Below are 57416 nucleotides of genomic sequence, written 5' to 3'. Positions count from 1 at the left end.
CCCTTCTCGCCCACGCGCGTGAGCTGCTGCCGGACTACATGGTGCCGAACTGGGCGGTCTTCGTCGCCGAGTTCCCGTTGACGGCGAACGAGAAGCTCGACCGGGCAGCCCTTGCCCGGCGTCCTCCACCGATCGCTCCGACCGGCGACAACGCGCCTCGGACGCCGACCGAGGCGACGCTGGCCCGCCTGTGGGCGGAGGTGCTCGGCGTCGAGGCGATCGACGTGGCTGCCGATTTCACCGCGCTGGGCGGGCACTCGCTGGCCGCGGTGCGGCTGGGCGGGCGGATCCGACGCGACTTCGGGGTCACCCTGACCGTGGCCGACGTCTACCGGCACCGCACCGTGTCGGCCGTCGCCGCGGCCATCGACGCTCAGGCAGCCACCACCGCGGTGCCGAGCGCCGCGCGGCCGAGCCGGCGGATCGGGCCGCTCTCGTCGGCGCAGCAGGCGTTGCTGCTGCTGCACCGGCTGTACCCGAACTGCCAGGCGTACACCCTGGCGGTGCCGCACCGCCTGACCGGTGACCTCGACGTCGCCGCCCTCTCGACGGCGCTGAACCTGCTGGTGGAACGGCATTCGGCGCTGCGCACGATCATCACGACGGTTGGCGACCGGGACGTCCAGCGCGTCGTCGACCACGAGCCGATCGACCTGCCGGTGGTGACGGTGTCGGAGGAGAAACTGGCGAAGCACTGCGCGGCCGAGGTCACGGCGGCGGATTTCGACCTGTCCGGAGGCCGGCTGTTCCGGGCGGTGCTGTTCCGGATGGGAGCCGACCAGCACGCGTTGTTGCTGCTGGCGCACCACATCGTCACCGACGGCTGGTCGTTCAACGTGATCCAGTGCGATCTCGGGCTGGCGTACGAGGCCGTCCGAGCTGGTCGGGCTCCGGCGTGGGAGCCGTTACCGGCGCAGTTCATCGACCTGGCGGCCGAGCAGCAGGCCCCCGGATACCAAAAGACAGTCACCGCTGAGCTGGACTTCTGGCGGCGGGAACTGGCCGCGATTCCGGCGCCGCTGCGGCTGCCGGTGCAGCGGGTACGGCCGGCCCGGCCACGGTTTCACGGCGGCCGGGTGACGGTTCCGGTGGCGGAGTCCACCATGGACGCCGTCCGGGACCTGGCACGGGCGCTGCACACCACGGTGTTCGCCGTGCTCGTCACCTGCGTCCAGGTGATCGTCGCCCGGTACAGCGGTCGCGACGAGTTCCTGCTGGGTATGCCGGTGGCGGGGCGTGACGACCTGCGGGCCGAGGACGCGGTCGGGTTCTTCAACAACTCGCTGGCGCTGCGCTGCGAGGTGGCCGACGACGCGACGGTCGCGGAGCTGACCACCGCCACGCACGAGCGGCTCATGGGGGCGTTGGCGCACCCGCATGTCCCGTTCGACGTGCTGGTACGCGAGGTGAACGCCCCCCGCACGCCGGGCGCGAACCCGCTGTTCCAGATGTGGTGCAACATGCTCTCCTACCCGCCGGCGCCGCTGCGGCTGCCCGGCTGTGTGGTCGAGCCGCTGCCGGTGCCGCTGGCCGGGGCGCTGTTCGACCTGTCCTGGTACTTCGTCGAGGACGGCGCCGGCCTGAACGTCGAGGTCGTCTACGATGCGGAGCTCTTCGAGGCCGGCCACGCCCGGGCGATGGCCGAACACCTGCGCACGCTGCTGCCACTGGCCGCCACCGCGCCGGACGGCGCGATCCGTGACCTCGACTTCGGGCTGCACGACCCCGGCCGGGCGCCACGACAGTTCGTCACGCCGGGCCCGCGCATCGTGGACCGGTTCCGGGAGGCCGCGTCGCGGGACGGGGCGGCACCCGCGATCGACGACTCGTACTCGTACGCGGAGCTGGACGCGGCGGTCACGGTCCTCGCCGCCGGCTGGCGCGGGAAGGGTCCGATCGGCATCGTGGCGGGGCGGACCCCCGCGCTGCCGGTCGGTGTGCTCGCGGCGCTCGCGGCCGGCGTTCCGTTCGTGTTGTTCGACGCGGCGCAGCCGCTCGCCCGGTTGCGCCGGATGATCGCGCAGGCGCGGCTCAGCCACTGGTGGGATGCCACCGACGGGCAGTACCCGGAACTGGTCGGGCAGCTCGACGGCGGTGACTGGGGCGCGGGTGCCGACGTCGCTGACGGCACCGCGTACGTCGCCTTCACGTCCGGCACCACCGGTGCGCCCACGGCCATCGCCGCCGGCGAGGAACCGCTGCGGGCATTCCTGGAGTGGTACGTGCCGCGGTTCGGCCTCACCGCGCAGGACCGGTTCGTCCTGTTGTCCGGGGTCGGACATGATCCGCTCTTCCGCGACGTGCTCACGCCGCTGTCCATCGGCGCGCGGCTCTTCGTACCTCCGCGGGCGGCGGTGGAGTCACAGATCGCGATGGTGCGGTGGCTCGCCGAGATCGAGCCGACGGTCCTGCACCTGACACCCGCCCTGGGGCGGCTGTTGAGTGCCGCGGCGGTCGTCGAGGGAGTCACGCTGCCGTCGGTGCGGCTGGTGGGGTTCGGCGGCGCCGCGATGACGCGCGTGGGAACCGCCGATGCCCGGGTCCTGTTCCCGCAGGCACAGCTGATGTCGTACTACGGCACCACCGAGACGCCACAGGTGGTGAGCGTGGCAGACCTGGGGACCGACGCGGGCATCGGTTCCGGTGGACCGACCGCGCAGGTGTCGGTGGTCACGCCCTCCGGTGCGCCCGCACCGGTGAACGGCGCGGGCGAGATCGTCGTACGCAGCCCGTACCTGGCCCTGGGTTACCTGGGCGACCCCGCCCGGACGGTGCGACAGTTCCGGCTCAGCGACGGTGTGCGTGAGTACCGCACCGGCGACGTGGGCTACATCCGGCCGGACGGCACCGTCGTGATCAGCGGGCGGGCGGATCGGCAGATCACCGTCAACGGTCTCCGGGTGGAGCCGGCGGAGCTGGAACTCGTCGCCCGGGAACACCCCCTGGTACGTGACTGCGTGGTGACGACTGCGGTCCGGTCGTCGTCGACCGAGGTCGTCGCCTTCGTGGAAGGCGACCCGGGGGCGCTGACCGGCGACACCGTGCTCCGGCACTTCGCGGAACGGCTGCCGGCGACCATGGTGCCGACCCGGGTGATGGTCATGCCGGCGTTCCCGTTGACCCCGAACGGCAAGCCGGACATGGCCCGGCTGGCGGACATCGCGAAGACCGCCACCAGCGCGCCGGCCTCTCCCGTCAAGGGAGCCGCCGCGCTGGTGGCCACGATCACGCAGGTCTGGAGCACGGTGCTGGGCACGCGACCGGCGGGGCCGGAGGTCAACTTCTTCGACTGCGGCGGCACGTCGGCCGACCTGCTGAAGGTGCAGACGGAGCTGTCCCGTCGGTTGTCGCGGGAGGTGGCGCTGCTGGACCTGTTCCGCTATCCGACGATCGCGGGCCTCGCGGCGGCGCTGGCCACCTGACCGCTACCCGCTCCAGGCGGGTGCCGCCGCGACGGCGGGGGCCAGCGTCGCCGGAGTGGGGAAGTCGAGGATGTCGAGCAGATCGACGTCCTTCGCCAGATCCGTCCGGATGAGGGCCCGGATACGCACCGCCGTCAGTGACGTGCCACCGAATTCCACGAAATCGCTCTCCGCGCCGAGCGCGTCGTTCTTCAGCGCCGTTCGCCAGATGGTGACCAGTTGTGTAGTGACATCGCCAGACATGGGTTCCCTCTATCTTGTGTTCATTGTGCCGAGTGGCACGGCGACGCTGGTCAGTCGCAGCAGTTCGGCGCCTCGTGCGAGTTTCGCCTCAAGGCTTCCGCGACCAAGTATCAGCCGTTGCGCCCCTGCCTCGATCGCGAGCCGCAGCGGTTCGTAGACGACCAGATTGAAATACGAGTACGTGCCCGCGGTCCGCTCGTAGTCACAGCCCCAGCACCGCACCCGCCACATCTTGTCCTGCCGCCAGACGATCGTGAACGCGACCGGGTCGCTGAGGTCAGGATCGTCGTCGCCGAACACCGCCAGGCAGGTCGCCTGATCGCCCAGCGTGCGCGCGATGCTGGCCAGGTAGTTCTCGTAGTCCGCGACGGTGCCGGCCACCCCGTACTTCAGTTCCACATTCCGCAGCAGCGGCGCCAGACGCCCGTGGCATGCCGACAGATCGACCTCGACGATTCGTAATCCCGCCGCCCGGAAGCGCCGCTGCTCCTTGCGGATCATCTCCCGTCGACTCGAAGACTGCGCCGCCAGGTATCCCGCGAAGGAGTCGAAGGCCACCGGGACGAATGCCTCGTTGCTCTCCACCAGCACCGGGTCGTCCGCCGCGACCAACGGCAGCACCGCCGCCAGCAGTTCGTCGTCCAACAGTGGAAAGCACGCGAAGTCCAGCCGCTCGGACTGTTCCGTCACCAGCTTCCAGCCGGCTTTCAGCAGGGCGGCCCGCACGGGGCCCGACTCGGCGGCGGGGCTCACCGCGGCCATCGCCGGTGCCCGGCCGAGCGAACCGAGGTAGCTGCCCGTACGCCATCCCCGGGTCGCCTCCGACCCTTCGAGCACCAGCCGGGGATGAGGCGCCACGGCGTACGGCTGCCCGACCGGATAAACCGGAAGGAGGCCCTTTGGGCCCGGCTTCCCGGCCCCGACGACGACATACCTCGCGACGTGGCCCATGGCCGCCAGGGCTCTGTCCACCCGCATCATTTCGAGCTGGTCGACTTGACCCACCAACGCCGGCCCCACGTCACGCAAAACCGTGAACAAATCAGTGCTGACTGTTACCTGGCTATCATCAGGCTGCGACATTGTGGGGAATGCTAAGGTCTGCCCCCGGCACTGTCAATGATGTCACCCACATCGTGCGGCGTATTCCGGGATGCCTGATTGTTGGGTGACCGGGCCGGTGCGTTCGGTTAGCGGTGGCGGGGGAGAGGGCGGCCTCGAAGACGAAAGCGAGGACGCGGGAAAGGGGTCTGGCGAAAAGAGCTACCGCCCGCATCGGTCTGCATCAGGAACTGACGAGCGCGGCCACCGGCATCACACTTCCGGCATCCTGAAGCATGGCGACGACCTGGGTGAGAGCGGTGCGGTGACGCTCCACATCCGCTGAGGAATGACGTCGGCACGCCAGTGGACGCGCAGTGACTCCTCGAATGCGCCGAGGTCGGCGTCGATCACCAGCGGAGCCGCCGAATGCGTCGCCACGGCACCCCAGGGGCCCCGGCAAAGTCGTGAAAGTCGGGCTTGGCAGGCCCCAGGGGATGCGGGGCCGACATCATCGGCCCTTGCCGGGTCGGTCTTTGCCGGGTCGGCCCCTGCGGGGGTCGGTCTTCGCCGGGTCGGTCTACCCCTCCGTTGGACCTATGGAGCTGCCCCGTTTGTGCTGTCGATGGAGCGGGAGCGTGGACGGGGCAGCTCCATAGGGGCCGGAGGACAGGTCCCCGACCGGGTGTGGGGCGCAATAATCGTCAGTCCGCCCGCCCGACTGCCCGGCGTACGGGGCGGCCTGGGGCGGCGTAGCAGCGACCTCCCGGGGCATCCAAGGCGCGGCGCGGAGTACGGCGGTTCCGACCGGACGATGCCCCCAGCCAGCCCTTGTGCAGCCGACGAAGGAACGCGCCCAGGTCCTCGTCCTGGGGAACCCGTTGCCGCAGATAGATCTGCCTGAGCCCCAGCGGGTCCACCACCCGCGCGTCCGAGGGGCCGCGCCCGCCGTGGAGATGGGACAGGGTGACCTCGTCGTCGCCGGTGAGGGTGGCGCAGGCGAGCACGGCGGCCCCGCACCGGCGTCAGGCGTTCCCGAGCGGGTAGTAGTCGGTGCCCATGAGCCGGCGCACGTCGGTGAGGGTCTGCTGGGCGATCCCGGAAGCGTGTTCGTTCCCCGCCCTGAGGACTGACATCAGGTGGCCGGGATCAGCCAGCAGCGCGCCGCGGCGCTCGCGGATCGGGCGGAAGAACTCGTTCACCGCCTCCGTCACGGCCTTCTTCAGCCCGGCGGCGCCACCGTCGGCACAGGCGGCCGCGAACTCCTCGGGACTCTGGCCCGCCGCCAGGGAGCCCAGCAGCACCAGGTTGGCGACCTCCGGCCGCTGATCCGGATCGTAGGTGACCTCCCTGATCGAGTCGGTCTTCGCACCCTTGATCAGCTTTGCGGTCTGCTCGGCCGTGGCGCCGAGACCGATGGCGTTGTTGAGGCTCTTGCCCATCTTCTTGCCATCGACCCCCAACAGCAGGGGAGCGTTGCTGAGCAGGATCTCAGGCTCCGGGAAGTAGGCCTCACCGGCACCGAACCGCTCGTTGAACCGCCGGGCGATGTCCCGGGTCACCTCCACGTGCGGCAACTGGTCCTTCCCGCCGGGCACCAGGTTGCCCTTGCAGAACAGAATGTCTGCGGCCTGGTGAACCGGGTAGGTGAACATCAGGCCATTCACCTGCGGCCGATTGGAGGAACGAATCTCCTCCTTGACAGTCGGGTTCCGCTGCAACTCGCTGACCGAAACCAGGCTCAGGAACGGCAACATCAACTGGTTCAGCTCAGGCACGTAACTGTGCGCAAAGATCGTGCACCGCTCGGGATCGAGCCCGATGGCGAGATAGTCGGCCATGCATTCGACGACGTTCTGGCCGATCTCGGCGCTGATGTCACGATCCGTGAAGACCTGGTAGTCGGCGAGCAGGACGAACAGCTCGACGCCGAGGTCCTGCAGGCGGAGCCGGTTCTGCAGAGTGCCGAAGTAGTGACCGACGTGCAGTCGACCGGTGGGGCGCTCCCCCGTCAGCATCCGGAACCGCTCGGGATGCTCCGAAATCTCCCGCACCAGGGCAGGGTTACGGGCTATCGCCGCAGCGAGCGGGGCATTCGGAGCCTCAGTCATCGGGCAAGTGTAATCGTGTCGGGCAGGTGTGGTCGGGCAGGGTGTGCCTGCCACCCCCAACGTTAGAACACCTCGCCGTGACGCCTCCGGTCGCGCAAGTGCAGTGGCCTGGCGAACTGAAACTGTTGTCGGTCGCGATGTCGGCCGACAGTGGGGAAAGGACGTCGGCGAAGACCTTGAGCCCGTCGTCCGCCGGCAGGCCCGCAAGGTTCGCGGTGACGACGCCCCCGCTCGACGTCACGTTCATCGAGTGCACCTCAGCCTCCGGCCTCGAACTCGTTGTCGCAGTAGCGTCCGTGCCCTCAGCTTCCGAACTCGAGGCTGCCGTCGGCGCGACCCTTGGTGACCACGCGGCTGATCGAGACGGTGGCCAGGGCGAACCAGCCGATGCCGACGAGCGCCTCCAGCGCGAGCCTCGGCCACACCTCGGACCAGGCGCCACCGGCGAGAACGGCGCGGATGGCTTGCAGGCCGTTGGTCAACGGGAACAGGTGGACAACCGGTTGCAGCCAGGCGGGCCAGAAGGAGATCGGAACGTTCACGCCGCAGAACGCCATGATGGGCAGGTAGCCGAGGTTCAGCACGATCACCTGCAGGCTGCGGTAGCGCACGGCGAGACCGGCCAGGAAGCAGCCGTAGCAGTAGCAGCTGAGCGCGACGAGAAGGATGATCGTCACCGCGGGCAATGCCTCCGGCCACGGCAGCGGCACGCCCAGCAACGGCGGCAGGACGAGCCAGCCGATGACAGAGCTGGCGATACCGCTGGCGAGCCAGTGCAGACCGCGCCCGAGGTACACGGGTACGTGGCTGGTCGGGGCTATCGCGAGCAGCGGCAGGGTGCCCAGCCGGCGCTCACCGGCCATCGTCAGCACGACGATCATCGACTCCAGGCACGAGAGCGCGACGATGTTGCCCACCAGCACGAACTGCATGGTGGCGTCGTCGGCGACGAACTTCCCGATCAACGCGAAGAACGTCACCTGCGTCAGCAGCCGTGCCACCCAGCCGAACAGCCAGGTGCGCCACGTGTGCACCGTTCGCATCTCCGCGATCGAGAACAGCAGCGACTGGTACCCGAGGCGCAGCCAACCGGTACCCAACGAAGAAGCTCGGAGAGAAGAAGGACTGTTCATGAGTGACCCACGTGTGCCGTCTCGCGGCTCTGATCGATGATTCGGTTGATGAGCAGGACCCCGGCGACCAGCGCTGCCGCGCCGAGACCGACCGTCATGGCGAGCCAGGCCGGCCATGCCTCGGGCAGGTCCCCGCTCATCGAGCCGCGCAGCAGATCGGCGCTCCACGACAGGAAGATGACCCGGCTGATCGGTTCCAGCCAGCCCGGCAGGAGCGCGACCGGCACCAGGACCCCGCCGAGAATGTAGAACGGGTAGGTGAGCGCGTTCTGGAACACGTGCAGCGCGCGCGACTTGATGAACACGGCGGCGAGCAGGGTGGCGGTACCGGCCATCGCGAAGCAGGTGGCCAGGATGGCCACGGCGAACACGCCAGGTCGTTCGAGTGGTACGTCGGCTCCGAATCCGACGACTGCCACCAACCATGATTCGAGGAAGGTCAGCGCGCCGGCCAGGATGACGACTCCGATCCGCCCGAACACCACGAGACTCACCGGAGTCAGCGAGGCGACCAGCAGTTCCATCCGCCCGGCCCACCGCTCCTCTTCGATGATCGAGGCGGCCAGGTCCAGCGACATCAGCCAGAGCCCGATCAGGCCCGGCGCGAGTACGCCGTTCACCAGCGTCCCCGACCGCTGGCCGCTCACGACAAGGGACAGGAAGATGACGCTGAACAGCGGCGAGGTCAGCAGGATCAGCAGGTGGCCCGGGCTGCGCCGGGTGATGGCGAGCTGCAACCGGAAGGCCGCGGCGATGACCCGTAGCGCGTTCACACCGACATCGCTCTCGTGCCGATCAGCCGCAGGTACACGTCCTCGAGCGTGGGCTCGCTCCGGCGCGCCGACAGCACACCCCGCTCGATCAGCCACATCAGCAGCCGTGCCACGTCCGCGGGTTCCCTCAGCAGCGCCCGGTGGCCGCCGTCACGTGGTTCGACGCTCTCCACGAACGCCAACTCCGACACCTGGGCCAGCATCGCCGGGTCGTCGCAGGTGAAGTCGACGCACTCGCGGGCATCCAGGTACCGGCCGATGTGTCTGGTCGGTTCATCGAGCACGAGCCGGCCGCGGTCGATGAGGGTGACCCGGTCACAGAGGGCCTCGGCCTCGGCCATGTCGTGCGTGGTGAGAAAAACGGTACGCCCTTCCTGCCGCAGTTCCCGCACGAGTGCGCGGAAATCACGGGCGGCGACCGGATCCATGCCGATTGTCGGCTCGTCGAGGAACAGAATCCGGGGTCCGTGTATCAGCCCACGAGCAAGGTGCAGTCGCTGTTTCATTCCCCGGGAGAATGTCTCCACGGGTTCGTCCGCCCGGTCGGCGAGCCCCATCCGCTCCAGCAGTTCGGAGCAGCGGGTCCGAGCGGTACGGCGGTCCAGCCGATAAAGTGCGGCCCAGAAGGCGAGATTCTGTCGCGCGCTGATCCGGGGATACAGCCCCCGCTCACCACCGAATACGACACCGACGTTCTCCCGGACCGTCTGCGGATCGGTGACCAGGTCTTTCCCCAGCACCCTCGCGGTACCGGAGGTGGGCAGGAGAACGGTGGAGAGGATCTTGACAAGTGTGGTCTTGCCTGCTCCGTTCGGCCCCAGCAGGCCGAGGACCTCACTGTCATCGACAGTCAGCGTGACGCCACCGAGAGCAACGGTCTCCTCGGCCTTGCGCCGTGTTCGGTACGTGCGGACCAACTCGCGGATTTCGACAACCGCTGGCATTCAGATTCCTTTGTCGCGATACTGGTCTGCCCGACGCTCGGCACGTGGGCACCCCGCCGTCCTGACAGTCGGCCCGGTTGGCATGGCCAATATAGACGGCGGCGCGGGGGTTGGGAAGTCGCTGATACTGTCGTCCAGGCTTCCGCATCGGGCGTTACTCAGCGCAATTCTTGCGGTACTGAAACCGCTGTTGCGGCGCGCGAGGGCGGAACGCGTGAACAATCCAATGTGGCATACGCTCAGGGTCGGTACCGGCAGCGAGATCGTGCTCGTGGTCGACTTCAGTGCCGACGCCGGCCGCGAGGCCGCCGGGTTCAGCGATCTGGTCCCGCTGCTTCCTGACCGTCACACCGTCCAGGCGTCGCGCCGCACCACCTGGACCGACGACGCCGACGGCACGATCGGCCGCTGCTCCGCAGCCCGGAGGCGGCCGACCTGGTGACGCGGCTGTTGGCCGCCCGCAGCCGCGACGCGACGGGGTGCTGTCCCCCCCCAAGCGGCGGCAGCGCACAGGGGCGTTCCCTCCTGGCCTCGCCCGCTTTCCGTGTCGGGTGCCGCGCCTGCTGTGAGGAGCAGCCGCACGAGCTCGGCCGCGCCGGCTACGGACGCCTGATACAGAGGGGTGATGCCGTCGTTGTCGGCGGCGTTGGGGTCCGCTCCGGCACGCAGGAGGGCACCTACCGCCGTGGCGTCCTCGCGTCGCACCGCCTCCATCAGGCGCTTCGCGCGCTTCTTCCTCTGTCGGATGTTCACGGGTGTCCCAGGCCAGGTGGCGTCGACGATCGTGGGGACCAGCTGCGGTCCCTACGTCTGCGGACGTTCGACGCGGGTGGGGTCGCCGCGTACGAGTTCGTCGTGGATGCGCCAGCGGGCGGTGGTCACGGCGCGTCCTGCCGCCTCGTCACCCCGCTCGATGCGCTGTCGCAGCAGCTGCACGGCGATGCGCCGGTTGAGGCTGAACTGCCGCTCCGTGTCGACCACGACGACGAGCCCCGAGGGACGGTGGGTCGCCCGTACCGCCGTGCTGGCCTTGTTCCGGTGTTGACCGCCGGGGCCGCCGGTGCGACAGGCGACGATGTCGACATCCCTCTCCGCGAACGCCGTGTGCGGGGTGTCGACCTGGCACGGTCGGGCGATGACGTACCAGTTCTTCCGGCCGGCGTCGGCCCGGTAGGGGCTGGGCGCCTGCCAGCACAGCGTTCCGGTCCACGTCTCGGCGAACGCCTCGGCGCCGGCTCCGGAGATCCGGACCAGGACCGACCGGTAGGTGCCGGGCCGGTCACCGGGAACCGTCTCGACCCGACGGATCGCCAGGTTCTGCCGGATGCCGTCGGCCTCCAGTCGGCGCAGCAACCGGGCCAGCGCCCACGCGCACTCGCGTGGGCCACGCCCGGCCGACATGAGCAGGTGGACGCTCACGGCCGGCCTCGCCTCTGGCGGTGCTCCCGGCGATCCCGTGGGGGCATGGACCCGAGGTCGGGCGTCTTGTAGGTGACCAGGGGAACCGTGGCGGCGACGGGGGTGGCCAGGTCGTGGTCGACGAGGTCGGCGATCACCTGCTCGATGCGTTTGTAGGCAGTCGGGGCCTCCTCGAACAGCAGTTGACGGTCGCCGCACACCACCAGCGACCCCACCGGCGTGCGGCGCAGCTCCTCGACCGTGTGCTTGGCCCGACCCCGACGCAGGGCGTCGGCGCGCGACATCTTGCGGCCCGCGCCGTGCGCCACGGAACGGTTGGCGTCCGGCCCGGCGTGGGCAGCCACCAGATAGGAACGGGTGCCTCGGGTGCCGGCGACGAGCACGTCGCGACCGTCACCCGGCGCCGCCCCCTTGCGGTGCAGGTAGACCCCGTCGCGGACCTCGACCAGGTTGTGGCACTCGTCGACGATCGGCTCGGTGGGCTCGGCTCCCAGGGCGTGGGCGACCCGGGCGGCCATGAGCCGCCGGTTGAGCGAGCCCCAGCGTACGGCGTCGTCATGCATCCTCAGGTAGGTCTCGGGATCCGGGGCGGGACCCGCCCCATGGACCTCGGTGTGCGAACGCAGGATCCGCTCGCCCAGCCCTCGGGAGCCGCTGTGGACGATGAGCACGAGGTCACCGGCGGCGAGCCCGAGACGGTTCGCGTGGTCCGGCTCGAAGACGGTGTCGATCCGGGCCAGCTCGACGAAGTGGTTACCCCGACCGACCGTCCCGAGGCCCTCCACGTGGCCGGCGGGAATATCGCCCGTCACGACGGCCCAGGCCGGGTCGTCGGCATCACGCTCGGGGTCCAACGCGCGGTCGAGGTCGGGAAACCGGGCGGCGAGGCGCTCGGGCACGGCACGCCTGAGCTTGAGCGGGAACACGGCGATGCCGCAACCGATGTCGGAGCCCACCAGGAACGGGTACAACAGGGTCGAGGCCATGGCGGCGCCGATGGGGGCGCCCTTGCCGGGGTGCAGGTCCGGCATGGCGGCGACGTGGATCATGCCGTCGAGGGCGGCCACCTGGTGGCACTGCGCGAGGGCGTCGGACTCGATCCAGCTCGTGGGGGAGGCGAACACGGTGACGGTGGCCGAGCCCGGGGCAGGGGCGGACCCCTGCCGGAAGGGTGGTTGAGACAAGGACGCTCACTTCGGTGAAAGCGGTCATGGACGGACGGCATGACGGCGCGGGTCGGCGCCGTGAGGCCGTGGAGCAACTGGGTGCGGTCCGTCAGAACGTCATGGACACACCCTCCCGGAGCCCGCCGCGCGCAGCAAGCGCTTTTCGGGCGGGTGCGCCCACCGGGTGGCTGCGCCCGTGGTGCCGCGTTCGTGACCGTCAGCCCGCCCTGCTCGCGGTCATCCGGCCATCGCGCGACGGCAGCGGTCGAGTTCCGCGCGCAGGTCGCGCCGTAGCGCCCGGTCCAGGCCGGGCTGGGCGAGCGCATGGGTGAAGTCCTGGGCGGCCTCGTCCCACCGTCGCAGTCGCATCAGCGCCGTGCCCCGGTTGTAGCGGGGCACCGGCGCAGCCGACAGCGCCACGGCCCGGTCCAGGTCGGCCACGGCGGCGGAAACGTCGCCGCGTTCGAACCGTACGGCGGCCCGGTTCGTCCACGCCTCGACCAGCTCCGGATCTCCCGCCAGGGCCCGGGTGAGCAGCTCGTCGGCCTCGGCGAGGCCGCCGCGCTCCGAACGGATCAGCCCGAGGGTGCACAGCAGCGCCGGCTCCTGCGGGACCAGCGCCAGGCCGGCTCGCGCGCCCGCCTCGGCCGCGTCGAGCGCGCCGCGTTCCAGGTGCAGGTTGACCAGGGCGATCCGGGCGTCGAGGTGCCCGGGGTCGATGGCGAGCACCCGGTCCAGGTCCGCACCAGCCCGCTCGGAGCGACCCCGCTCCTGCTGGAGCACGGCCCGGTTGTAGTACGCCTCGGGCAGGTGCGGTCCCAGGCGGATCGCGGTGTCGTAGTCCCTGATCGAGGCCGAGGCCCGCCCCGCCGCGCGGTGCAGGGCGGCCCGGTCCACGTAGTACTCGCAGTTGCCGGGATCGTGGGCGATCACGGTGTCGAGATCGGCCAGCGCCTGTGCCGGATCGCCGAGGGCCAGGTGCACCTGCGCCCGGTTGTGGCGCAGCCGGGCCAGGTCCTGCGGGCGTTCGCCGGGGCCCAGCACCGCCGTCAGCCTGGCCAGCCCGTCGTCGATCAGCCGCAGCGCGCGGGCGGGCTCGCCCGCCCTGCTGTCCAGCAGCGCCAGGCCCTGCTCGTAGAAGACGGTGGACAGCATCCGCTGCCGCGGGTCGTCCAGGCCGGCGGCGAGGTGGACCGCCCGCTCCAGCCACTGTCGCGCCTGCGCCGGGTCCTGGTCGGCCGCCGGCAGGTGTCGGGCGTACAGCATGGCGGTGGCGTACGCGGCCGACATGGTGATCTTCGGGTCGTCGGTGGCGGCGCGGGCCTCCTGGTAGAGGTCGAGCGCCTCGGTGGCCTCGCCCAGCGCCGCCAGGGCGGTGGCCAGGCCGGTGGTGAACGCCCACCAGTGCGGCAGGTCGCCGTCCGGGGTCACCGTGGCGCGCCCGCGCCGCGCCACCCGGGCCGCGTGGTGGTAGAAGCCGCGGGCCAGGCCCTCGCCGAGGGCCGTACGCGTCGCCTCCGGCGTCGGATCGGCCGCAGTCGGTTCGCGGTCGCCGCCGTCGCGCAGGTCCAGGCGTACCGGGGACGACCCGAGCCGACGGGCCAGCGCGTCCAGCAGTTCGCGGGTGGTCTCGTCGGCGCTGGCGACGTGGTCGAACCGGACCGTGACCGGGCGTCGGAGCTTGCCCGCCCAGGCAGCCACGAACTCCGTCGCGCCGTAGGCCAGGCAGGCGGTACGCCGGGCGGGATGGAACCGGATCGGCTCCTCCTCGGCGGCCGGGCGTGCCGCGTGGTCGAGCCGGGGCGCGATGGAGTGCAGCTCGACCTGGTGGCGGGACGCCAGGCGGGGCTGTTCGGCGGCGACCCGGCCGAGGAAGTCCGCGACCCCGGCGTACGGCCCGTAGGCGCGGTGGCAGTCGTAGCGGCCGGGCTCGCCGGTCACGGCCGGGCCCGTCGCCGCAGTGGCGGGCGCCCGAGAGCGCCCGCCGTGCCGGGAACTACCAGCACCACTCGATCCAGAGCCGACGGGCACCGGACACCAGGCGCAGCGCGCTCGTGCGACGGACAGTCATCTTCTTCACGGGAACCTCCACTATGACTCGCATCAGGACTGAGGCAGAGCGTAAACCCGATCTAGGAGAATATGAAGACCGTTCGCGACCCTTCTGGGGTGGCCCGTTCGAGGGCTTGCCAGGTGGGTGAGGTGGGGTGCGCGGTGCGTAGCCGCTGACGACGGTCGGTGCCGGCATGGTCGGTGCCGACATGGTCGGCCGGCGCGGTCAGGGCCGCTGTTCGTCGTCGCCCACCGTCTCGATCTCACCGTCATGCTGGTAGCGCACGGCCAGGTGCTCGTCCGGCTGCTTCGCCTCCGCGAGGGTGTGGTGCGGGTCGCCGTCGGGGGAGAAGAGGACACGGTCGGTCTTGGCGCTCTTCTCCTGCTCTTCCTCCGGTTCGGTCATCAGTCGCCTCCCGCTGCTCAGTCTCCGGCCCCTTGACGGGGGTGCCCACTGACAACGCTACGACGCCGCGCTCGCCCACAGGCGCGATCGGCGACTCTCGCGGGACGTGGCTCGGCCTGGGCGGCTCGGGGCGGCGTACCGCGCCCGGGTCCGCCTGGTTCGTGATGGGCCCGGGCGCGGCCGAGCCGGCGCCCCGGTCGACCCCTTCGGCGGTGCAACCGTCGGGCGGCCCGACCCGCCGGGGGGCGCCCGAGCAACTCCCGCCGGCACCGATTCCCGCCGAATCGATCCTGTCCCGCCATCCGGTCGGACCGGCACGTGGGCCCGCCCGGCAGGGCCGCCGACCTTGCTCACTGACCTGCGGAGACTCGGCCAATAGCCGCTAATCGTCCGACTTGCCACTCGTCGGGCTGTCGGGACCCAAGGTGTGAGAAGTGGTCGAGTCCGGCCAACCATCACTCTTGCAATCATTGTTAAACCTATGAATACTTCGACGCCTCCGATCGGGTGAGCCTCACCAGTCGATCGGTTGCCCGGGGCCGCCCGAAAGGACGGTCCGTGCTCAGCTCCATGGAGGTATCCACATGCGACTCTCCGGGTCCCCGCTGCGCCACGTCACCGCTCTCTCGGTGGCCGGCGCCCTGGTCGTCGGAGCGCTGACCAGCGTTCCCGCTCAGGCCGCACCCGCGAAGAACGCTTCCCCCGACCAGGCCACCGCGCTCGCCGCCGCACTCGGCGGGCGCTCCGGCGGGGCGTACGCCCAGGCCGACGGCACCATGGTCGTCACCGTGACCGACGACGCCGCCGCCCGAAAGGTCCGCGCGGCCGGCGCCACCCCGAAGCTCGTCACCCGTGGCGCGGACGACCTGGCCCGCGCCACCGCCACCCTCGACGGCTCCGCCCGGATCCCCGGCACGGCGTGGTGGACCGACCCGGCGACCAACCAGGTCGTCGTCTCCGTCGACAGCACCGTGACCGGCGCGAAGCTCCAGCGCGTCGAGGCCGTCGCCGACCGGCTCGACGGGACAGTCCGCATCGAGCGGGAGGCCGGGAAGCTCAGCACCCGGGCCGCCGGCGGCGAGGCCATCTGGGCGGAGGGCGGCGGTCGCTGCTCGCTCGGCTTCAACGTGCGCAGCGGCGACAGCTACTACTTCCTCACCGCCGGGCACTGCACCGCCATCGCCGCCAACTGGTACGCCGACTCCGGGCAGAGCAGCCCGCTCGGCTCCGGCGGCACCGGCAGCTTCCCCGGCAACGACTACGGCATCGTCCAGCACAGCAACCCGGCCGCCGCCGACGGCAGCGTCGACCTCTACGACGGCACCACGCGGGACATCACCGGTGCGGCCGACGCCTTCGCCGGGCAGTCGGTGCAGCGCTCCGGCAGCACCACCGGCCTGCACGGCGGCGCCGTCGAGGCGGTCGGCGCGACGGTGAACTACGCCGAGGGCACGGTCACCGGCCTGATCCGCACCACGGTCTGCGCCGAGCCGGGCGACAGCGGCGGCGCGCTCTTCAGCGGCAGCACCGCGGTGGGCCTGACCTCGGGCGGCAGCGGCGACTGCACCTCCGGCGGGACGACCTACTTCCAGCCGGTCACCGAGGCGCTGAGCGTCTACGGGGTGGAGATCATCTGATCGACGCGCCACCAGTGAGGGCCGCCGCGACACGGGCGGCCCTCACTGGTGGTTTCGCCGATGCGGGACCGGCCGGTCAGGGCACCACCACGGTCCGCGCGCCCTCGCCCCGGGCCATCCGGGCGAACCTGCGCCGCTCCGTCCAACGTGGTCCGGTCGGTGATCAGGAAGCCGAGGTCGAGGGTGCCGTCGAGCACGGCCCGGGCCAGTTCCGGCACGTCCCGGTCCGGGTCGGGCGCCCAGTTGAGCACCACGTGCTCGCCGCGTACGACCCGGGAGACGCCGTCGCCGACCTCGGTCACCACGCCCGCCGCCTCGTGCCCGAGCACCAGCGGGTACGGCGACGCCACCGTGCCGTTGACCATCGACAGGTCGGAGTGGCATACCCCGGCGGCGCGGATCTCCACCCGTACCTCGCCGGTTGCGGGGGCCGGCAGTTCGACGTCCTCCACCCGCAGCGGCTCCCCGACCGCCCGGGCGACCAGCGCCCTCATAGCTGGATCGACTTGGTCTGGAGGAACTCGTCCAGCCCGTAACTGCCCAGCTCCCGGCCGAGGCCGGACTGCTTGTAGCCGCCGAACGGGGCGAGCGGGTTGAACGGCGCGCCGTTGACGTCGACCGCGCCGGTACGCATCCGCCGAGCGACCCGCACCGCCCGCTCCTCGTCGCCGGACCAGACCGCGCCGGCCAGCCCGTACCGGGAGTTGTTGGCCACCGCGACGGCGTGCTCGTCGTCGTCGACCGGGATCACCGCCAGCACCGGCCCGAAGACCTCCTCCTGGGCCAGCGCGCTGTCCGGGTCGACGTCGGCGATCACCGTGGGGGCGACGAAGAAGCCACGCTCCGGAACCGGCGCGTCCGGTCCGCCGAAGACCAGCCGGCCCCCGTCGGCCAGGCCCCTCTCGATGTGGTCGCGCACCCGCTGCCGTTGGGCCGCCGAGACGAGCGGGCCGAGCCGGGTGGCCGGGTCGAACGGGTCGCCGAGCCGGTACCCCTCGGCGGCCCGCGCGGCGAGGGCGAGGGCCTCGTCGTACCGGCTGCGGTGCACCAGCATCCGGGTCCAGGCCGTGCAGGCCTGCCCGGAGTTGAGGAACGCGTTGCCGACGCCCACATTCACGGCGGTGGCCAGGTCGGCGTCGTCGAGGATCAGGTTGGCCGACTTGCCGCCGAGCTCCAGCGCGACCCGGGCGATGCGGTCCGCGGCGAGGTGGGAGATCCTCCGGCCGACGGCCGTGGACCCGGTGAAGGAGACCATGTCGACGTCCGGGTGGGCGGCGATGGCCTCGCCGACCACCGGGCCGGTGCCGGTGACCAGGTTGACCACGCCGGGCGGGAGGCCGGCCTCGTCGATCGCGTCGAAGAGCAGGTACGCCACCAGCGGCGTCAGCTCACTCGGCTTGAGCACCACCGTGCAGCCGGCGGCCAGCGCCGGGGCGAGCTTGGCCACGACCTGGTGCAGCGGGTAGTTCCACGGGGTGATCGCGCCGACGACGCCGACCGGTTCGCGTACCACCAGCGAGTGGCCGACGGTCTGCTCGGCCGGCGGCCGGGCGGCCAGCTCGACGTAACCGCGCAGGACGGCGAGGGGGAGCCCGGCCTGCACCCGGGTGGCCATCTTGAGCGGGGTGCCCAGCTCGCACGCGATGGTCCGGGCAATGTCGTCGGCGCGGGCGGTCAGCGCGTCGTGCAGCCGGCCCAGGCCCGCCGCCCGGTCGGCGGGGGCGGCGGCGGCCCAGCCGTCGAACGCGGCGCGGGCGGCGGAGACGGCCCGGTCCACGTCGTCCGTGGTGCCGGCCGGCACCGTCGCGATGATCTGCTCCGTCGCCGGGTTCTGCACCGGCAGGGTTTCCGGGGAGGACGCCGCGACCCAGCGGCCGTCGAGGTGGAAGTCGGTCCGTGCGAGATCCATCGAGCCCCTCACGTGCGTCGGCCGGAAACCAGCAGTGAAAGTTCGGACTCTAGTGCGTGTCGATGGCCGGCGGGAGGGGTGGCAGCGGGCCGATGGTCCGCTCGTAGGTGCGGGCGAGGCCGTCGATGAGCGCGTCGAGGCCCAGTTCGAAGGCGCCGTCGTCGACGCGCTGCTGGTGTTCGGCGAGCCGGTGCGCCTGGGTGAGGTGCGGGTACTGCTCGGCGTACAGCCCGGGGTCCTCCACGAAGCCCCGGGCGAACGAGCCCAGCGCCGATCCCGCGACGAGGTACCGCATGAGCGCGCCGATGTGGGTGGCCCGGGCCGGTGGCCAGCCCGCGTCGACGAGGCCGCCGTAGACGGCGTCGGCCATGGCCAGCGCAGCCGGCCGGCGCCCGGGACCCCGGGCCAGGTACGGCACGATGTGCGGGTGGGCGGCGAGCGCCGCGCGGTACGAGTGCCCCCACCGGCGCAGCGCCTCCCGCCAGTCGACGGCTCCGAAGAACGACACGTCCACCCGGGCGGTGACGCTGTCGGCGACCGCGTCGAGGATCTCGTCCTTGGTGGCGAAGTGGTTGTACAGCGACGGGCCGCGCACGCCGAGTTCGGCGGCGAGTCGGCGGGTGGAGAACCCCTCCAGACCGGCGGAGTCGATCAGCGCGGCGGCGGCCTCGACGATCCGCTGCCGGCTGAGCAGCGCCTCCCGCGGCCGGGGCATCCGTTCCTCCTCTGTCCGGTGGTCCTGCCGAACTGTGCCACAGCGGGTCTGGACCGATTAAAACTTGCACCGCTAGTTTGTTGGCATGGACCTCGAACTCTCCGCCGAGCAGGAGGCGGTACGTCAACTCGCCGCCGAGTTCGTCGCGCGCGAGGTGACCCCGCACGCGGCGACCTGGGACCGGCACGAGGCGGTCGACCCGGGCATCGTCGGCAAGCTCGGCGAGGTCGGTTTCCTGGGGCTCACCGTCGCCGAGGAGCACGGCGGCTCCGGCGGCGACCATCTGTCCTACTGCCTCGTGCTGGAGGAGCTGGGCCGCGGCGACTCCGCCGTACGGGGAATGGTCTCCGTGTCCCTCGGGCTGGTGGCGAAGTCGATCGCCGCGCACGGCACCCCGGCGCAGCGGCGGGAGATCCACGGCAAGCTCGGGCTGCGCGGGCAGGCCACCGCCGAGCTGGTCCTCGACGGCGTCCGGGTGCCCGACTCGGCACGCCTCGGCGAGACCGGCGGCGGCTTCCGGCTGGCCCTCGCGACCCTGGCCAAGGGCCGGATGTCGGTGGCCGCCGGCTGCGTCGGCATCGCCCAGGGCTGCCTCGACGCCGCCGTCGGCTACGCCGGTGCGCGCACCCAGTTCGGCAAGCCCATCGCCGGCCACCAGCTCGTGCAGCAGATGCTCGCCGAGATCGCGGTCGACACGGCCGCGGCGCGGCTGCTGGTGTGGCGGGTGGCCGACCTGATCGACCGGGGCGAGCCCTTCGCCACCGAGGCGTCGATGGCCAAGCTCTTCGCCAGCGAGGCCGCCGTCCGCGCGGCCAACAACGCGGTCCAGGTCTTCGGCGGGTACGGCTACATCGACGAGTACCCGGTCGGCAAGTACCTGCGCGACGCCCGCGTCGCCACCCTCTACGAGGGCACCAGCCAGATCCAGCAACTCCTCATCGGGCGTGCGCTCACCGGCGTCAACGCCTTCTAGCCCCGCCCGGTGCGCGCCGAGCCGCACCCCCGACCGAGGACCCGGAGGAGACATGGACTTCGCGCTTTCCGACGAGGAGCGGGCCATCCGCGACACGGCCCGTGACTTCATCGGCCGGGAGGTGATGCCGCTGGAGCAGGAGCTGCTGCGCCGGGAGCGGGCCCACCAGCCCGGCCTGCACCGCAGTGAGCTGCGCCAGTTGCAGCTCAAGGCACGCAAGTTCGGCTTCTGGGGCCTGGCCACCCCGCAGGAGTACGGCGGCATGGACCTGCCCGCGGTGACGCAGTCACTGATCTGGACGGAGCTGGGCCGCACCTTCGTGCCGTTCCGCTTCGGCGGGGAGGCCGACAACATCCTCTTCCACGCCACCGACGAACAGAAGGGGGAGTTCCTCCTCCCGACCATCGAGGGGGAGCGGATCTCCTGCTTCGCCATCACCGAACCGGGAGCCGGTTCGGACGCGGCGAACATCCGGCTGTCGGCCCGCCGCGACGGCGACGACTGGATTCTCGACGGCGAGAAGACCTTCATCACCGGCGGTAACGACGCCGACTTCGCCATCGTGGTCGCCGTGACCGACCGGGAGAAGGGGGCCCGCAACGGCGGCGCGACCGCCTTCCTGGTGGACCGGGCGATGGGCTGGCGTTCGGAGTTCATCCAGACCATGGGGGAGGGCGGCCCGGCATCGCTGATCTTCGACGGCGTACGGGTGCCGCACCGCAACATCCTCGGCGAGGTCGGTCAGGGCTTCACGCTGGGCATGGAGTGGATCGGCAAGGGCCGGTACACCATTCCCTCGCACGCCATCGGCATTGCCGAGCGGGCGTTGCAGATGGCCATCGACCACGCCGGCACCCGGGAGACCTTCGGGGCGAAGATCGGCACCAACCAGGCCATCCAGTGGATGATCGCCGACTCGGAGACCGAGCTGGAAGCCGCCCGCTGGCTGGTGCTGCGTTCCGCCTGGACGGTCGACCAGGGCCTGGATCCCCGGCACGCCTCGTCGATGGGCAAGCTCTACGGCGCCGGCATGGTCAACCGCGTGGTGGACCGGGTGCTGCAGATCCACGGCGGCATGGGCTACACCCGGGAGCTGCCCATCGAGCGCTGGTATCGGCAGGTCCGGCTGTACCGGATCTTCGAGGGCACCGACGAGATGCAGCGCCTGATCATCTCGCGGGACCTGCTGCGTGGCTACACGAAGATCGGCGGGCACCTCGCATGAGGACCCTGGGTCGTGGTCGTCCCGAGCCCGGCCCTGGGTGACCACGCGCCTCAGGGCGCGATCCGGCCGGCCGCGACGGGGCGCCCGCCCGTCGGGCTGCCACGGTCGGCTGGTCCACGGCTGCCGGGCGAGGATCAGCCGTCGGCGCCGCTGACCCTCGGCTGTCGGTGGTCGGTCACCCGGAGCCCGACACCGCGCACCGCGACGACGGTGACGCCGGTGCCGAGCTCGCCGAGCTTGCGCCGCAACCGCTTCACCAGGGACTGCACGTCCGCCGTGCGCTGGCGTCCCTCGGCCCGCCAGACCGATCGGTGCAGCTCGGCGTAGCTCCAGACCCGGACCGGCTCGGTGATGAGGCAGGCCAGCAGGTCGTGTTCGAGCCGGGTGAGGGGGACCTCGCGGTCCCGGCAGCGGGCGGTGAGCCGGGCCGGGTCGATCCGCAGGGTGTCGTCCGGTGCCGCCTGCGCGGCGGCGGGGGCCCGCGCCGGCACCGCCCCGGGCTGTGGCTGTGGCTGTGGCGGTGAGGTCGCGATCAGCCTGCGCAGCTCGTCAAGGTCGGCCACCAGCAGCAGCGGCGCGATGCCGTCGAGGTGCTCGGCGAGCCGGATCCGTTCGGCCGGTGACGGTGTCACCGCGATCACCAGGGGGAACGGGCTGCCGGTCTCGTCGAACCCGGCAGGCGTCGTGCTGTCGTCGTCCTCGGTCACCGCACCCACCCGGAAACGTTGGGCAATTTCTGCCCGACTTGGTCATGGCCGTGACAGTAATTGTCAAACCCGCCGCCAGGCGGGCAACTCCTAGCGACAAGTTGCTCACGTGCCGTGCTTGATCGTTCATCTTTTTCGATCATAGTGTCCACACAGGCAGCCGGCGTGACCCGCACGGCGCCTGGAGCCTGGGGGGTTCGTTCATTCCGGTGTGATCCAGACAGGAGATGGGTCTTTGCACCCTTCGCCATGGCTTGATTAACCGCGGGTCGTTTCTGGAGGAGACAGCACCGATGCTGAGACGTCCACACGGGACGCGCCTGTTCAGGCGCTTGGCGAGCGCGGGCGCGGCGATCGCCCTCGCCGCAGCAGGTTTGGCGACAACCGGTTCCGGCGTGCAGGCCGCACCGGCGGACAAGATCCGACCCGACCTGATGAACCAGCTCCAGGCGAAGAGCGAGAGCGACTTCTGGATCCGCTTCACCGACCGGGCCGACCTGAGCAAGGCCAGCGCGATCAAGGACTGGACCAAGCGGGGCGCGGCGGTCGCCGACGCGCTGCGCAAGACCGCCGTCGACAGCCAGACCAAGGTCCGCTCCGAGCTCGACGGCTCGGGTGCCAAGTACCAGTCCTTCTGGGCGACCAACGCCATCAAGGTCAGCAGCGGCTCGCTGGCCATGGCGCAGAACTTCGCCGCGCACGCCGAGGTCGAGGGCGTCTACGCCTCGACGGCCTACGAGGTGCCCAAGGTCACCAAGGAGGGCGACGCGAAGGCGGCGAACGCCCTCGAGTGGGGCATCGCCAACATCAACGCCGACGACGTCTGGTCCGAGTACGGCGTCACCGGCGCGGGCATCACGGTGGCGAACATCGACACCGGGGTGCAGTTCAACCACCCGGCGTTGGTGGGCGCCTACCGTGGCAACAACGGCGACGGCACCTTCGACCACAACTACAACTGGTTCGACGCCGCCGGCGAGTGCGCCACCGCGCCCTGCGACAGCGACGGCCACGGCACGCACACCATGGGCACGATGGCCGGCGCCGCCGGCGCCAACCAGATCGGTGTCGCGCCCGGGGTCAAGTGGATCGCGGCGAACGGCTGCTGCCCGAGCGACGCCGCGCTGGTCACCTCCGGCCAGTGGATGCTGGAGCCCACCGACCTTGAGGGCGAGAACCCGGACGCCAGCAAGCGGCCCAACATCATCAACAACTCGTGGGGCACCACGCTGCCCTCCAACGACCCGTTCATGGAGGATGTGACGCTGGCCTGGGCCGCGTCGGGCATCTTCGGGACCTGGTCCAACGGCAACAAGGGCCCGAACTGCCAGACCAGTGGCTCACCGGGCAGCCGGACCAGCAACTACTCGACCGGCGCGTACGACGTCAACAACAACGTCGCCAGCTTCTCCTCCCGGGGGTCCGGGCAGGACGGCGGGATCAAGCCCAACATCTCGGCGCCCGGCGTCAACGTCCGCTCCAGCATTCCCGGCAGCGGCTACGCCAGCTACAGCGGCACCTCGATGGCCGCGCCGCACCTCGCGGGCGCGGTCGCGCTGCTGTGGTCGGCGGCGCCCGCGCTGGCCGGTGACGTCACCGCGACGCGCGCCCTGCTGGACAACTCGGCGATCGACAAGGCCGACGCCCAGTGTGGTGGCACCGCGGACGACAACAACGTGTACGGCGAGGGCCGGCTCGACGCGCTCGCGCTGCTCGACGCCGCCCCCATCGGCGAAACCGGCACCCTGGCCGGCAAGGTCACCGACGCGGACACCGGCAACCCGCTGCCGGGCGCCACGGTGGCCCTCACCGGCCCGGCGGCCCGCGAGCTGACCACCGGGACCGACGGCACGTACTCGACCCTGCTCCCGGTCGGCGACTACCAGGCCGCCGTGACCGCCTTCGGCTACGCGAGCAAGACGGTGTCGGCGACGGTCGCCAAGAACGTGACCACGACGATCGACGTCGCCCTGACCGCCGTGCCGAGCGTGACCCTCAGCGGCTCGGTGACCGACGGCTCCGGCCACGGCTGGCCGCTGTACGCCAAGGTCAGCGTCGTGGGCCTGTCGGCGTCCGACTACACCACGCCCGCCAACGGCCGGTACAGCTTCAAGCTCCCCGCCGGTGCGACGTACCAGGTCAAGGTCGAGCCGCAGTACGCGGGCTACCAGACCGTGACCAAGGATGTCGTGGTCGGCTCGGGCAACACCGTCCACAACGTCGCCGTGCCCGTCGACCCCACCGCCTGCGCCACGGCTCCCGGATACAAGTACGGCTCCGACGGCGTGTACGAGACCTTCGACGGCAACCGCGTGCCGACCGACTGGTCGGTGGTGGACAACGCCGGCACCGGTCAGGTGTGGGACTTCGCCGACGCCGGCGACCGGGGCAACCTCACCGGTGGCTCCGGCAACTTCGCGATCATCGACAGTGACAACTACGCATCCGGCGGCCGGCAGGACACCTCGCTGGTCAGCCCGGTCGTCGACCTCACCGACGTCGCGACCCCGGTGATCCGGTTCAACCAGGACTACAACTGGCTGAGCTCTGACCGCGCGGACGTCGACCTCAGCCTCGACGGCGGCGCGACCTGGGCCAACGTGCTCCGGCAGGCGGCGGACGTCCGCGGCCCCCGGGTGACCCAGGTGCCGATCCCGCAGGCTGCGGGCAAGTCGGAGGTCAAGGTCCGGTTCCACTACTACGAGGCCTCCTACGAGTGGTGGTGGCAGGTCGACAACGTGCTGATCGGTAGCGCGGTCACCTGCAAGCCGACCAACGGCGGCCTGGTGCTCGGGCACGTGCGCGACAAGAACGACAACGGCTACGTCAACGGCGCCACCGTCACCAGCGGTGACAAGCCGACGGAGGCGGCCACCACCGTGGCCACCCCCGACGACACCAAGCTGGCGGACGGCTTCTTCTGGCTGTTCTCGTCGCAGACCGGCGAGCACCCGTTCACCGCGAAGGCCGGCAACTACGTCAGCCAGACCAAGCAGGTCGACGTCCAGACCGACTGGGCCACGCCCGTCACCTTCCAGCTCGCTGCCGGCCGGCTGTCGGTGCAGCCGGCGGCGGTCACCGCCACGGTCCGGATGCCCAGCGGCAAGGCCACCAAGACCGTCACGGTGACCAACACCGGCGGCGCCCCCGTCAACGTCAAGTTCAGCGAGCGGGACGACGGTTTCGAGCTGTTGCGGGCCGACGGGTCCCGGGTGACCAAGCAGCAGATCCTGGGCTCCGCAGGCGCGCCTCCGCAGCGGCTCACCGCCGCCACGTCGTTCGCCGCGCGGGCGTCGGACAAGGCGAGCACGGCCACCTCCGTCCCGGTCGGCCCGCAGGCCGAGCCCTGGACGGACATCGCCGACCACCCGACGAACGTGATGGACAACCGGGTGGTCAACCTGGACGGCAAGGTGTACTCGATCGCCGGCGGTAACGGCTCGGCGTCGAGCGCGAAGAACTACGTCTACGACCCGATCGCGCAGAGCTGGAAGCCGATCGCCGACCTCCCCGGCGCGCGTAACGCCGTGACGGCGGGCGTCGTGGACGGGAAGATCCTCGTGACCGGCGGTTGGGGGGCCTCCGGCCCCGACGCCGCGACCTGGTCGTACGACGCGGCGGCCAACACCTGGACCAAGAAGGCGAACAACCCCGCGCCGCGCTCCGCCGCCGGCCAGGCGGTCGCCGACGGCAAGCTGTACGCCATCGGCGGGTGCACCACGGCGAGCTGCACGCCGATGTCGAACGACGTCGTCCGGTACGACCCGGGCGCCGACAGCTGGGAGGCGCTGCCCGACTACCCGAAGGCGGTGGCCTTCCTGTCCTGTGGCGCGATCGGCGGCATCGTCTACTGCGCCGGTGGCAACGACGGAACGGCGGCGCAGAAGGCCGGCTACGCCTTCGACCCGGGCACCAACGCCTGGACCGCGATCGCCGACGCGCCGGTCGACAACTGGGCCAGCTCGTTCGGTGTCGCCAACGGCAAGCTCCTGGTCGTCGGCGGTTCGCAGGGCGGCGCCATCACCAACGCCGGCTTCGCCTACGACCCGACCGCCAACTCGTGGTCGAACCTGCCCAACGCCAACACCGCCCGGTACCGCGGCGGCGCGGCGTGCGGCTTCTACAAGGTCGGTGGCTCGTCCGGTGGCTTCACCGCCACGGCGGACAGCGAGGCCCTCCCCGGTTTCGAGGAGTGCGCCGAGGCTTCCGCGGACGTCAGCTGGCTGACGATCGACAAGACGGCGGCCACCCTGGCGCCGGGCGAGAAGGTCACGATCACCGTCGGGATCGCGGCCACCGTGGACCAGCCGGGCACCTACTCGGCGTCGATCCTGATCAAGGAAGACACCCCGTACACGGTGCAGCCGGTGTCGGTGAAGATGACCGCACAGCAGCCGACCACCTGGGGCAAGCTGATGGGTACGGTCACCGGGACGAGCTGCCAGGGTGCCAGCGCGCCGATCGCCGGCGCGTTGGTCCAGGTCGACTCGTGGTCGACGTCGTTGACCTTCACCACCGACGCCGAGGGCAAGTACGCCTACTGGCTGGACAAGCGGAACAACCCGCTGACCATGATCGTCGCCAAGGACAACTGGAAGCCGCAGACCCGGCAGACGAAGATCACTACCGCCACGCCCACCGTGGAGAACTTCGCCCTGTCCCCGGTCCGCTGCTGACAACTGACCGTTGACGAACAGATCCGGCCCGCCTGGTCACCCGACCGGGCGGGCCGGACCCGTCCCGGGGATGGCGAAACGGCCTCGGGTCAGGACACCGCGAGACGGAAGCCGACCCCACGCACCGTGTGGATCGTCGCCGAAGTGCCCAGTCGGACCAGCTTCCGCCGTACCCTGCGCACCACCGAGTGCACGTCGGAGCCCCGGCCCAGGTGCTCGGTGCCCCAGACCTCACGGTGCAGCCGCTGGTAGCTCCAGATGTGTCCGGGCGTGCCGACCAGGCAGCGCAGAAAGTCGTGCTCCAGCGGGGTCAGGTCGATTTCGCGACCCCGCCAGCACAGCACCCGGCGGTCCGAGTCGACGCTCAGCTCCGGCGTCGGCGTACCGACGGTCACCGGCTCGGCCGGCCCGGCGGGTTCGGTCCGCTCGGCCGGTTCGGCCGGTTCCGCCGGTTCGGTCGGTGCGGACGCCATCGGCTCCACGGCGTCGGGCCGGCGGACCATCCCGAGGAACCGTCGCGCCTGGTCGACGCTCGACACGATCAGGAACGCCTCGCTGCCGCCGAACAGTTGTGCGAGTTGCCGGCGATGCGCCGGTGAGGAGGCGATGCCGATGACCAGGGACGCGATCCCGCTCATCCTTCGCCCTTCCCCGTTCACCGCTCACGCGATGGTGTCTTCCTGACGCTGCTCGATCGCCTGGTGGCGGCGGTGTGGTGGAAACGGGGGCAAAGCCGGTCGACGCACCGACAATCCGCAGTGGACCGGTGACGCCGTGGTCGCTTCCCGAGCATCGGTATAGTAATGCACGTCTATGCAGTCGGCAATGCCGACTGCCGGTTGCCCCGACATGCCCCGGCGGGCGCGGAGCGACGGAATCGACAGCGACGGCATCGATACGGATGGCTGACCTGTCGGCGCTTGCCCTGTGCGAGCGCTTCCGCTGGGCTACGGCAATCGCTTCCATCGGCCACGGCTGGGGTGCTGCCACCGTAATGGCAATCAGCCATATAGACGTGGGCCCGGGCGCTGCAGATACTTGCCTGGTAGTGATCAGGCTACACCCGGTGACGCCGAAGATCGTGGCCGCCAGGGTGAGCACCATGACGGAGCGGATGTTGGCATCCGCTTGCAGGAAGGGACAGCCGTGGACTACGCGGACATCGTGCACCTGGTGAACACCGACCCGGTGGCACAGACCCTGTTGGAGTCGCCGGTCGCGATGCGGCTCGGATACGTGGGACTGGACGGCCACCCGCGCACGGTGCCGGTCGCCTACCTGTGGAACGGCAAGGCGTTCGTCTTCGCCAGCCCGACGACCGCGTACAAGGTCAAGGCGATCGCGGCGCACCCGCAGGTGTCCTTCAGCGTCGACACGTACTCGGCCGAGGTACGGAGGAAGGTGGCGGCGAAGCTCGGGGCGGATCCGGTCGCCGACTACACGCCCGTTGTCATGCTGGTGCGCGGCACGGCGTCGATCGAGCTTCGGCCGGGGGTCCCGAACGAGCACGTCGAGGCGTCCTGGCGGATGTTCGCGGACAAGAGCCTGGCGCCGGGGTGGGAAAGCCAGAAGCGCGCGCACACGACGGACATGGTGGTGGTCACGATCGTCCCGACCCACATCACGTTGTGCGATTTCGTGACGCGCTTCCCGCCGCCGGTCGAGATCAACGCCCCCGCCCACAACCCCGCCCACGGAGGGGCCGACAGCTCGACGCTTCCCATCGGCTGACCAGGTGCTGAGCGCCCGGTTCAGGAAACCAGGGGGCCGCAGCCGGAGCTAGACTGCCGGTGCACGGCAACGAAGCGCCGGGCGTCCGGGCTGACCGTGGTCGTCCGGAACCGCAGGCGGCGCTGCCGCCGGGACCGCGGCGCGCCGGTGGCGGTCACGCGTGAAGGCGAGGCGGAATGGCGGACGGTACTCGGCGTCCCGAGGCTGCCGGCCTGCCCGAGGACCGTTGGCTGGCCGAGGTGGCGGCGGGCGCGAGCCGCGATGCCGGCGGGGTGGACGTGCGACTGCTGGGGGAGTATCTGCCGATGCTGGCCGGTGCGGCGGTGCACGGACGCCGGCCGCGGCGCGAGGAACTGGACGTGGTGGAGGCGCTCGGCAGGCGGGCCGCGGAACAGGGCATATCGGCGGGGCGGGTGGTGCAGCTGTACCTGTCGGCGGCCCGCCGGCTGTGGCACGACCTGCCGGCCGTGGCGCGCTCGCGTGACTGCGAGGCGGTGCGGGTCGCGGCGACCGCGGTGCTGCAGGTGGTCGACGACGCGGTGGCGACCCTGGCCGAGGGCTACGCGGTGGCGCGGCGCGACCTGGTGCGCCGCGAGGAGGCGCTGCGGCGTGAACTCGTCGACGACCTGCTGCGCGGCGATTCCGACCTGGGCGCGCTGGTCGAACGGGCCGAGCCGTTCGGTCTGGACCTGGCGCGGGCGCACCGGGTGGCGCTGGCCGCGCCGAGCCGCCGGCTGCCTGACGCCGATGCGGCGATCAGCGCGTTGGAGGCGGTGATCTTCGATCGGCTGGGCGACCGCGACGTGCTCGTGGCCACCAAGGAGGGGCTGCTGGTCGTCATCGCGCCGGCCGAGGCGACCACCGCGCAACGGGTGGCGCCGTCTCCCGAGCCGAGTGGCGAGTTGGGGCGGCTGATGCACCGGGAACTCACCCGGCTGCCGCGCGGGGACGCGTGGCGGATCGCGGTGGGCCGGGCCCATCCCGGGCTGTACGGCATCGCCCGCTCGTACGAGGAGGCACGTGAGGCGTTGTCGATGGCGGGACGGTTGCAGGTGACCGCCCCGGTGGTCGACGCCCATGACCTGCTGGTGTACCGGGTGCTGCTGCGCGATCAGCCGGCGATCGTCGACCTGGTGCAGGCCGTGCTCGGTCCGCTGGTGAACGCCCGGGGCGGCGCCCAGCCGCTGCTGGACACCCTGCGGGAGTACTTCGACACCGGGGCGGTGGCCACCGAGTCGGCCAAGCGCCTGCACGTGTCGGTACGCACCGTCACCTACCGGCTCGATCGCGTCCGGCGGCTGACCGGCTACCACCCCGCCGACCCGGCCCACCGGTTCACCCTGCAGGCGGCCGTGCTCGGCGCGAAGGCCCTCAACTGGCCGGGGCAACCCCTGCCGACCTCCGGCTGAACGTCACCGACCCGCCGCTGGCGCCGCATCGGGATCCCGGCCCGGCGTTCGGGTCGCCTGACGGGTCGTGGCGGACACGAAGCGGCTCTGGGCAGCGCAAACGGCGAGCGGGTACGGCCCGAGGGGTGGGCTATAGTCGCCGCATGCACGCCGGGCGCGCCTACCTCGGCGTCGACGAGCGTAGACCGCTGTCGACGCTGTTCGTGCTGGCCGTGCTCGTGGTCGTCCTCTACGCGGCACGGGCGGTGGGCCTGTGCATCGTCTTTCGACTGGGCCGCCGTGCCGTGCCGGGCTGTGTGCCGGCCTGGTCCGCCGACCGCGCACCGCCGCAGCTCGCCGCCGCCTGACACCTGCTCGCCGCGCACCGACCGCGACCGGACCGGTCGTCGTCCGGGCCTTCGGCGTCGACGGCTCGCGTCGACGCCTGCCCGTGCGCCGTTGCCAGGTGTTCGCGTCCTGCCGGCCCCACGCCTCACCCGTCACACCTTCTGCGGAGCTGCCCCATGGAAGTCGAACGCACCCCACTGCCCGGTATCGGCCTACGCCACTGCTTCACCACGGAGCACGGGCGCCGGGTCGGTGTCGTCACCCACCACGCGGGCGGCCGTCGCGACCTGGTGCACGACGACGGCAGGGACCCGGACAGCGCCTGCAGCCTGACCCTGACCCGCGCCGAGGCGATCGCGCTCGCCGGGTTGCTCGGCATCCTGGATATCGTCGATGTGGCCGCCGGCCCGGACCGCAGGGGCGCCGACCGCGAACCGCCGACCGGACCCGGATCGTGACCGCCGCCCCGCGTGCTCCCCACCGGCCGCGAGAGGAGAACGGGACGCGGAGCCGTCCGGTCAGCCGGCAGGGCGAGCTCGACGTGCTGCGGATGGTGCTGGAGGAGCAGTACGCGCGACACCACACGCAACTCGCCCTGCTCGCCCGGCAGGGCGCCCGGCCCGACCACCCGGCCGCCGGCACGGACACCGCCGCGGCGGTTACGGCCGCGTCGCGTCGCGCGCTCGACGACCTCGCCTGCGCCCTGCGCCACCTGGACCAGGGCCGGTACGGCACCTGCCGACGATGCCGGACCGACATCCCCATCGAGTACCTGGCCCACCGGCCCGGCGCGAGGTTCTGCCCGCGCTGCGACGCTGCGTCCACCCCCGCCGTTGAGTCGGGCAGCGGGGCCCGGCGCCGCGAGCCCAGATTGCCGGGCGTCGGCAAGACGGCAGGCCCAGCTTGACCGGCGGCGGCCCTGGCCGGGCGGGCTGCGCGCGGACATGGTTGGCCCAGCTGCGGCGCGGGCGGGTGCCCGCCCCAGGGAAGGAGCAGGCAATGTCACCGGAACCCGAGCAGCAGCACGTGCCGGCGTTCGTGGCCGACGCACCGCGTGACGTCGCGGTCGTCGGGGCCGGGATGGTCGGTCTGTCCACCGCCTGGTTCCTGCAGGAGGCGGGCGTGCGCGTCACGGTGTACGAGCGGGACCACGTGGGTGCCGGGGCCTCCTGGGGCAATGCCGGGTGGTTGACGCCGGGGTTGACCGCGCCGCTGCCGGAGCCCGCGGTGCTGCGGTACGGGCTGCGGGCGGTGCTCAGTCCCCGGTCGCCGGTGTACCTGCCGCTGCGTGCCGACCGTAGCCTGTTGCGGTTCCTCACCTCGTTCGTGGCGCACAGCACGGCGCGGCGGTGGCGGCGGGGGATGGCCGCCTACGTGCCGCTGAACGAGCGGGCGCTGGAGGCGTTCGACGTGTTGGCCGCGGGCGGGGTGGCCGCGCAGACGTACCGGGCGAGCAGCTTTCTGGCCTGCTTCGCCGGGGAACGCGACGCGCGAGGCCTGCTGGCCGAGCTGGAACAGATCCGCGACGCCGGCCAGGAGGTCAGCTTCCATCCGGTCACCGACTGGCGGGCCCGCGCCCTGGAGCCGACGCTGACCGACCGGGTGGGTGTCGCGATCCAGATCTACGGTCAGCGCTACCTGGATCCGCCCGAGTTCGTGCGCTCTCTCGCCGAGGCGGTGCGGGAGCGCGGCGGTGAGATCGTCGAGGGCGTCGAGGTGGCCGACCTGCGGCCCCGGTCCGGTGGCGTCTCGGTGCTCTCCGGCGCCGGCGAGAGACAGCACGACGCCGTGGTCGTCGCCACCGGCGCGCTGCTCGGGGGGTTGGCCACCCGCTTCGGCGTGCGGCAGCCGGTGCAGGCGGGCCGCGGCTACAGCTTCAGCGTGCCCGTCCGGCAGATGCCGCGCGGCCCGCTCTACTTCCCGAAGCAGCGGGTGGCGTGCACGCCGCTGGGGGATCGGCTGCGGGTGGCCGGGATGATGGAGTTCCGTCGTCCCGGGGACCCCCTCGACCCGCGGCGGATCACCGCCATCGTCGATGCCGTCCGCCCGTTCCTGACCGGCGTGGACCTCGACGACCGGCGCGACGAGTGGGTCGGCTCCCGGCCCTGCACCCCCGACGGGCTGCCGCTGGCCGGGGTCACCGCCTCCCCCCGGGTGTTCGTCGCCGGTGGCCACGGCATGTGGGGCATCGCGCTCGGCCCGATCACCGGACAGTTGATGGCCCAGACCGTGCTCAAGGGGGAGGTGCCGCCGGAGCTGGCGCCGTTCGACCCGCTGCGCTGAGCACGCCACCCACGAGGCGGGCCGCCCGCGCTCACCCGGGCCACCTACCCCGGGTACGGGCGTGCGTGGTGCTCTCCGGCAGCTCCGCCGCCCCGGGTCGACGGTCACCCGGTCGGGAGCAGCGCCGCACGACCCCGCACAGACCAGGCGTCGGCGAGCTCCACCACCAGGGTGTCCAGCAGGTGGGGCACGTCCGTCGCGGCGCGGGCGTGCACCCCCTCGACCACGATCAGCACCGACCGGCTGGTGGCCCGGATCGCCGACCAGCCGCTCTGCCGGCTCGTCCAGCGCCGGGAGTGCGCCCGTCCCGCCCCGTCCGCGAAGATCACCTCTCCGGGCTCGGGGCACTCGGGGTCGCCGGCGAGGGTCAGGTACTCCTCGTCGCCCCGGGCGGGCCGTACCTCGAGGTCGCCGTCGATCCGCTCGACGTCCAGGACCGCGATCGGAATGGCGTACGCCAGTGAGACCGCGTTGCACAGGTCGACCAGCGGGTGCAGTCGGGGCAGGGCGCCATCGCGGCGGAACCGGCGCAGCAGCGACTCCGCAGCGCACCGGTAGCGGGTCGGCGGCAGCCCCATCCGGGCGAAGACCCGCCGCCACGCCTGGATCTCGGGGAAGCTGGCCTCGGTGCCGCCGGCCAACCGGACCCGGGCCGTCGCCAGGTGCCGGGCCATCGCCGTGGTCACGTCGGCGTCCGCGTCGACCCCGTCGACCGTGATCGTCCCGGCCACCAGCTCCGGGTACGCCGACCGGATCTGTGGCGCGTGCTCGAACCGCATGACACTCCTTGACGAATCAGCGGGTGAGTGCCAGTGCGGCACCCATGGCGAGGAACGAGCCGGCGAACCCGCGCCGCAGCCAGGTGCTCACCCAGGGCCGGACGAGCACCTGGTCGCGCACCGTGCCGGCGAGGACGCCGTAACCGGCGAACACGACGAGGGTGAGCACCATGAGCACCGATCCGAGGCCGAGCATCCGGAGGAGCCGCTGCGGGTCGTCGGCACCGACGAACTGGGGCAGGAACGCGACGAGGAAGATCGTCAGCTTCGGGTTGAGCAGGTTCGTCAGCACCGCGCCGGTGACCACCTGCCGGGCCGACGGCGCGGGCCGCGTCGCCTCCGGGTCCCATGCGCCGCGGTCCCGCAGCGTCGTCCAGCCGAGCCAGACCAGGTACGCCGCGCCCGCGTACCGCAGGGCCTGGAAGGCCGGCGCGGCGGTGTGCAGGAATGCGGCCACGGCGACCAGCGCGACGACCAGGTGCGGTACGACGCCGAGGGTGCAGCCGACCGCGGCGAGCAGCCCGGCGCGGCGTCCCCGGCCCATCCCGGTGGCCACGGTGTACAACACCCCGGCGCCCGGGGTGACCACCACGACGAGGGCGGCGATCAGGAAAGCGATGGTCACGACAGTCCTTCCGGTGAGATGGCCGCGGCCCTGGTCCGGGCCGCCGGCTGTCGTCACCACCACTCTGCTGTCATGATGGCCCGATGGGCAGGGCCAAAGAACCGTCGCCGCAGAGGTCCATAACTGCCGGGTCGGACTTCCTGCACCTCGACATCGCCGACGCCCCACCCGGCGGCCGGGCCGACTGGCTATCGGCCCAGCTCCGGCAGGCCATCGCCGACGGGCGGCTCCCCGTCGGCGGGCGGCTGCCGGCGACCCGCGTGCTCGCCGCCGACCTCGGGGTCTCCCGGGGCGTGGTGACCGAGGCGTACCAGCGGCTGGTCGAGGACGGCCAGGTCGCCGGGCGCGGCCGGGCCGGCACGGTGGTCGTCGCCGCGCCGGCCGGCCCGCCGCCGCTGCGCCGCGCCCCGGCCGCCGCGGCCGCGCCGGCCGCGCTGTTCCCGCAGGCTCCGGGCAGCGACGTCTTCGACGCGGTACGCGCCGTGCCCGCCCGGATCGACCTGACGCCCGGCCTGCCCGACCTGGCGGCCTTTCCCCGCGCGGACTGGCTGCGCGCCGAGCGGGCCGTACTGGGCCGCCTCGCCCCGGCCGACTTCGGCTACGGGGACCCGTGCGGCGCGCCCGCGCTGCGCCACGCGGTCGCCGGCTGGTTGGCCCGCAGCCGGGGCATCGCCGTCGACCCCATGGAGGTGGTCGTCGTCGCCGGGGTGTCCCAGGCGCTCGGCCTGCTCGCCCAGGCGCTGCGCGCCGACGGGATCACCCGGATCGGGGTGGAGGACCCGGGTTCCCTCGGCGTCCGCCAGCACCTGAACAACTGGGGCGTCGACACCCCGCCGGTCCCGGTCGACGGGTCCGGCGTGCGCGTCGACGCCCTCGCCGCCGCCGGCCTGCCGGCCGTGCTGCTCACCCCCGCCCACCAGTTCCCGACCGGGGTGGTGCTCGACGGCGAGCGCCGCCGCGGGCTTGTCGCCTGGGCCCGCGACGGCGGCCTGGTCATCGAGGACGACTACGACGCCGAGCACCGCTACGACCGGCCCCCGGTGCCCGCGCTGCGGGGGATGCTGCCCGACCGGATCTGCTACGCCGGCAGCGTGTCGAAGCTGCTCGCCCCCGCCCTGCGGGTCGGCTGGCTGCTGGTGCCCCGGCGGTACCGCGACGCCGTGGTGGCCGCCAAGCGCAACGCCGACCTCGGCAACGCGGTGCTCCCGCAACTCGTGCTCGCCGAGCTGATGACCTCCGGGGGACTGGAGCGGCAGCTTCGGCTGCTGCGCCGTCGCCACGTCCGCCGCCGGGACGCGATGATCGCCGCGCTGGCCAGGCACCTGCCCCGGGCCACGGTGCACGGGGCCGCCGCCGGGCTGCACCTGATGGTCACCCTCGACGCCGACGTGGCCGACACCGAGTTGGCGGCGGCGACCCTGGCGCGCGGGGTGAAGACGCAGCCGCTGTCCTGGCACTGCCAGCGCCCGTACCGCCCGGGCCTGGTCCTCGGGTACGCGGCGAACCCGGCCTCGGACATCGAGCAGGGGATCACCACCGTCGCCGACGCCCTGTCCGGGCTCTGCCGGACGCGCGGGTCCTGACCGGGCTGCGCGTCCGGCGGCCGATCCGGGTCCACGGGCCCGCCGCCCGACCGGGGCCGGCACGCCACGTCGCCGGCCGACGGCCCAGCCCCGGGGGCGTCACTCGTCCAGGCCCGCAGCCGGCGGGGTCGCCATCTTGTGGTTCTGCCCGGGGACCTGGAAGTGGTGGAAGGTGACCGTGGCGCTGACGTCCAGGGCCTGCACCCAGTGCCACCAGCCGACGGGAATGAGTAGCATCTGTCCCGGTTCCAGGACGGTCTCCAGCACGGTGGCCTCGGCGAACCGCGGGTGCCGGGTGAGGTCCGGGCGGGCGGCGTCGACAGCGCTGAACGTGCCGCCGCGCGGGTAGACCAGGTGCCGCTCGTACGAGGGAACGAGGCGCACGTGTTTGCGGCCGAGGACCTGGCACAGCAGCACCGTGCTGTTGTCCACGTGCAGCGGGGTCACCGTGCCCGCCGGGCCCAGCAGCAGATGCCCGAGGGCCGTCGGGTCCACGATCCCCTCGGGCGGGCGCACGTCGGCGGCGAGCGGGCGCAGCGCCTGGGACCAGTTCTCGTTGCGGGGCACCATGTAGTAGTCGTTGGTGCGGGTCCCGGACCCGAGCAGCGTCAGGTAGTCGCGGAACGGCATGGTGGTGCGGTGGCGGTCGTACTGCCAGGCGTGGTCGGGGTTGGCCTCCCGCCCGGTCATCACCTCGACGACCGCGTCTCCGCAGGCCGCGGCCAGGCCGTCGAGGGTCCAGTCGAGCGCGGGCCAGTCCGTCATCAGGCCCTCCAGCACGACGGGCCGGTGGCCGAAGTAGTGCCGGGCGAAGAACTCCTCCGGCGTGATGCCCGCGCGGCGCTCCAGGGTTTCTCCGCCGTCGCTGTTGCGCAGCGTCCGGTAGGTGTCGAGCACGGACTCCATCCAGTCGTAGCGCAGCGCGAGGCGGCGGCACACGGCGAAGTACGGGTGGGCGGTGAGCTCGCCCAGCTCCGCGTCGACGGCGTCCGCGTCGGCGCCCCCGGCGACGGCGGCGGCCCGCGCCTGCTCGACGGGTGCGCCCATGGCCAGGTTCTCGGCGAGCCACTCCTGCCAGACCCGGTCCAGCCGGGAGGTGGCGAGCAGGGTCATGCCGCACCGACCGGGACGGCGGTGAGGTGCGGCTCGCGGTTGTACTCGGCGCAGTTGACGTAGGAGTTCTTCACGTGGGCCGGGAAGTGGTCGAAGTCCGGGACGGCGGTGAGCTGGGCCGCACGGGCGTACTCGGCGCAGACGACGTAGTTGTTCTTGACGTGGGCGGGGAAGTGCTCGGCGTCCGGGACGGCGGTGAGCTGCGCCTTGCGGGTGTACTCCTCGCAGTTGACGTAGGAGCCCTTGACGTGAGCCGGGAAGTGGTCCGGAAGTGAGGTCATGGATCAGAGTCAACGCGCCGGATCGACCCGGCCGCCAGGGACAGGCGTCCCGTTCGGCCGGGACACTCCCGGCACCGCCGTATCGGTGCGTGTATCAACTCTGTGAACTCGTGTGAACATTGGCTTCGCGGGTCATCAGCCATTCGGCCAGCATGGGTGGCCGAATTCGAGGGTTCGGCGGCGAACACGGTTCAGGCTCTTGTTCACTCCCACTTAATCCGGTAGAACACCGAGTAGGTCCTCAGCACGGACCATCTGCCTCGTGTTTCTAGGAGGACTACCCATGGCTCGTTCCCACCGTGCGGGCGGCGCCTCCTCGCCCGCCCTCTCCCGCCGCGGGGTCCTGCAGTTGGGCGGCAGCGTGGCGCTCCTGCTGGCCACCGGCGCCTGCGCCGCCAACAGCGAGTCCAAGCCCCGCGACGGCGCGTCGGGCGGCCCCACCGCCAAGGCGCTGCGTATCGCGGTCTCGAGCTACCTGTCGAGCTGGGACCAGGACTTCGTGGGCTTCGACCTGACCGCGCTGATGCTGTACAAGAACGTCTTCCCCTACCTGATCGACTACAGCGTCACCGCCGCCGGCGACAGCCAGATCCTCGACACCCAGAACGTCCCCCCGACGTTCGCCGAGTCCTTCGAGCCGGACGCCACGCAGCGGGTCTGGACGCTCAAGCTGCGCCGCGGGGTCAAGTTCGCCAGCGGCAACGAGCTGACGGCCGCCGACGTGAAGTGGTCCAAGGATCGCGCCTTCGCCGCCCAGGCCAACGTCGCCGGCGTCTACCGCACCATCGGCCTGACCAAGCCCGACCAGGTCAAGGTCGTCGACGACCACACCGTCGAGTTCCACCAGGCGTTCGCCAGCGCCCTCACCCGGCAGATCCAGGCCATCTCGCTGTACGTCTTCGACTCCACCGAGGCGAAGAAGCACGCCACCACCGACGACCCCTGGGCCAAGGAGTGGTTCGCCAAGAACCCGCCGACCGGGGGCTACTACAACGTCACGAAGGCCACCCAGGGGCAGGAGATCGAGCTCTCCGCGAACGCCGGATACCCGGGCCCCGACCCGGCCAAAACGCCCACCATCCGGATCTCCGTGGTGCCCGCCGCCTCCAACCAGCGGCTGCAACTCCAGGCCGGCGACATCGACATCGCCCTCGGCATCAGCCAGCGCGACATCCAGGACCTCAAGAAGGCCGCCGGCATCAAGGTCATCTCGGCCGCCAGCAACCGTCAGGTCACCATCCAGATGTCCGTCACCACGGCGCCGTTCAACGACGTGAACGTCCGCAGGGCCCTCGCCCACGCGACGCCGTACGAGCAGATCATCAACAACGTCTACGGCGGGGACGCCCGCGCCGCCAAGAGCCCCGTGCCGCTGGACATGCCCGGCTACGACGCCGGCGGGTACCCGTTCACCCACGACCTCGACCAGGCCAGGGCGGCGATGGCCGCGGCCGGCAGGACCACCGTCGACTCCGAGCTGGTCTTCGAGGCCGACAACGAGGAACAGCAGAAGATCGCCGTCCAGGTGCAGAGCGAGGCGGCGAAGGTGGGGATCAACCTCAAGCTGACCCCGCTGGACCCGGCCACCCTCGGCGAGCGGCGGTCCAAGAAGAACGTCCCGCTGCAGATCACCTCCGGTCAGCTCTGGGTCGACGACGTCGAGTACATGCTCGCCACGAGCTTCGTCAAGGGCGCGAACCTCAACTACTCCAACTACAGCAACCCGGAGATCGAGAAGATCTACGAGCAGTCGCACACCACCGTCGACCAGGCGGCCCGCGGCCAGCTCTGGAAGCGCGTCCAGGAGATCCTCGCCGCGGACGTGCCCTGGGTGGTCGTCTGCCAACCCAACTTCAACCTGCCCGTACGCGACGACGTCGCCGGCTGGGTGCAGCCGATGGACGGCCTCGCCCGCCTGCGCTACCTGACCGCGTCGGCCTAGGTCGGGCGGGACCGCTGCCCATGCGCATTCTCCGGTTCGTCGCCAGACGACTGCTCCAGCTCATCCCGGTGCTGCTCGGCGTGATCGTCCTGACCTTCCTCCTGGTCCGGGTGCTGCCCGGCGACCCGGTGCGGACCATCCTCGGGCAGAACGCCACCGAGGCCGACGCCGACGCCGCCCGTGCCCGCTTCGGGCTGGACCAGCCGCTCTGGCGGCAGTTCCTCGACTACCTGACCGGGCTGGTCACGGGCGACTTCGGCACCTCGATCCAGAGCGGCGCCCCGGTCGGCGCGGAGATGGCGCTGCGGGTGGGGCCCACCCTCGAACTGGTCGTCATCGCCGTGACCATCTCCCTGGTGGTGGCCACCGTCCTCGGCGTGTGGTCGGCCCGCCGCGCCGACCGGCCGGCCGACCACGGCATCCGGGTCCTCGCCCTGGTCGGCAACTCCGTGCCCGAGTTCTGGCTCGGACTCGTGCTGGTGCTGGTGGGCTACAGCGTGCTCGGCTGGTTCCCGGCCCCCAACGGGCGGGTGGATCCCGACACCGACCTGACCCCGCTGACCGGCGCGGACCTCGTGGACGCCGCGCTCACCGGGAACGGACCGGCCATGGCCTCCGCTGCGGCGTACCTGGTCCTGCCGGTGCTGACCCTGGTCATCGGCGTGGTCGCGCCCCTGCTGCGCAGCGTGCGGGCCTCCGCCCTGGAGGTGCTGCACTCCGAGCCGTACGCCGCGGCGGCGGCGCACGGCCTGCCCCGGCGCACCCTGCTGTACGGCTACCTGATGCGCGCGACCCTGGTCCGGCTGCCGTCGCTGGCCGCGCTGGTGTTCGGCACCGCCATCGGTTCCACGGTGCTTGTCGAGTACGTCTTCTCCTGGCAGGGCTTCGGCCAGTGGGCGCTGCGCGGCCTGCTCTACCGCGACTACCCGGTGGTCCAGGCATCCGTGCTGGTGATCGCGCTCTGCTACGTGCTGGTGTTCCTCATCGCCGACGTGGTCCACGCCATCCTCGACCCGAGAGTGAGGATCTGATGGCCGACCCGCGCGCCAGCGGCCCGACCGAAGCCACGGCCCCGCCCGGCCCCGTCACCGGTCCCGCCCCGGGCAGCCGCTTCGCCCGCGTCCTGATCGTCACCGGCGCCGCGATCCTCGCGGTGATCGCGGTGGCCGCGCTGTGCGCGCCGCTGCTGAGCTCCTGGGGCGAGACCGAGATCGACCCTGCTGCCACCCTGACCGCCCCGGGCGGCGGCCACCTGCTCGGCACCGACGGCAACGGCATGGACATCTGGAGCCGGGTGCTCTACGCCGCCCGGCTGGACCTGGGCATCGCGGTGGCCGCCGTCGCGCTCGCCGTCACCGTCGGCACGCTGCTCGGCCTGGTCGCCGGCTACCGCGGCGGCTGGATCGACGACGTGCTGATGCGGGTGGTCGACATCTTCCAGGCGTTCCCCACCTTCATCCTGGCCCTGGCGGTAGCCGCCCTGCTCGGCAACGGCACCGTCAACCTCATCATCACCATCGCCGCGGTGAACGCCCCGGCCTACGCCCGGCTGGTCCGCGCCGAGGTACGTACCCTGCGCGAGCTGCCCTTCGTCGACGCCGCCGTCACCTCCGGGGCGTCGACCGCGGGCATCCTGTGGCGGCACCTGCTGCCCAACAGCCTCACCCCGGTGCGGGTGATCGCCCCGCTCAACTGCGGCTGGGCGATGCTGACCCTGGCCGGGCTGTCCTTCCTCGGCCTCGGCGTGAGCATCCCCGCCGCCGAGTGGGGCGCCATGATCAGCCTCGGCGCCGCGGACGTGGTCGGCGGCCGGTGGTGGACCTCGGTCCCACCCGGCCTGGCGCTGCTCGTCTGCGTCCTGGGATTCAGCCTGCTCGGCGAAGGCCTGCAGGAACGCGCGGACGCGAAGCGGCGGTGACCGGAATGCTGTCGATCGAGAACCTGTCGGTGGCCATCCGCCGCCCCGGCCGCGAGGTGGCCGCGCTCAGCGACGTCACCCTCACCGTGCGACCCGGCGAGGTCGTCGGCCTGGTGGGGGAGAGCGGCGGCGGCAAGAGCATGGTCGCCCGCGCCGTGGTCGGCCTGCTCCCCGGCGGTTCGCACGCCACCGGGCGGGTCGACTTCGACGGCGCGGACGTGCTGCGGATGGACGAGTCCGCGCTCGCCGCCCACCGCGGCCGGGGAGCGGCGATCTGCTTCCAGAACCCGCGCGGCGCGCTCAGCCCCACCCGCACCGTCGGCCGGCAGCTCGTCGACCGGCTCGTCACCCACCAGGACGTGCCCGCCGACCGGGCCCGTGAGGCCGCGCGGGAGCTGTTCGAGGCCGTCGGCATCCGCAGCCCGCAGCGCCGGCTCGACGCGTACCCCCACGAGCTGTCCGGCGGCATGGCCCAGCGGGTGATGATCTCCCTGGCCACGGGCTGCGCCCCCGGCCTGCTGATCGCCGACGAGCCGACCACCGGCCTCGACGTGACCCTGACCCGGGAGATCCTGCGGCAGTTCCGGCACGCCGCCGACACCGACGGCCGTGCCGTACTGCTGATCTCCCACGACCTCGCCTCCATCGCCCAGGTCTGCGACCGGGTGGTGGTGCTCTACGCCGGCACCGTGGTGGAGAGCGGCCCGGCCGGTCAGGTGCTGCGCCAGCCGGCGCACCCGTACACCCGCGCGCTGCTGCGGTCGGTGCCCGACCTCGGCGGCCGGCCCGTCGTCGCCACCCCCGGCGCGATGCCACTGCTGACCCGGGCGCCGCTCGCCTGCCCGTTCGCCGCCCGCTGCGCGCACGCCGACGACACGTGCGTCACCCGCCGGCCGCCCACCGAGCCCCTCGCCGGCGGTCCGGACGGCTGGTCGCTGGCCTGCTTCCACCCCTGCACCGGCCCCCTCGACGCCGGCTCGGCCGACGTCCCACCGGGCGCCGACGCCGCCACCGTCCCACCGGGCTCCGACGCCGCCGACCTCGGCCCGGGACCCGACGCCGTGGACCCGGCCCCGCGCGGCACCGGAGCCGCCGTGCTGGAGATCGACGACGCGCACGTCGTCTACCGCAGCCGGTTCTCCTCCGGTGGGCACCACGCGCTGCGCGGGGTGAGCCTGCGGCTCGCGCCCGGCGAGACACTCGGCGTGGTCGGCGAGAGCGGCTGCGGCAAGAGCACCCTCGCAAAGCTCATCATGGGCCTGGTGCCGCCCACCTCCGGCACGGTCACCGTCGCCGGGGCAACCCCGGGGCCCGGCCGGGGCCGCGCGTCCGGGCGGGCGGCGCGGCGGCTGCGCACCCGCGCCCAGCTGGTGTTCCAGGACCCGATCGGGTCGCTCAGCCCGCGTCGCACGGTCGGCGACTCCATCGCCGAGCCCCTGCGGGCCGCCGGCCTGTCCGCCGCCGAGCGCGACACCCGGGTCGCCGCGGTGCTGGACCGGATGGAGTTGGACCGCGCGATCCTGCGCCGCTACCCGCACGAGCTGTCCGGCGGGCAGGCACAGCGGATCGGCATCGCCCGCGCCCTGGTCGGCGAGCCGGACCTGATCGTCTTCGACGAGCCCACCTCGGCCCTGGACGTCACCGTGCAGGCGCAGATCCTCGCCCTCATCGCCGACGTGGCCGCCGACGCCGACCGCGCGGCGGTGTTCATCTCCCACGACCTGGCCACGGTGCGCGGATTCGCCGACCGGGTGGTGGTGCTCTACCTCGGGCGCGTCGTCGAGGAGGGCCCCGTCGACGTCGTCTTCGACCACCCCCTGCACCCGTACACGCGGGCCCTGCTGGCCAGCGCGCCCCGCCTCGGCGGAACCCCGCCGCCCGACGCCGCCCCGGTCGAGCTGGTCAAGGACCTGGAGGAGGCCGACGCGGCGACCGGCTGCCCGCTGGCCGCCCGCTGCCCGTTCGTCACCGACACCTGCCGCACACAGCCGCAGCAGCTCCAGTCCCACGGCGCGAGCCGGGCCGCCTGCTGGCGCATCCCCGAGCTCCCCGCCCTGATCGGAAAGCAGGCCACCACGCCATGACACGTCGTCCCGTCCGGCTGGCAGTCGACATCGGTGGCACGTTCGTCGACGCCATGGAACTGGACACCCGCACCAACCGGGTCCGCTTCCGCAAGGCCTCCACCACCCCCGCGCGCCCCGCCGACGGGGTGCTCGCCGCCATCACCGCCCTGGGCACCGACCTGTCCGAGGTGGAGCTGTTCATCCACGGCACCACCCTCGGGCTCAACGCGGTGCTGGAACGCCGGGGCGGACGCACCGGCATCATCACCAACGACGGCTTCCGGGACATCTTCCTCGTCGGCCGGGGCAACGTGCCCAACGACCACATGTACGACTTCCAGTACGAGCGGCCGGAGAGCCTGGTCCAGCGCCGGTTCACCGCCGGGGTGCGGGGCCGGCTCGACCACCGGGGCCGGGTGGTGGAGGAACTGGACCCCGACAGCGTCCGCGCCGCCGCCCGCGCCCTCGTCGTCGACCAGCAGGTCACCTCGATCGCCATCTGCTTCCTGCACTCGTTTCTCGACCCGAGCCACGAACAGGAGGCCGCCCGGCTGATCCGCGAGGAGTTCCCCGAGGTCAGCCTGTCGCTGTCCACCGACATCGTGCGCGAGTACCGGGAGTACGAGCGGACCAGCACCACCGTGCTGGAGGCGTACATCCGGCCGATCTTCGAGCGGTACGTCGACGAGCTGGAGGCCGGGCTGGCCGAGCGGGGCTTCACCGGACGGTTCCTGATCATGCGTTCCGGCGGCGGCTCGATGAGCAGCGCGATCGCGAAGACGTCGCCCACCCACACCGTGCTGTCCGGTCCGGCCGGCGGCATCGTCGGCGCCGCGTACCTGGCCGCCGAGCTGGGCCGCGACAACCTGCTCACCTTCGACATCGGCGGCACCTCGCTGGACGCCTGCGTCATCGAACGCGGCAACCCCGCCGCCGCGTACGAGGCACAGCTCGAACACTTCCCGCTGCTGATCCCGACGTACGACATCCGCACCATCGGCGCCGGCGGTGGCTCGATCGCCTGGCTGGACCGGGGCCTGCTCAAGGTCGGCCCGCACAGCGCCGGCGCCGACCCCGGGCCGGTCTGCTACGGCCGGGGCGGCACCCGACCGACCGTCACCGACGCGGCCGTCGTGCTCGGCTACGTCGACCCCGACCGCTTCCTCGCCGGCACCATGGGGCTGCACGACGCGGCGGCGCGCGACGCCGTACGCGAACAGCTCGCCGAACCGCTCGGCCTGGACGTGGAGGCCGCCGCCGCAGGCGTGCTCGACGTGCTGCTGGCCCGCACGGTCGGCGCGGTCCGGCAGATCACCGTCGAGCGCGGCCACGACCCCCGGCAGTTCTCCCTGCTCGCCTTCGGCGGGGCGGGGCCGCTGCTGGCCCCCCTGCTGGCCCGCGAGATGGGCATCGGCGAGGTGATCGTGCCCTTCGCGCCGTCCGGCTTCTCCGCCTGGGGCATGCTGTCGGCCGACATCGTCAACGACTTCAGCCGTACCGTCATGGCCACCCTGGACGACGCGGACCTCGTCGAGCTGGACCAGCTCTTCAAGGCCGTCGGAACCGAGGCGGTCGCGTCGCTCCAGGCGCAGGGCGTGCCGGCCGACCAGGCCCTGCTGGAACGGCAGTTCGAGCTGCGCTACCTGGGCCAGGAACACAGCCTGATGGTCACCGTCGGCGACACGCTGGACCGCGATGCGGTCCGGACCGCCTTCGACGAGCTGCACCGCAGCCGGTACGGCCACACGATGGGTAACCCGCTGCAGATCCTCAACCTGCGGGTGCGCGGCATCGGCCGCACCGACCGGCCCGAGCTGGGCACCCGCCCGCGCGGCGACGGCGACCCGGCGCAGGCCCTGCTGGCCCACCGGGACGCCTACGACTTCGGCCGGCGGGCGGTCGTGCCGTTCGCCGTGTACGACCGGGCCGCGCTGGACGCGGGCGACACGTTCGCCGGGCCCGCGCTGGTCGACGAGGGCACCTCCACGACGGTGGTGCCCAGCGGCCAGCGGGTCACCGTCGACGACCACGGACACCTGCTCGTCACCCTGGAGGCAGCCGCATGACCACCCTGGACGGCGCCCGCGTCGAGGTCGTCCGCAGCTACCTGCTGTCGGCGGCGGAGGAGATGCGGGCCACCCTGATCCGCACCTCGTTCAACCCGGTCATCTACGAGGTGCACGACTTCGGCCTGTCGATCTACGACCCCGACCTGCGGCTGATCGCCGAGGCCACCGGTCTCACGTTCTTCCTCGGCGCCAACGACCACTCGCTGGCCAAGGGCGTCGAGTACGTCGGCCGGGACAACCTGCACCGCGGCGACGTGGTGCTGCTGAACTACCCGTACTGGAACGCGGCGCACGCCTACGACGCGACCCTGTTCGCGCCGGTCTTCCGGCCCGACCCGGCCGACCCGGACGCCGACGGCGAGCTGGTGGGCTTCCTCTGCGTCCGGGCGCACTGGATGGACCTGGGCGCCAAGGACCCGGGCTACGTGCTCGACTCCACCGACATGCACCAGGAGGGCCTGATCTTCCCGGGCACCAAGGTCGTCTCCCGGGGCGAGCCGGTCCACGAGATCCACGAGCTGATCCGGTTCAACTCGCGGATGCCCGACGCCGTGCTCGGCGACCTGCACGCGCAGATCGCCGCGCTGCGCACCGGCGAACGCCGGCTGCTGGAGATCGTCGAGAAGTTCGGGCGTCCGACGGTGGACGCGGCCGTCGACCGGATCATCGCCGACGGCGAGGCCCGCGCCCGGGCCGCGCTCGCGGCCCTGCCGCAGGGCAGCTGGACCGCCGAGGACTGGGTCGACGACGACGGCATCACCGACGACCCGGTGAAGATGCGGGTCACCGTCACCATCGCCGACGGCGCCTTCACGGTCGACTTCGCCGGCTCGGCGCCGGCCACCCGGGGTCCGATCAACATGCCGTTCGGCGCCACCGAGGCGATCTGCAAGGTCATCCTCAAGTCGCTGACCTCACCCGACGAGCCGTCCAACGCCGGCACCGTCGCGCCGTTGGAGGTACGGGCCGAGCCCGGCACCCTCTTCCACGCGGTCTACCCGCAGCCCACCTTCACCCTGTGGACCGGCATCGTCGCCGTCGAGCTGATCCTCAAGGCCCTGGCCCAGGGGATGCCGGACCGGTTGCCGGCGTCCAGCGGCGGTGACGTGCCGGGGTTCATGATGGTGGGCCTGCACCCGGACACCGGGCAGATGTTCGCGGTCAGCAACAACGACCTGGTCGGCTGGGGCGGCACCCCGCACCACGACGGGATGGACGCCGCCACCCACATCTCCGGCAGCACGGGCCGGGGCACCCCGATCGAGGTCCTGGAGGCGCGGACGGGGATGTTCTTCGAGCGGGTGGAGATCCGTACGGACTCCGGTGGCGCGGGGCGGCACCGGGGCGGGTGCGGATTGCGGCGGGACATCCGGTTCGTGTCGTCCGGAGAGTTCCTCTCGGTCATCAAGAAGACGAAGACCGCGCCGTGGGCGCTCGACGGTGGGTTGTCGCCGGAGCCGAACCAGGTGGTGGTGTTCCCGGGCACGGATCGGGAGGCGCGGGTGAGCACGAAGCGGACGCCGGTGCGGGCCGGTGACCGGGTGACCCTGTTGACCGCCGGTGGCGGCGGGCACGGCGACCCGAGGAGACGTGATCCGGAGGCGGTACGCCGGGACGTGGCGGAGGGTTACGTCTCCGTCTCCGCCGCCCACGACCTGTACGGGGTGGACGTCGATGAGTGAGCCGGCCGTCGACGGGGCCACCGTCGAGGTGGTCCGCAGTTATCTCGTCTCCGCCGCCGAGGAGATGCGCGCCGCGCTGGTGCGTACCGCCTTCAACCCGGTCATCTACGAGGTCTACGACTTCGGCATCTCCCTCTACGACCGCCACCTGCGGCTGGTCGCCGAGTCCACCGGACTGTCCCGCTTCCTCGGGGCCAACGACTACTCCATTCAGCGCGGCGTCGAGTACGTCGGCCGGGACAACCTGCACCCCGGCGACGTGGTGCTGCTGAACTACCCGTACTGGAACGCGGCGCACACCTACGACGCGACGCTGTTCGCCCCGGTCTTCCTGCCCGGCGACGCGGAGCCGGTCGGCTTCCTGTGTATCCGCGCCCACTGGATGGACCTGGGCGCCAAGGACCCGGGCTACGTCCTCGACTCCACCGACATGCACCAGGAGGGGATCATCTTCCCCGGCACGAAGGTGTACGCCCGGGGCGAGCCGGTCCACGAGATCCACGAGCTGATCCGGTTCAACTCGCGGATGCCCGAGCTCGTCCTCGGCGACCTCAACGCCCAGATCGCCGCGCTGCGCACCGGTGAACGGCGGATGACCGAGCTGTACCGGCAGTACGGACCCACGATGGTGGACGCCGTCATCGACCGGGTGATCGCCGCCGCCGCCGACTCCGCCACCGAGGCGGTGGCCGCCCTGCCGCAGGGCAGCTGGACCGCCGAGGACTGGCTCGACGACGACGGCGTCACCGACGACCCGATCCGCATGCGGGTCACCGTCACCATCGCCGACGGCACGTTCACCGTGGACTTCACCGGATCGTCCCCGGCGGTGGCCGGGCCGGTGAACCTCCCGCTCGGGGCCACCATCGCCACCTGCCGGGTCGCGTTCAAGGCGATCACCACGCCCACCGAGCAGACCAGCGCCGGCCACTTCGCCCCACTGCGGGTACGCACCGAGCCCGGGTCGCTGTTCCACGCGCAGTACCCGGCCGCCACGTTCACCCAGTGGACCGGCACCGTGGCCCTGGAACTGATCTACCGGGCCCTGGCCCAGGGGATGCCGGACCGGTTGCCGGCGTCCAGCGGCGGCGACGTGCCGGGGTTCATGATGGTGGGCCTGCACCCGGACACCGGCCGGATGTTCGCGGTCAGCAACAACGATCCGGTCGGCTGGGGCGGCACCCCGCACCACGACGGCATCGGGCCGGCCAACCACCTGTGCCAGACCCAGGCCCGCAACACCCCCGTCGAGGTCCTGGAGGCGCGGACGGGGATGTTCTTCGAGCGGGTGGAGATCCGTACGGATTCGGGTGGGGCTGGTCGGTTCCGGGGTGGGTGTGGGTTGCGGCGGGATATTCGGTTCGTGTCGGCGGGGGAGTTCCTGTCGGTGATCAAGAAGACGAAGTCCGCGCCGTGGGCGTTGGATGGTGGGTTGTCGCCGGAGCCGAACCGGGTGGTGGTGTTTCCGGGTACGGATCGGGAGGCGCGGGTGAGCACGAAGCGGACGCCGGTCGAGGTGGGTGACCGGGTGACCCTGTTGACCGCCGGTGGTGGTGGGCACGGCGACCCGAGGAGACGTGATCCGGAGGCGGTACGCCGGGACGTCGCCGAGGGTTACGTCTCCGCCCGCGCCGCCCATGACCTGTACGGAGTGACCGCATGACCGCCGCAAGCGCCCCCGAGCCGTCGAGCCTGCTGCTCGGCAACTGCACCGTGCTGGACGCCCGCGTGGTGGACGGCAGCAGGCCCCTGCCCGACGCCGGCGTCTGGGTTCGCGGCGACCGCATCGCCGCCGTCGGCCCGTACGCCGAGGTGGCCGCCCGGGCCCGGGCCGCCGGCCCGGTGACCGACCTGGACCTCGACGGGGCGTACCTGACCCCCGGCCTGGTCAACATGCACACCCACTTCTCGCTGTCGCTGCCCGGTGCCGGGGGCGACAGCGTCAAGAGCATGGGCCCGCACGACCTCGCCCTCTACATGGCCGACGGTGCCCGCCGGACCCTGCACTGCGGCGTCACCACCGTGCGCTGCGTCGCCGAGAAGGACCACGCCGACTTCGCGTTGCGCCGCGCCATCGCCGCCGGTCGTACCGAGGGCCCCCGCATCCACACCGCCGGCCGCGCCCTCGTCTGCACCGGCGGGCACGGCCACGAGAGCAGCGACACCCTCGAGTGCGACGGGCCCGTCGGCTTCCGCCACGGCGCGCGCAGCCAGATCCGGGCCGGCGCGGACCTGATCAAGGTGATGATCTCCGGCGGCATCGCCGGCGAGCACGAACGCATCCACACCCCCCAGCTCTTCACCGACGAACTCGCCGCCGTGATCGAGACCGCGCACGCCTGGGGACGCAAGGTCACCGCGCACGCCGGACCGGCGGAGGTGATCGGCGCGGCCGTGGACCTCGGCCTGGACTGCGTGGAGCACGGCTACCAGCTCACCCCGCAGGTCGCCGCGCGGATGGCCGAGCGGGGCACGGCCCTGGTGCCGACCCTGCTGGTGACCCGCTGCAAGGAGTTCTTCGACGAGCTCGGCGTGCCGGAATGGATGCAGTGCCGCTCGCTCGGCGCGGGCCCCGGGCACCTGGAGAGCTTCGCGACGGCCGTCGCCGCCGGGGTGCAGGTGCTGCTCGGCAGCGACATGCCGCCGTTCTGGCACTTCGAGGGCACCAACGCCACCGTCCGGGAGTTGGAGTACATGGCCGAGGTGATCGGGCCCGCCCGGGCCCTGCACGCCGGCACCCTCGGCCCCGTCCGGTGGCTGGGCGTCGAGGACGACCGCGGCACCGTGCAGGACGGCAAGCTGGCCGACCTGATCGCCATGGACGACGACCCGCTCGACGGCGCCGCCGCGTTCCGGGGCGTGCGCTGGGTGATGAAGGGCGGCCGGGTCGTCCGCGACGACCGGGCCGCCGCGCCGGGAGGTGCCCGATGATGCTCGCCGACGCCGCCGGGCACGCCGGCCAGGACCGCACCGCCGGGGCGGCGGCCATCGCCGCCGGGATCGACGACATGTACGAGGCGTTCCTGGCCGGGGACCGCCCCCGGTTCGACGGCCACCTGCACCCCGAGGTGACCACCTGGGAGACCCACCTGCCCGGCCCGCTGCGTACCCGCTCACAGCTCGACTCCTACCGCGACCAGCGTGACGCCACCGGGCAACGGCCCCGGCTGGCGGTGCTCGCCGCCCGGGACAAGCACATCGACGTCTGGGGCGAGTTCGGCGTCGCCCGTTACGTCCTCGTCGCCCAGGCCCACGCCCAGGGGCCACCCGAGCTCACCCGCGTCACCGACGTGCTGCGCCGGGTCGGCGACCGGTGGCTGATCGTGCACCACCACGCCGAGCTGCTGCGCGAACCGGAGCCGGCTCCGTGATCCGCCGGCTGGTCGCCCACCGCACGGGCGAACCGACAGACGTGCTGTCGGTGGCGGAACTGCCCGACGACCCGCCGCCCGGCCCCGGCGAGGTACGCCTCGCCGTCCACGCGGTCGGCCTGAACTTCCTCGACGTGTCGCTGTGCCGGGGCGAGTACCCGGTGCGGCCGGACCCGCCGATGACCCCCGGCGTCGAGGCCGCCGGCCGGGTCGTCGCCGCGGGCGAGGGCGTAGCGCACCTGCTCGGCCAGGAGGTCCTCGCCTGCCCGGCGCTGCCCCGCGGCGCGCTCGGCTCCACGGTGACGGTGGACGCCGCCGTGGTCGTGCCCCGCCCGCCCACCGTGGACCCGGTGACCGCGGCGGCGCTGCCGGTCACGTACCAGACCGCGTGGTTCGCCCTGGAACGCGCCGGCGTCACCGCCGGGCAGACGGTGCTGGTGCACGCCGGCGCCGGCGGCGTCGGCATCGCCGTCACCCAGCTCGCCGTCGCCCGGGGCGCGCGGGTCCTCGCCACCGCCGGCGGCCCCGCCAAGACCGCCGTCTGCCGGGAACAGGGCGCGGCGGTGGCCGTCGACTACACCACCGAGGACTTCGTGGCGGCCGTGCGGGACGCCACCGACGGTGACGGCGTCGATGTCGTCGTCGACCCGGTCGGCGGCGACATCCTGGCCCGCTCGCTGGACTGCCTGGCCTTCGAGGGCCGGCTCGTCACCGTCGGCGCCGCCGGTGGTCCGCCACCGCCGGTCGACCCGGCCCGGCTGATCGCCGCGAACGCCAGCCTGGTCGGCCTGTCCTGGGGCTCCCGGTACCCGTGGCGTCGCGCCCCCGAGGTGCGCGCCGCCTATCAGGCCCTGTTCGACCTGTACGCCGCCGGTGCGGTCCGGCCGCCGGTCAGCCGGGTGGTGTCCCTGGAACAGGCCCCCGCGGCGCTGGCCGAGCTGGCCGCCCGCCGGACCATCGGAAAGATCATCGTACGGGTCGAGGAGAGGGAGCAGCCATGACGGAGACTCCGGACGGCGACATGGACATCTACGACCTGCGGGTCACCGTCGACCGCATCGAGGGCCGGTCGGTCTGCGGCATGGCGGTCGGCGACCACTTCGACCTGACCGACAGCGCCCACCTGAAGCTGCCCGCGGGCCAGCACTTCTGCGTGTACGCGCTGGCCGCCGTCCTGCCGTTCCTCGCCGCGAAGCAGCGCGACCTCGCCGCCGGGGACTGGCTGGCCCAGGACTCCCACTTCGCCTGCCCCGACCCCGAGGAGCGGCTTGTCATGAAGGTGGAACGGACCTGCCGGCGACGGATGAACTCGGCGGACCTGACCTGATGGCCGTCGAGATCGGACTCGGGTTGCAGAGCGACAAGCCCGCAGGCGCGTACGCCGCGTTGGCGCAGGCCGCCGAGGCCCACGGCTTCGACGTGCTGACCGTCTTCGGTGACCTGATGTACCAGCCGCCCATCTTCCCGCTGCTGGAGATGGCCCGGGCGACCAGCCGGGTCCGGCTCGGGACGGCCTGCCTGAATCCGTACTCGCTGGCCCCGTACGAGATCGCCGGCCAGCTCGCCGCCCTGGACCTGGCCTCGCACGGCCGGGCCTACCTGGGGCTGGCCCGCGGCACCTGGCTCGGGGCGGTCGGCCTGGCCCAACCCCGGCCGCTGACCACGATCGAGGAGGCGGCGGCCGTCGTCTACCGCCTGCTGCGCGGCGACCGGGACGGCTACCCCGGCCGGGTCTTCACCCTGGAGCCCGGCACCGCGCTGCGCTACGCCGTGCACCGGCCCGACCCGCCGCTGCTGCTCGGCGCGTGGGGCCCGCAGGGCGCGGCCCTGGCCGGCCGGATCGCCGACGAGATCAAGGTGGGCGGCAGCGCCAACCCCGACATGGTGCCGGTGATCCGCGACCGGGTGCGGGCGGGCACCGACCGGGCCGGTCGCGACGTCGAGGACGTCGGCATCGTGTTCGGCGCCGTGACGGTGGTCGACACCGACGGCGAGGCGGCCCGGGCGAAGGCCCGCACCGAGGTCGCCATGTACCTCGCCGTCGTCGCGGATCTCGACCCCACCGTCGCGCTGCCCGACGGCCTGGTGCAGCGGGTCGGCGCCCTGGTCGACGAGGGCGCGCACGAGGCCGCCGGCCGCCTCATCCCCGACGACGTGCTCGACCGGTTCGCGTTCTCCGGCACCCCGACCCAGGTGGCCGCGCAGGCCCAGACGCTGATCGACGCCGGGGTCCGCCGGGTCGAGTTCGGCACCCCGCACGGGCTGACCGACGACCGTGGGGTGGACCTGCTCGGCTCCGCCGTGCTGCCCCTGCTGCGCAGGTAGAAGGGAACGCGCGGATGCGCATCCTCGTCGTGGTCGGCCCGGCAGTGGTGGCCGACCCCGCCCTGCTGGAGTCACTCGCCACCGCCGCGTGCGCGGAACTCGGCGTCCCCGGCCGGCTGGTGACCGCCGCCTCCGCAGCCGAGGTGCGGTCCCTGGTCACGGAGACGGGGTCGCCCGTGGTGGCGCTGCCCGGCCCGGACCCCGAGGTGCGCGCCCTGATCGGCGACGCCCCGCCCCACGTCGTGTGGTACGACCTCACCGTCGAGCCGCCGGTGCCCGGCTCCGCCCACCTTCAGGGCCGGGGCGCCTGGGGCCTGGCCTGGGCCGTCCGGCACGCCCTGCACCGCCACCGGTCGCCGGCCACCCGGATCGCCTACGGCCCGCTGGCGGACCAGTGGGGCGAGCTGCGGCTGCCGCCCGCCGCCGGGGCGGGCCCGGTGCCGGTCGTGGTGCTGCTGCACGGCGGGTTCTGGCGGTCGATGTGGGGAGCCGACCTGATGGACGCCCTCGCCGTCGACCTGGCCGGCCGGGGCTACGCGTCCTGGAACGTGGAGTACCGCCGCCCGGACCGGCACGACTGGGACGCCACCACCGCCGACGTGGCGGCCGGCGTCGCGGCGCTGGCGGGCCTCGCCGACGGCGGCCGGCTGGACCTCGACCGCGTCGTGCTCCTCGGCCACTCGGCCGGCGGCCAGCTCGCGCTGCGGGCCTGCGCCGACCAGGCCGGCGGGGCACACCGCGACCTCCCCGGCCCGCCCGGGGTCGCGGCGACCCGCGTCGCGCTGGCGGTGTCGCTGGCCGGCGTCCTCGACCTGGCCGAGGGCGAACGGCGGTACCTCGGCGACGGGGCGATTCCCGCCGCCCTCGGTGGCACCCCCGCGACCGTGCCGCAGCGGTACGCCGCCGCCGACCCCATGGCCCGGGTGCCGATCGGGGTGCCGACCCTGCTGGTGCAGGGCGCCGACGACAGCCCCGACCTCGTCGACGCCAACCGCCGGTACGCCGTCGCGGCCCGCGCGGCCGGCGACGACGTCGACCACCTCGAACTGCCCGGCGACCACTTCGCCGTCATCGATCCCGGCTCGACCGTCTGGCGGGCCACCATGGCCGCCGTGGAGCGCCGGTTGGGCCGCCGAACATAGGGCGTCGCCGCCGTGGCGGGCCCCGGCGGTGTTCGCGATGTTTCACCAGCGTGAACAAGTGCCGTTGGTGTCGCTGCCGCTCTGCGGGCGGCGAGGCGATCGACCGGCGTCAGAACAGCCGCGGGGTGACCACCGACACGACGGTCGTCACCGCGTCGGTGTCGTTGTACATCGAGTGCGGCACCGACGAGCGCAGGTGCACGCTGTCGCCCGGACGCAGCCGGTGCTCGACGCCGTCGACCTCGTAGAGCAGTTCGCCGGAGATGACATAAGCGAACTCCTCTCCGGCATGGCCGTAGGCGGCCTCCCGGCGGCCCCCCGGCGCGATGTGCACCAGCATCGGTTCGAGTACCAGGTCCGGCCCTCGCTCCGACAGCATCCGGTAGGTCTGCTGGGCGGAGACGTACTGGGTGGCCGGGGTTTCCGCCCTGGTGAGGGTGAAGTGCGTGGGCAGCGGGCCGACCGCCTGGTCGGGGGAGTCGGCGCCGGCGTCGAAGAACTCCGCCACCGTGTGGTCCAGGGCCTTGGCGACGCTGCCCAGCGCGGTCAGGCCGATGGAGGAGATGCCCCGCTCGACCTGGGACAGGAAGCCGATCGACAGGCCGGAACGGGCGGCCAGGCCGCGCAGCGTCAGCCCGCGCTCCTTGCGGTACTGGCGGATGCGCGCGCCCACCAGGCCGGCGTGGGTGGCGTCCGCCGCCCGCTCGCCGGGCAGGGGCCGCTCCCGGACCGGGTTACTCTCCATGGACCGCACGGGGACCTCCTGTCGCGTCCCGGCGGGAGAGCCCGCCACGCTTGTTCGATGCTATCGAAACTTCGGGGCACCCGCGATGCCCCGCACCCGTCCTGGCGGGTAGGCGGCGGGGCGACAAGCGCCTCCGGTGGGGAGCCGGCTGGCTGTCGCTGTCAGGCAATGCCGGGGCGGATGAGGGGCCGTGATCGAGGCCGGCTGCGCCCGCCCGTCATCAATCTGCGGGTACCGGCTCGGTGGGCCGCGGCGTGAAGAAGCGGATGATGTCGTCGGCTGCGGTGGGGGACAGCATCATCGCCTGGACTCGTGCGGACATTTCGGCGATCGGGTGAATTCTGATGAACATCGCCTCCTCGTACGTACGGATCGCCGAGTCGGGGTCGGCGGGGTTGGTGGCGAGTTCGGCGGCGAGTTCGGCGGCGTCGAGCATGGCTTGGTTGGCGCCCTCGCCGACCGGCGGCATGAGGTGCGCGGCGTCACCGATGAGGGTGATGTCCGGCTGGTGGGCCCAGCGTGTACCGTTGGGCATCGCCTCGATCCTGCGTGGGATTGGTGGGCTGTCGCCGGCTTCGATGAGTGCGGTGAGGCTGGGGGCCCAGCCGTCGAACATGTCCAGCAGAGCGCGCTTGCTGCCGTAGGTGCCAATCTGGCGATCGTCCGCGCGTAAGCCGATCCCGACTCGGATGCTGCCGTCGCCGAGGCGTTGCGCTGCAAGGATCTGGTTCACGCCGATGCACCACAGGTTCCCGGGGCCGACCAACTCGGCGAGATCCGGGTGGCGCCGGTCGGCGTCGCTGATGCTCAGCTCTATCAGGGTGGACACGTAGGACAGTGGCGCGTCGGTGAGCAGTGGCCGGACGACCGAGCGTGCGCCGTCCGCGCCGATGAGGACGTCGCAGTCGGCGCTGTGGCCGTCGTCGAACGTCAGCCCGAAGCCTCCATCGGGTCGTGGCGTCGCCGCGACGAGCCGGTGCTGCCAGGCCACCGCGTCGCCGGGGAGCGAATCGAGCAGAAGATCACGCAGTGCGCTCCGATCGATCTCGGGTCGTCCGGAGAACGAGCCGGGTTGTGGCGTGTGGTGGATGAGGGTGCGTCCGGCCGGGTCGAGGATGCGATGTTCCTCGCCCTCCGGCCGCGCCTCGGACCGGAACCGGTCGGCGAGGCCCGCCTCGGCCAGGGCCTGTTGCCCGGACTCCGGGTGCAGGTCGAGCATTCCGCCCTGTGATCGCGCGGATCGGCTTGCCTCGCGTTCGTACACCACCGCGTCGATGCCTTGCCGGTGCAGGATTCGGGCCAGCGTCAGGCCGCCGAGGCCACCTCCGGCGATCGCGATTCGCATCATCATCTCCGTTACCGTACGCTGTATATTGTGGATACGCCGTACGGTAACGCACCGCTGCCCGTCTGGGAACGGCCCGAGCCTCAACCGCGGGCGACGCCCGTGCCGCTGAGCCGTGCGAAGATCGCCGCCACGGCGATCCGGCTCGCCGACGTACACGGCCTCGACGGGCTATCGGTACGCAAGCTCGCCAAAGAGCTCGGTGTCGGTCCGATGCGACTTTACGACTATGTGATCAACAGATCCGAACTGCTCGATCTGATGGTCGACGCCGTCTATGCCCAGATCGCCGAGGCCAGCCATCGCTCCGAGTGGCGCGCCACGGTACTGGCCATCGTCCATCGGACCCGCGATGCCGCTCTCGATCATGAGTGGTTCTCCGACCTGCTCGGCGGAAGGCCACACTTGGGACCTCACGCGCTCGCCGTAGGCGAATCGACCGCGGCGGCGCTCAGCCAGGCCCCCGGCGTGCGCGGCATCGACGACCTCCAGCGGGCCTTGGGCGCCCTCAACGCCTTCATCATCGGAGCGCTCCGCAGAGAGGTCACCGAGCGACGCACCGCCCGTTCCACCGACACCGACGTGACCGCCTGGCAGACCGCCCTCGGGCCCTACCTGACACGGATGCTCGAAACAGGCCGCTACCCCACCGTCGCCCGGCTCGTCATCGACGGCGCCCACCTCAACGCCGAGGAGACCTTCCACCACAACCTGATCACCATCCTGGACGGCATCACCAGCCATCCCCACCCGTGACCTACTGCTCGCAGGCCAGTAACGGCTGGACACCGATACACCTCGATCAGACACCCGCATCTGCCGCCGACCGGGCTCATGTGTCAGTGGCTGCGTCCGGTGCGCCGTCGTGCCGTTGTGAGTACACAAGGCTCGCCGGCTCGGCTCACCCTTCGGTCGCGACTGCCGCGATGGCGGCGTGCGGCCGACGAGGGCCTTCGCTGGGCCGCTGATTGCGCTCAACTTCCGTGAAGCCGGCTCGCGTCAGCCGCGCGGAGAACTCGTCGACGGGCCAGCGATAGGCGGTCACGACCTTGTGGTCGAAGGCCGCGACCTCGTCACCGTCGAAGAAGCCGAGCACCAACGTTCCGGCCGGGGCCAATGCTCGCCGGAACTCGGCGAGCACACCGTCGAGATCTTGCGGCGGTAGGTGGATCAACGAGTAATAGGCCAGGATGCCGGCGATGGAGTGGTTGGCGACGGCGAGATTCTCCATCGACCCGAGTTGGTACCTCCCGCTCGGGTGGGCCGCCTGCGCGTGGGCGATGAACTCGGGAACGATGTCGATGCCCGTTGCGTCGACGCCCAGCGATCGAAGGTAACCGGTGATATGGCCAGGCCCGCAACCCAGATCGAGGACCGTGCCAGGCCGGCCCGCCAGATGCCGCCCGATGAATGCGAGGTCGTCGGCGTGTACCTGCTCACTTGTACCGAACAGCCCGATGTAGAGCTCTGCGACGGACGCATACGCCTGCCGGACCTGCGCCATGTTCACCGCGTGACTGTATGAGCTCTTGGAACGAGGGAGCAAGCCCGGGGCCGGCGCGGGAAGCACGTCGGTCCTTGCGGTACCCGCGTCCGTCGATTCGAGGGCGCGGTCAGATGCGCACTGAGGGCGGCGCCGGTGCCCGGGTGGGTCAGCTGCCGGGTACGGCGGTGTCCCCGGCCGTCGGTCGGCCGGGGACACCCTCGTGGCTGAGGTGGCGCCGCGATCACCAGATCGGATTCGACCTCACGGGCAGTCGAACCAGCGGGTTTCCTCGCCGTCGCCGTAGTAGGCGTTCATCGGGCAGTGGTACCAGGTCCCGGTGGCGTGCGCGTAGACCTGCGCGTACTCCGGGTACCACTCGGAACCGTTACTTCCCTTGTAGACGCCGATGAAATCAGGGCGTCCGATGTCGTACCACGAGAATGGCCCGAAATAGTCGTTGCTGTTGCGCTCGAAGTTGTCGGCCGAGTTGTCGAGGTTGACGTAGCCGGGGGACTCGGCGAGCGTGCCGTACACCTTCATCCGCACGGTGGCGTCGGTGCCGGCCCCGTCGATGTTCGCGGTGTGTACGAAGATCGTGTAATTCTGCACAGCGTTGGTGCCGATGCCGGCGGTCTTGGCGGC

51 protein-coding genes (2 of these 51 cut by a window edge) are annotated in these 57416 nt (G+C 72.1%); 27 read left to right on the top strand and 24 right to left on the bottom strand.

Annotated features, from left to right (window positions below; all coding sequences use genetic code 11):
* Positions 1-3422, top strand: partial view of an amino acid adenylation domain-containing protein gene (locus tag OG559_RS29000; protein WP_405109653.1) — the 3' portion only. It extends 1396 nt beyond the left edge of the window; 3422 of the gene's 4818 nt are visible here — the last part of the coding sequence; its start codon lies beyond the left edge, outside the window; the stop codon is at positions 3420-3422.
* Between the two features lie 3 nt (positions 3423-3425).
* Here OG559_RS29000 and OG559_RS28995 read toward each other — a convergent pair whose 3' ends face one another.
* The 6 genes from OG559_RS28995 to OG559_RS28970 form a co-directional block, all read right to left on the bottom strand.
* Positions 3426-3665, bottom strand: coding sequence for an acyl carrier protein (locus OG559_RS28995; protein WP_405109650.1), 240 nt, complete (start codon positions 3663-3665; stop codon positions 3426-3428).
* A gap of 9 nt (positions 3666-3674) precedes the next feature.
* A complete protein-coding gene (locus tag OG559_RS28990; protein WP_405109647.1) occupies positions 3675-4748 on the bottom strand; it encodes a GNAT family N-acetyltransferase in 1074 nt (357 codons plus the stop codon).
* Positions 4749-5731: 983 nt separating this feature from the next.
* Positions 5732-6817: a tryptophan--tRNA ligase gene (trpS, locus tag OG559_RS28985; RefSeq protein WP_405109644.1), complete on the bottom strand. Its 1086-nt coding sequence runs from the start codon at positions 6815-6817 to the stop codon at positions 5732-5734.
* Between the two features lie 302 nt (positions 6818-7119).
* Complete coding sequence (locus tag OG559_RS28980) at positions 7120-7917, bottom strand: ABC transporter permease (protein ID WP_405109641.1); 798 nt, start codon at positions 7915-7917, stop codon at positions 7120-7122.
* Positions 7918-7946: 29 nt separating this feature from the next.
* Positions 7947-8723 (bottom strand): ABC transporter permease, encoded by a 777-nt coding sequence (locus OG559_RS28975; protein WP_405109638.1) that lies wholly within the window; start codon positions 8721-8723, stop codon positions 7947-7949.
* Complete coding sequence (locus tag OG559_RS28970) at positions 8720-9667, bottom strand: ABC transporter ATP-binding protein (protein ID WP_405109635.1); 948 nt, start codon at positions 9665-9667, stop codon at positions 8720-8722. Before OG559_RS28970 ends, OG559_RS28975 begins: the two co-directional genes overlap by 4 nt.
* An 82-nt stretch (positions 9668-9749) precedes the next feature.
* On the opposite strand from OG559_RS28970, the gene OG559_RS28965 reads away from it, so the two are divergent.
* Positions 9750-10109: a hypothetical protein gene (locus OG559_RS28965; protein ID WP_405117126.1), complete on the top strand. Its 360-nt coding sequence runs from the start codon at positions 9750-9752 to the stop codon at positions 10107-10109.
* On the opposite strand, the gene OG559_RS28960 is transcribed toward OG559_RS28965, so the two are convergent.
* The 5 genes from OG559_RS28960 to OG559_RS28940 form a co-directional block, all read right to left on the bottom strand.
* The gene (locus tag OG559_RS28960; protein WP_405117053.1) at positions 10013-10381 is read right to left on the bottom strand and encodes an ankyrin repeat domain-containing protein; all 369 of its coding nucleotides are present in this window, start codon (positions 10379-10381) and stop codon (positions 10013-10015) included. The two genes, OG559_RS28965 and OG559_RS28960, sit on opposite strands and share 97 nt — an antisense overlap.
* A gap of 90 nt (positions 10382-10471) precedes the next feature.
* Positions 10472-11086 carry a peptide chain release factor H gene (gene prfH / locus OG559_RS28955; RefSeq protein ID WP_405109632.1) on the bottom strand — a complete coding sequence of 205 codons (615 nt, stop codon included), beginning with the start codon at positions 11084-11086 and terminating at the stop codon, positions 10472-10474.
* A complete protein-coding gene (locus tag OG559_RS28950; protein ID WP_405109629.1) occupies positions 11083-12270 on the bottom strand; it encodes an RNA ligase RtcB family protein in 1188 nt (395 codons plus the stop codon). Before OG559_RS28950 ends, prfH begins: the two co-directional genes overlap by 4 nt.
* A 219-nt stretch (positions 12271-12489) precedes the next feature.
* Complete coding sequence (locus OG559_RS28945) at positions 12490-14193, bottom strand: tetratricopeptide repeat protein (protein ID WP_405109626.1); 1704 nt, start codon at positions 14191-14193, stop codon at positions 12490-12492.
* A gap of 337 nt (positions 14194-14530) precedes the next feature.
* Positions 14531-14710 (bottom strand): hypothetical protein, encoded by a 180-nt coding sequence (locus OG559_RS28940; RefSeq protein WP_350886635.1) that lies wholly within the window; start codon positions 14708-14710, stop codon positions 14531-14533.
* A 584-nt stretch (positions 14711-15294) separates the two neighbouring features.
* Between OG559_RS28940 and OG559_RS28935 the strand changes: the two genes are divergently transcribed.
* A complete protein-coding gene (locus tag OG559_RS28935) occupies positions 15295-16347 on the top strand; it encodes a S1 family peptidase (RefSeq protein ID WP_405109623.1) in 1053 nt (350 codons plus the stop codon).
* Here OG559_RS28935 and OG559_RS28930 read toward each other — a convergent pair.
* Genes OG559_RS28930 through OG559_RS28920 form a run of 3 tightly spaced genes read right to left on the bottom strand, consistent with a single transcriptional unit; the run spans position 16326 to position 18971 of the window.
* Positions 16326-16841: an alcohol dehydrogenase catalytic domain-containing protein gene (locus OG559_RS28930; protein ID WP_405109620.1), complete on the bottom strand. Its 516-nt coding sequence runs from the start codon at positions 16839-16841 to the stop codon at positions 16326-16328. The genes OG559_RS28935 and OG559_RS28930 overlap by 22 nt on opposite strands.
* A complete protein-coding gene (locus OG559_RS28925) occupies positions 16838-18256 on the bottom strand; it encodes an aldehyde dehydrogenase family protein (protein WP_405109617.1) in 1419 nt (472 codons plus the stop codon). Before OG559_RS28925 ends, OG559_RS28930 begins: the two co-directional genes overlap by 4 nt.
* Before the next feature lie 49 nt (positions 18257-18305).
* Positions 18306-18971: a TetR/AcrR family transcriptional regulator gene (locus tag OG559_RS28920; protein WP_405109614.1), complete on the bottom strand. Its 666-nt coding sequence runs from the start codon at positions 18969-18971 to the stop codon at positions 18306-18308.
* An 85-nt stretch (positions 18972-19056) separates the two neighbouring features.
* Between OG559_RS28920 and OG559_RS28915 the strand changes: the two genes are divergently transcribed.
* Both OG559_RS28915 and OG559_RS28910 read left to right on the top strand, forming a co-directional pair.
* Positions 19057-19944: an acyl-CoA dehydrogenase family protein gene (locus OG559_RS28915; protein ID WP_405109611.1), complete on the top strand. Its 888-nt coding sequence runs from the start codon at positions 19057-19059 to the stop codon at positions 19942-19944.
* A gap of 52 nt (positions 19945-19996) precedes the next feature.
* Positions 19997-21169 carry an acyl-CoA dehydrogenase family protein gene (locus OG559_RS28910; RefSeq protein WP_405109608.1) on the top strand — a complete coding sequence of 391 codons (1173 nt, stop codon included), beginning with the start codon at positions 19997-19999 and terminating at the stop codon, positions 21167-21169.
* Positions 21170-21303: 134 nt separating this feature from the next.
* Here OG559_RS28910 and OG559_RS28905 read toward each other — a convergent pair whose 3' ends face one another.
* Entirely contained in the window at positions 21304-21876 is a 573-nt protein-coding gene (locus OG559_RS28905) for a winged helix-turn-helix domain-containing protein (protein ID WP_405109605.1), read from the bottom strand.
* A gap of 395 nt (positions 21877-22271) precedes the next feature.
* On the opposite strand from OG559_RS28905, the gene OG559_RS28900 reads away from it, so the two are divergent.
* Positions 22272-26552 (top strand): S8 family serine peptidase, encoded by a 4281-nt coding sequence (locus OG559_RS28900; protein ID WP_405109602.1) that lies wholly within the window; start codon positions 22272-22274, stop codon positions 26550-26552.
* Between the two features lie 89 nt (positions 26553-26641).
* Here OG559_RS28900 and OG559_RS28895 read toward each other — a convergent pair whose 3' ends face one another.
* Positions 26642-27190 carry a winged helix-turn-helix domain-containing protein gene (locus OG559_RS28895; RefSeq protein WP_405109599.1) on the bottom strand — a complete coding sequence of 183 codons (549 nt, stop codon included), beginning with the start codon at positions 27188-27190 and terminating at the stop codon, positions 26642-26644.
* Between the two features lie 508 nt (positions 27191-27698).
* Between OG559_RS28895 and OG559_RS28890 the strand changes: the two genes are divergently transcribed.
* The 6 genes from OG559_RS28890 (at position 27699) to OG559_RS28865 (ending at position 32302) form a co-directional block, all read left to right on the top strand.
* Positions 27699-28283: a pyridoxamine 5'-phosphate oxidase family protein gene (locus tag OG559_RS28890; RefSeq protein WP_405109596.1), complete on the top strand. Its 585-nt coding sequence runs from the start codon at positions 27699-27701 to the stop codon at positions 28281-28283.
* 176 nt (positions 28284-28459) lie between these two features.
* Positions 28460-29692 (top strand): PucR family transcriptional regulator, encoded by a 1233-nt coding sequence (locus OG559_RS28885; protein WP_405109593.1) that lies wholly within the window; start codon positions 28460-28462, stop codon positions 29690-29692.
* A gap of 143 nt (positions 29693-29835) precedes the next feature.
* On the top strand, positions 29836-30039 hold the full coding sequence (locus OG559_RS28880) for a hypothetical protein (RefSeq protein ID WP_405109591.1): 204 nt from the start codon (positions 29836-29838) through the stop codon (positions 30037-30039).
* A 156-nt stretch (positions 30040-30195) separates the two neighbouring features.
* Positions 30196-30477: a potassium transporter TrkA gene (locus tag OG559_RS28875; RefSeq protein ID WP_405109588.1), complete on the top strand. Its 282-nt coding sequence runs from the start codon at positions 30196-30198 to the stop codon at positions 30475-30477.
* Positions 30474-30926 carry a hypothetical protein gene (locus OG559_RS28870; RefSeq protein WP_405109585.1) on the top strand — a complete coding sequence of 151 codons (453 nt, stop codon included), beginning with the start codon at positions 30474-30476 and terminating at the stop codon, positions 30924-30926. Before OG559_RS28875 ends, OG559_RS28870 begins: the two co-directional genes overlap by 4 nt.
* A gap of 92 nt (positions 30927-31018) precedes the next feature.
* On the top strand, positions 31019-32302 hold the full coding sequence (locus OG559_RS28865) for an NAD(P)/FAD-dependent oxidoreductase (RefSeq protein ID WP_405109582.1): 1284 nt from the start codon (positions 31019-31021) through the stop codon (positions 32300-32302).
* Between the two features lie 104 nt (positions 32303-32406).
* Here the strand turns inward: OG559_RS28865 and OG559_RS28860 are convergent, their stop codons facing one another.
* On the bottom strand, positions 32407-33081 hold the full coding sequence (locus tag OG559_RS28860) for a B3/4 domain-containing protein (protein WP_405109579.1): 675 nt from the start codon (positions 33079-33081) through the stop codon (positions 32407-32409).
* A 16-nt stretch (positions 33082-33097) separates the two neighbouring features.
* Complete coding sequence (locus tag OG559_RS28855) at positions 33098-33706, bottom strand: LysE family translocator (protein WP_405109576.1); 609 nt, start codon at positions 33704-33706, stop codon at positions 33098-33100.
* 83 nt (positions 33707-33789) lie between these two features.
* Here OG559_RS28855 and OG559_RS28850 point away from each other — a divergent pair, with 83 nt between their 5' ends.
* Positions 33790-35289, top strand: a complete 1500-nt coding sequence (locus tag OG559_RS28850; protein WP_405109573.1) for a PLP-dependent aminotransferase family protein — start codon at positions 33790-33792, stop codon at positions 35287-35289.
* Between the two features lie 99 nt (positions 35290-35388).
* On the opposite strand, the gene OG559_RS28845 is transcribed toward OG559_RS28850, so the two are convergent.
* Positions 35389-36402, bottom strand: coding sequence for a cupin-like domain-containing protein (locus OG559_RS28845; protein WP_405109570.1), 1014 nt, complete (start codon positions 36400-36402; stop codon positions 35389-35391).
* On the bottom strand, positions 36399-36683 hold the full coding sequence (locus OG559_RS28840) for a hypothetical protein (RefSeq protein WP_405109567.1): 285 nt from the start codon (positions 36681-36683) through the stop codon (positions 36399-36401). Before OG559_RS28840 ends, OG559_RS28845 begins: the two co-directional genes overlap by 4 nt.
* Positions 36684-36966: 283 nt before the next feature.
* Here OG559_RS28840 and OG559_RS28835 point away from each other — a divergent pair, with 283 nt between their 5' ends.
* The 13 genes from OG559_RS28835 to OG559_RS28775 are packed head-to-tail and all read left to right on the top strand — an operon-like array spanning position 36967 to position 53198.
* Positions 36967-38625, top strand: coding sequence for an ABC transporter substrate-binding protein (locus OG559_RS28835; RefSeq protein WP_405109564.1), 1659 nt, complete (start codon positions 36967-36969; stop codon positions 38623-38625).
* Positions 38626-38645: 20 nt separating this feature from the next.
* Entirely contained in the window at positions 38646-39656 is a 1011-nt protein-coding gene (locus OG559_RS28830; RefSeq protein WP_405109561.1) for an ABC transporter permease, read from the top strand.
* Positions 39656-40543, top strand: a complete 888-nt coding sequence (locus OG559_RS28825) for an ABC transporter permease (protein ID WP_405109558.1) — start codon at positions 39656-39658, stop codon at positions 40541-40543. The genes OG559_RS28830 and OG559_RS28825 overlap by 1 nt, the downstream gene beginning before the upstream one ends.
* A gap of 5 nt (positions 40544-40548) precedes the next feature.
* Positions 40549-42627, top strand: a complete 2079-nt coding sequence (locus tag OG559_RS28820) for a dipeptide ABC transporter ATP-binding protein (protein WP_405109555.1) — start codon at positions 40549-40551, stop codon at positions 42625-42627.
* On the top strand, positions 42624-44675 hold the full coding sequence (locus tag OG559_RS28815; RefSeq protein ID WP_405109552.1) for a hydantoinase/oxoprolinase family protein: 2052 nt from the start codon (positions 42624-42626) through the stop codon (positions 44673-44675). The genes OG559_RS28820 and OG559_RS28815 overlap by 4 nt, the downstream gene beginning before the upstream one ends.
* Complete coding sequence (locus OG559_RS28810) at positions 44672-46360, top strand: hydantoinase B/oxoprolinase family protein (RefSeq protein WP_405109549.1); 1689 nt, start codon at positions 44672-44674, stop codon at positions 46358-46360. Before OG559_RS28815 ends, OG559_RS28810 begins: the two co-directional genes overlap by 4 nt.
* Positions 46353-48023, top strand: coding sequence for a hydantoinase B/oxoprolinase family protein (locus OG559_RS28805; RefSeq protein WP_405109546.1), 1671 nt, complete (start codon positions 46353-46355; stop codon positions 48021-48023). Before OG559_RS28810 ends, OG559_RS28805 begins: the two co-directional genes overlap by 8 nt.
* Entirely contained in the window at positions 48020-49291 is a 1272-nt protein-coding gene (locus tag OG559_RS28800) for an amidohydrolase family protein (RefSeq protein WP_405109543.1), read from the top strand. Before OG559_RS28805 ends, OG559_RS28800 begins: the two co-directional genes overlap by 4 nt.
* Positions 49288-49731: a nuclear transport factor 2 family protein gene (locus OG559_RS28795; protein ID WP_405109540.1), complete on the top strand. Its 444-nt coding sequence runs from the start codon at positions 49288-49290 to the stop codon at positions 49729-49731. Before OG559_RS28800 ends, OG559_RS28795 begins: the two co-directional genes overlap by 4 nt.
* The gene (locus OG559_RS28790) at positions 49728-50732 is read left to right on the top strand and encodes a zinc-binding dehydrogenase (protein WP_405109538.1); all 1005 of its coding nucleotides are present in this window, start codon (positions 49728-49730) and stop codon (positions 50730-50732) included. The genes OG559_RS28795 and OG559_RS28790 overlap by 4 nt, the downstream gene beginning before the upstream one ends.
* Positions 50729-51058, top strand: coding sequence for a TIGR04076 family protein (locus tag OG559_RS28785; protein ID WP_405109535.1), 330 nt, complete (start codon positions 50729-50731; stop codon positions 51056-51058). Before OG559_RS28790 ends, OG559_RS28785 begins: the two co-directional genes overlap by 4 nt.
* Positions 51058-52056, top strand: a complete 999-nt coding sequence (locus OG559_RS28780; RefSeq protein ID WP_405109532.1) for an LLM class flavin-dependent oxidoreductase — start codon at positions 51058-51060, stop codon at positions 52054-52056. Before OG559_RS28785 ends, OG559_RS28780 begins: the two co-directional genes overlap by 1 nt.
* Positions 52057-52070: 14 nt before the next feature.
* A complete protein-coding gene (locus OG559_RS28775; RefSeq protein ID WP_405109529.1) occupies positions 52071-53198 on the top strand; it encodes an alpha/beta hydrolase family protein in 1128 nt (375 codons plus the stop codon).
* 109 nt (positions 53199-53307) lie between these two features.
* On the opposite strand, the gene OG559_RS28770 is transcribed toward OG559_RS28775, so the two are convergent.
* Complete coding sequence (locus OG559_RS28770; RefSeq protein WP_405117051.1) at positions 53308-53943, bottom strand: helix-turn-helix domain-containing protein; 636 nt, start codon at positions 53941-53943, stop codon at positions 53308-53310.
* Positions 53944-54163: 220 nt separating this feature from the next.
* Positions 54164-55294 carry an FAD-dependent oxidoreductase gene (locus OG559_RS28765; protein WP_405109526.1) on the bottom strand — a complete coding sequence of 377 codons (1131 nt, stop codon included), beginning with the start codon at positions 55292-55294 and terminating at the stop codon, positions 54164-54166.
* A gap of 24 nt (positions 55295-55318) precedes the next feature.
* Here OG559_RS28765 and OG559_RS28760 point away from each other — a divergent pair, with 24 nt between their 5' ends.
* The gene (locus OG559_RS28760; protein WP_405109523.1) at positions 55319-56044 is read left to right on the top strand and encodes a TetR/AcrR family transcriptional regulator; all 726 of its coding nucleotides are present in this window, start codon (positions 55319-55321) and stop codon (positions 56042-56044) included.
* Positions 56045-56189: 145 nt separating this feature from the next.
* On the opposite strand, the gene OG559_RS28755 is transcribed toward OG559_RS28760, so the two are convergent.
* Both OG559_RS28755 and OG559_RS28750 read right to left on the bottom strand, forming a co-directional pair.
* Positions 56190-56798 (bottom strand): class I SAM-dependent methyltransferase, encoded by a 609-nt coding sequence (locus OG559_RS28755; protein ID WP_405109520.1) that lies wholly within the window; start codon positions 56796-56798, stop codon positions 56190-56192.
* A 237-nt stretch (positions 56799-57035) separates the two neighbouring features.
* Positions 57036-57416, bottom strand: partial view of a PLAT/LH2 domain-containing protein gene (locus OG559_RS28750; RefSeq protein ID WP_405109517.1) — the 3' portion only. Its footprint extends 90 nt past the window's final position; the window shows 381 of its 471 coding nt (coding positions 91-471); its start codon lies off the right edge, out of view — the gene reads right to left on this strand; its stop codon occupies positions 57036-57038.

Source organism: Micromonospora sp. NBC_01405 (assembly GCF_045040155.1).
Classification (GTDB): domain Bacteria; phylum Actinomycetota; class Actinomycetes; order Mycobacteriales; family Micromonosporaceae; genus Micromonospora.
The sequence above is the reverse complement of the archived record's forward strand: the minus strand, read 5'-3'. Positions and strand labels throughout refer to the sequence as shown.

Bases quoted from the DNA above. Each gene is read 5' to 3' on its own strand.
- OG559_RS28845 (WP_405109570.1), bottom strand. From the start codon at position 36,402: ATGACCCTGCTCGCCACCTCCCGGCTGGACCGGGTCTGGCAGGAGTGG.
- OG559_RS28840 (WP_405109567.1), bottom strand. From the start codon at position 36,683: ATGACCTCACTTCCGGACCACTTCCCGGCTCACGTCAAGGGCTCCTAC.
- OG559_RS28775 (WP_405109529.1), top strand. From the start codon at position 52,071: ATGCGCATCCTCGTCGTGGTCGGCCCGGCAGTGGTGGCCGACCCCGCC.
- OG559_RS28920 (WP_405109614.1), bottom strand. From the start codon at position 18,971: ATGCCCCGGCCGCGGGAGGCGCTGCTCAGCCGGCAGCGGATCGTCGAG.
- OG559_RS28835 (WP_405109564.1), top strand. From the start codon at position 36,967: ATGGCTCGTTCCCACCGTGCGGGCGGCGCCTCCTCGCCCGCCCTCTCC.
- OG559_RS28930 (WP_405109620.1), bottom strand. From the start codon at position 16,841: ATGAGGGCGCTGGTCGCCCGGGCGGTCGGGGAGCCGCTGCGGGTGGAG.
- OG559_RS28765 (WP_405109526.1), bottom strand. From the start codon at position 55,294: ATGATGATGCGAATCGCGATCGCCGGAGGTGGCCTCGGCGGCCTGACG.
- OG559_RS28990 (WP_405109647.1), bottom strand. From the start codon at position 4,748: ATGTCGCAGCCTGATGATAGCCAGGTAACAGTCAGCACTGATTTGTTC.
- OG559_RS28915 (WP_405109611.1), top strand. From the start codon at position 19,057: ATGGACCTCGAACTCTCCGCCGAGCAGGAGGCGGTACGTCAACTCGCC.
- OG559_RS28865 (WP_405109582.1), top strand. From the start codon at position 31,019: ATGTCACCGGAACCCGAGCAGCAGCACGTGCCGGCGTTCGTGGCCGAC.
- OG559_RS28880 (WP_405109591.1), top strand. From the start codon at position 29,836: ATGCACGCCGGGCGCGCCTACCTCGGCGTCGACGAGCGTAGACCGCTG.
- OG559_RS28935 (WP_405109623.1), top strand. From the start codon at position 15,295: ATGCGACTCTCCGGGTCCCCGCTGCGCCACGTCACCGCTCTCTCGGTG.
- OG559_RS28795 (WP_405109540.1), top strand. From the start codon at position 49,288: ATGATGCTCGCCGACGCCGCCGGGCACGCCGGCCAGGACCGCACCGCC.
- OG559_RS28800 (WP_405109543.1), top strand. From the start codon at position 48,020: ATGACCGCCGCAAGCGCCCCCGAGCCGTCGAGCCTGCTGCTCGGCAAC.
- OG559_RS28785 (WP_405109535.1), top strand. From the start codon at position 50,729: ATGACGGAGACTCCGGACGGCGACATGGACATCTACGACCTGCGGGTC.
- OG559_RS28815 (WP_405109552.1), top strand. From the start codon at position 42,624: ATGACACGTCGTCCCGTCCGGCTGGCAGTCGACATCGGTGGCACGTTC.
- OG559_RS28850 (WP_405109573.1), top strand. From the start codon at position 33,790: ATGGGCAGGGCCAAAGAACCGTCGCCGCAGAGGTCCATAACTGCCGGG.
- OG559_RS28895 (WP_405109599.1), bottom strand. From the start codon at position 27,190: ATGAGCGGGATCGCGTCCCTGGTCATCGGCATCGCCTCCTCACCGGCG.
- OG559_RS28770 (WP_405117051.1), bottom strand. From the start codon at position 53,943: ATGGAGAGTAACCCGGTCCGGGAGCGGCCCCTGCCCGGCGAGCGGGCG.
- OG559_RS28910 (WP_405109608.1), top strand. From the start codon at position 19,997: ATGGACTTCGCGCTTTCCGACGAGGAGCGGGCCATCCGCGACACGGCC.
- trpS (WP_405109644.1), bottom strand. From the start codon at position 6,817: ATGACTGAGGCTCCGAATGCCCCGCTCGCTGCGGCGATAGCCCGTAAC.
- OG559_RS28970 (WP_405109635.1), bottom strand. From the start codon at position 9,667: ATGCCAGCGGTTGTCGAAATCCGCGAGTTGGTCCGCACGTACCGAACA.
- OG559_RS28960 (WP_405117053.1), bottom strand. From the start codon at position 10,381: ATGGAGGCGGTGCGACGCGAGGACGCCACGGCGGTAGGTGCCCTCCTG.
- OG559_RS28925 (WP_405109617.1), bottom strand. From the start codon at position 18,256: ATGGATCTCGCACGGACCGACTTCCACCTCGACGGCCGCTGGGTCGCG.
- OG559_RS28825 (WP_405109558.1), top strand. From the start codon at position 39,656: ATGGCCGACCCGCGCGCCAGCGGCCCGACCGAAGCCACGGCCCCGCCC.
- OG559_RS28810 (WP_405109549.1), top strand. From the start codon at position 44,672: ATGACCACCCTGGACGGCGCCCGCGTCGAGGTCGTCCGCAGCTACCTG.
- OG559_RS28965 (WP_405117126.1), top strand. From the start codon at position 9,750: ATGGCCAATATAGACGGCGGCGCGGGGGTTGGGAAGTCGCTGATACTG.
- OG559_RS28875 (WP_405109588.1), top strand. From the start codon at position 30,196: ATGGAAGTCGAACGCACCCCACTGCCCGGTATCGGCCTACGCCACTGC.
- OG559_RS28940 (WP_350886635.1), bottom strand. From the start codon at position 14,710: ATGACCGAACCGGAGGAAGAGCAGGAGAAGAGCGCCAAGACCGACCGT.
- OG559_RS28885 (WP_405109593.1), top strand. From the start codon at position 28,460: ATGGCGGACGGTACTCGGCGTCCCGAGGCTGCCGGCCTGCCCGAGGAC.
- OG559_RS28995 (WP_405109650.1), bottom strand. From the start codon at position 3,665: ATGTCTGGCGATGTCACTACACAACTGGTCACCATCTGGCGAACGGCG.
- OG559_RS28860 (WP_405109579.1), bottom strand. From the start codon at position 33,081: ATGCGGTTCGAGCACGCGCCACAGATCCGGTCGGCGTACCCGGAGCTG.
- OG559_RS28820 (WP_405109555.1), top strand. From the start codon at position 40,549: ATGCTGTCGATCGAGAACCTGTCGGTGGCCATCCGCCGCCCCGGCCGC.
- OG559_RS28805 (WP_405109546.1), top strand. From the start codon at position 46,353: ATGAGTGAGCCGGCCGTCGACGGGGCCACCGTCGAGGTGGTCCGCAGT.
- OG559_RS28830 (WP_405109561.1), top strand. From the start codon at position 38,646: ATGCGCATTCTCCGGTTCGTCGCCAGACGACTGCTCCAGCTCATCCCG.
- OG559_RS28780 (WP_405109532.1), top strand. From the start codon at position 51,058: ATGGCCGTCGAGATCGGACTCGGGTTGCAGAGCGACAAGCCCGCAGGC.